Origin of the sequence: Salmonella sp. SA15303 (assembly GCF_029962125.1) — a bacterium.
Classification (GTDB): domain Bacteria; phylum Pseudomonadota; class Gammaproteobacteria; order Enterobacterales; family Enterobacteriaceae; genus Salmonella; species Salmonella enterica.
This window is the reverse complement of sequence record NZ_CP123924.1, coordinates 1,384,116-1,441,786: the sequence shown is the minus strand read 5'-3', so window position 1 is coordinate 1,441,786 and position 57,671 is coordinate 1,384,116. Positions and strand designations below refer to the sequence as shown.

Annotated in this window: 55 protein-coding genes and 3 pseudogenes (2 of these 58 cut by a window edge); 16 read left to right on the top strand and 42 right to left on the bottom strand. The window is 55.1% G+C overall.

Going from position 1 to position 57,671, the window contains the following annotated elements:
- Window positions 1–469, top strand: partial view of a transglycosylase domain-containing protein gene (locus QEN31_RS06855; protein WP_001119682.1) — the 3' portion only. It extends 71 nt beyond the left edge of the window; 469 of the gene's 540 nt are visible here — the last part of the coding sequence; its start codon lies beyond the left edge, outside the window; the stop codon is at window positions 467–469.
- A 130-nt stretch (window positions 470–599) separates the two neighbouring features.
- On the opposite strand, the gene cysM is transcribed toward QEN31_RS06855, so the two are convergent.
- From cysM to QEN31_RS06805, 10 genes are all read right to left on the bottom strand, one after another.
- Window positions 600–1,511 (bottom strand): cysteine synthase CysM, encoded by a 912-nt coding sequence (cysM, locus tag QEN31_RS06850; RefSeq protein WP_001093886.1) that lies wholly within the window; start codon window positions 1,509–1,511, stop codon window positions 600–602.
- A gap of 67 nt (window positions 1,512–1,578) precedes the next feature.
- Window positions 1,579–2,676, bottom strand: a complete 1,098-nt coding sequence (cysA, locus tag QEN31_RS06845) for a sulfate/thiosulfate ABC transporter ATP-binding protein CysA (protein WP_000021076.1) — start codon at window positions 2,674–2,676, stop codon at window positions 1,579–1,581.
- On the bottom strand, window positions 2,666–3,541 hold the full coding sequence (cysW, locus tag QEN31_RS06840; protein ID WP_000852705.1) for a sulfate/thiosulfate ABC transporter permease CysW: 876 nt from the start codon (window positions 3,539–3,541) through the stop codon (window positions 2,666–2,668). The genes cysA and cysW overlap by 11 nt, the downstream gene beginning before the upstream one ends.
- Window positions 3,541–4,374 carry a sulfate/thiosulfate ABC transporter permease CysT gene (gene cysT, locus QEN31_RS06835; RefSeq protein WP_000881745.1) on the bottom strand — a complete coding sequence of 278 codons (834 nt, stop codon included), beginning with the start codon at window positions 4,372–4,374 and terminating at the stop codon, window positions 3,541–3,543. The genes cysW and cysT overlap by 1 nt, the downstream gene beginning before the upstream one ends.
- Entirely contained in the window at window positions 4,374–5,390 is a 1,017-nt protein-coding gene (cysP, locus tag QEN31_RS06830; RefSeq protein ID WP_000290275.1) for a thiosulfate/sulfate ABC transporter substrate-binding protein CysP, read from the bottom strand. Before cysP ends, cysT begins: the two co-directional genes overlap by 1 nt.
- A gap of 157 nt (window positions 5,391–5,547) precedes the next feature.
- Window positions 5,548–6,339: an SDR family oxidoreductase UcpA gene (gene ucpA / locus QEN31_RS06825; protein ID WP_000517460.1), complete on the bottom strand. Its 792-nt coding sequence runs from the start codon at window positions 6,337–6,339 to the stop codon at window positions 5,548–5,550.
- A 237-nt stretch (window positions 6,340–6,576) separates the two neighbouring features.
- Entirely contained in the window at window positions 6,577–7,476 is a 900-nt protein-coding gene (gene yfeX, locus QEN31_RS06820) for a porphyrinogen peroxidase (RefSeq protein WP_000084583.1), read from the bottom strand.
- A gap of 94 nt (window positions 7,477–7,570) precedes the next feature.
- Window positions 7,571–8,146: an RpoE-regulated lipoprotein gene (locus tag QEN31_RS06815; protein ID WP_000838976.1), complete on the bottom strand. Its 576-nt coding sequence runs from the start codon at window positions 8,144–8,146 to the stop codon at window positions 7,571–7,573.
- A 61-nt stretch (window positions 8,147–8,207) separates the two neighbouring features.
- The gene (locus QEN31_RS06810; RefSeq protein WP_099949629.1) at window positions 8,208–8,657 is read right to left on the bottom strand and encodes a DUF2919 domain-containing protein; all 450 of its coding nucleotides are present in this window, start codon (window positions 8,655–8,657) and stop codon (window positions 8,208–8,210) included.
- Window positions 8,644–9,069, bottom strand: coding sequence for a GNAT family acetyltransferase (locus tag QEN31_RS06805; RefSeq protein ID WP_000406008.1), 426 nt, complete (start codon window positions 9,067–9,069; stop codon window positions 8,644–8,646). Before QEN31_RS06805 ends, QEN31_RS06810 begins: the two co-directional genes overlap by 14 nt.
- A gap of 212 nt (window positions 9,070–9,281) precedes the next feature.
- Here QEN31_RS06805 and amiA point away from each other — a divergent pair, with 212 nt between their 5' ends.
- From amiA to QEN31_RS06785, 4 genes are all read left to right on the top strand, one after another.
- Window positions 9,282–10,151 (top strand): N-acetylmuramoyl-L-alanine amidase AmiA, encoded by an 870-nt coding sequence (gene amiA / locus QEN31_RS06800; RefSeq protein WP_000102881.1) that lies wholly within the window; start codon window positions 9,282–9,284, stop codon window positions 10,149–10,151.
- Between the two features lie 2 nt (window positions 10,152–10,153).
- On the top strand, window positions 10,154–11,053 hold the full coding sequence (gene hemF / locus QEN31_RS06795) for an oxygen-dependent coproporphyrinogen oxidase (protein WP_000801350.1): 900 nt from the start codon (window positions 10,154–10,156) through the stop codon (window positions 11,051–11,053).
- A gap of 20 nt (window positions 11,054–11,073) precedes the next feature.
- Window positions 11,074–11,403, top strand: coding sequence for a hypothetical protein (locus QEN31_RS06790; protein ID WP_001194344.1), 330 nt, complete (start codon window positions 11,074–11,076; stop codon window positions 11,401–11,403).
- 128 nt (window positions 11,404–11,531) lie between these two features.
- Window positions 11,532–12,809: a DUF1963 domain-containing protein gene (locus QEN31_RS06785; RefSeq protein ID WP_000344439.1), complete on the top strand. Its 1,278-nt coding sequence runs from the start codon at window positions 11,532–11,534 to the stop codon at window positions 12,807–12,809.
- 199 nt (window positions 12,810–13,008) lie between these two features.
- Here QEN31_RS06785 and eutR read toward each other — a convergent pair whose 3' ends face one another.
- From eutR to maeB, 18 genes are all read right to left on the bottom strand, one after another.
- Window positions 13,009–14,061, bottom strand: a complete 1,053-nt coding sequence (gene eutR / locus QEN31_RS06780; RefSeq protein ID WP_000753665.1) for an HTH-type transcriptional regulator EutR — start codon at window positions 14,059–14,061, stop codon at window positions 13,009–13,011.
- A gap of 47 nt (window positions 14,062–14,108) precedes the next feature.
- A complete protein-coding gene (gene eutK, locus QEN31_RS06775) occupies window positions 14,109–14,603 on the bottom strand; it encodes an ethanolamine utilization microcompartment protein EutK (protein ID WP_099949628.1) in 495 nt (164 codons plus the stop codon).
- Between the two features lie 12 nt (window positions 14,604–14,615).
- Entirely contained in the window at window positions 14,616–15,275 is a 660-nt protein-coding gene (gene eutL / locus QEN31_RS06770) for an ethanolamine utilization microcompartment protein EutL (RefSeq protein WP_001111056.1), read from the bottom strand.
- A 9-nt stretch (window positions 15,276–15,284) separates the two neighbouring features.
- On the bottom strand, window positions 15,285–16,181 hold the full coding sequence (eutC, locus tag QEN31_RS06765) for an ethanolamine ammonia-lyase subunit EutC (RefSeq protein WP_000372335.1): 897 nt from the start codon (window positions 16,179–16,181) through the stop codon (window positions 15,285–15,287).
- Between the two features lie 18 nt (window positions 16,182–16,199).
- Window positions 16,200–17,561 (bottom strand): ethanolamine ammonia-lyase subunit alpha, encoded by a 1,362-nt coding sequence (eutB, locus tag QEN31_RS06760; RefSeq protein ID WP_000769990.1) that lies wholly within the window; start codon window positions 17,559–17,561, stop codon window positions 16,200–16,202.
- An 11-nt stretch (window positions 17,562–17,572) separates the two neighbouring features.
- Window positions 17,573–18,976 carry an ethanolamine ammonia-lyase reactivating factor EutA gene (eutA, locus tag QEN31_RS06755; protein WP_001097535.1) on the bottom strand — a complete coding sequence of 468 codons (1,404 nt, stop codon included), beginning with the start codon at window positions 18,974–18,976 and terminating at the stop codon, window positions 17,573–17,575.
- Complete coding sequence (gene eutH, locus QEN31_RS06750) at window positions 18,973–20,199, bottom strand: ethanolamine utilization protein EutH (protein ID WP_000512359.1); 1,227 nt, start codon at window positions 20,197–20,199, stop codon at window positions 18,973–18,975. Before eutH ends, eutA begins: the two co-directional genes overlap by 4 nt.
- A gap of 119 nt (window positions 20,200–20,318) precedes the next feature.
- Complete coding sequence (gene eutG / locus QEN31_RS06745; protein ID WP_001147500.1) at window positions 20,319–21,506, bottom strand: ethanolamine utilization ethanol dehydrogenase EutG; 1,188 nt, start codon at window positions 21,504–21,506, stop codon at window positions 20,319–20,321.
- On the bottom strand, window positions 21,496–22,335 hold the full coding sequence (gene eutJ / locus QEN31_RS06740) for an ethanolamine utilization protein EutJ (protein WP_000929675.1): 840 nt from the start codon (window positions 22,333–22,335) through the stop codon (window positions 21,496–21,498). Before eutJ ends, eutG begins: the two co-directional genes overlap by 11 nt.
- A 10-nt stretch (window positions 22,336–22,345) precedes the next feature.
- The gene (locus QEN31_RS06735) at window positions 22,346–23,749 is read right to left on the bottom strand and encodes an aldehyde dehydrogenase family protein (RefSeq protein ID WP_001075640.1); all 1,404 of its coding nucleotides are present in this window, start codon (window positions 23,747–23,749) and stop codon (window positions 22,346–22,348) included.
- 11 nt (window positions 23,750–23,760) lie between these two features.
- Window positions 23,761–24,048 carry an ethanolamine utilization microcompartment protein EutN gene (gene eutN, locus QEN31_RS06730; protein ID WP_001522340.1) on the bottom strand — a complete coding sequence of 96 codons (288 nt, stop codon included), beginning with the start codon at window positions 24,046–24,048 and terminating at the stop codon, window positions 23,761–23,763.
- Window positions 24,049–24,160: 112 nt separating this feature from the next.
- Window positions 24,161–24,451 carry an ethanolamine utilization microcompartment protein EutM gene (gene eutM, locus QEN31_RS06725; protein WP_000387716.1) on the bottom strand — a complete coding sequence of 97 codons (291 nt, stop codon included), beginning with the start codon at window positions 24,449–24,451 and terminating at the stop codon, window positions 24,161–24,163.
- Between the two features lie 40 nt (window positions 24,452–24,491).
- Window positions 24,492–25,508 (bottom strand): phosphate acetyltransferase, encoded by a 1,017-nt coding sequence (pta, locus tag QEN31_RS06720; RefSeq protein WP_000582931.1) that lies wholly within the window; start codon window positions 25,506–25,508, stop codon window positions 24,492–24,494.
- The gene (gene eutT, locus QEN31_RS06715) at window positions 25,505–26,308 is read right to left on the bottom strand and encodes an ethanolamine utilization cob(I)yrinic acid a,c-diamide adenosyltransferase EutT (RefSeq protein ID WP_000997656.1); all 804 of its coding nucleotides are present in this window, start codon (window positions 26,306–26,308) and stop codon (window positions 25,505–25,507) included. The genes pta and eutT overlap by 4 nt, the downstream gene beginning before the upstream one ends.
- Window positions 26,305–26,994, bottom strand: a complete 690-nt coding sequence (eutQ, locus tag QEN31_RS06710; RefSeq protein WP_000733867.1) for an ethanolamine utilization acetate kinase EutQ — start codon at window positions 26,992–26,994, stop codon at window positions 26,305–26,307. The genes eutT and eutQ overlap by 4 nt, the downstream gene beginning before the upstream one ends.
- Window positions 26,972–27,451, bottom strand: coding sequence for an ethanolamine utilization acetate kinase EutP (gene eutP / locus QEN31_RS06705; RefSeq protein WP_000820751.1), 480 nt, complete (start codon window positions 27,449–27,451; stop codon window positions 26,972–26,974). The genes eutQ and eutP overlap by 23 nt, the downstream gene beginning before the upstream one ends.
- Before the next feature lie 12 nt (window positions 27,452–27,463).
- Complete coding sequence (gene eutS / locus QEN31_RS06700) at window positions 27,464–27,799, bottom strand: ethanolamine utilization microcompartment protein EutS (RefSeq protein WP_001031445.1); 336 nt, start codon at window positions 27,797–27,799, stop codon at window positions 27,464–27,466.
- Window positions 27,800–28,216: 417 nt separating this feature from the next.
- Window positions 28,217–30,496: an NADP-dependent oxaloacetate-decarboxylating malate dehydrogenase gene (gene maeB / locus QEN31_RS06695; protein WP_000344297.1), complete on the bottom strand. Its 2,280-nt coding sequence runs from the start codon at window positions 30,494–30,496 to the stop codon at window positions 28,217–28,219.
- Window positions 30,497–30,767: 271 nt separating this feature from the next.
- Here maeB and tal point away from each other — a divergent pair, with 271 nt between their 5' ends.
- Both tal and tkt read left to right on the top strand, forming a co-directional pair.
- Window positions 30,768–31,718: a transaldolase gene (tal, locus tag QEN31_RS06690; RefSeq protein WP_001072448.1), complete on the top strand. Its 951-nt coding sequence runs from the start codon at window positions 30,768–30,770 to the stop codon at window positions 31,716–31,718.
- Between the two features lie 19 nt (window positions 31,719–31,737).
- The gene (gene tkt / locus QEN31_RS06685) at window positions 31,738–33,738 is read left to right on the top strand and encodes a transketolase (protein WP_000087326.1); all 2,001 of its coding nucleotides are present in this window, start codon (window positions 31,738–31,740) and stop codon (window positions 33,736–33,738) included.
- Window positions 33,739–33,800: 62 nt separating this feature from the next.
- On the opposite strand, the gene QEN31_RS06680 is transcribed toward tkt, so the two are convergent.
- The 3 genes and pseudogenes from QEN31_RS06680 to nudK all read right to left on the bottom strand — a co-directional run.
- Complete coding sequence (locus QEN31_RS06680; RefSeq protein ID WP_000700635.1) at window positions 33,801–34,031, bottom strand: hypothetical protein; 231 nt, start codon at window positions 34,029–34,031, stop codon at window positions 33,801–33,803.
- Window positions 34,032–34,158: 127 nt separating this feature from the next.
- Window positions 34,159–35,202: a DUF1176 domain-containing protein gene (locus QEN31_RS06675; protein WP_001270671.1), complete on the bottom strand. Its 1,044-nt coding sequence runs from the start codon at window positions 35,200–35,202 to the stop codon at window positions 34,159–34,161.
- Between the two features lie 124 nt (window positions 35,203–35,326).
- Window positions 35,327–35,707: pseudogene (gene nudK / locus QEN31_RS06670) on the bottom strand (GDP-mannose pyrophosphatase NudK); the annotation flags it as partial.
- A 73-nt stretch (window positions 35,708–35,780) separates the two neighbouring features.
- Here nudK and QEN31_RS06665 point away from each other — a divergent pair.
- A protein-coding gene (locus QEN31_RS06665; protein ID WP_087776199.1) for an IS3 family transposase occupies window positions 35,781–36,988 on the top strand; the annotation gives its coding sequence in 2 pieces (ribosomal slippage) (window positions 35,781–36,102 and window positions 36,102–36,988; 1,209 coding nt in all).
- A 38-nt stretch (window positions 36,989–37,026) separates the two neighbouring features.
- On the opposite strand, the pseudogene QEN31_RS06660 reads toward QEN31_RS06665, so the two are convergent.
- Window positions 37,027–37,254, bottom strand: a pseudogene (locus tag QEN31_RS06660) (GDP-mannose pyrophosphatase NudK); the annotation flags it as partial.
- Between the two features lie 203 nt (window positions 37,255–37,457).
- Here QEN31_RS06660 and pbp4b point away from each other — a divergent pair.
- Window positions 37,458–38,756 (top strand): penicillin binding protein PBP4B, encoded by a 1,299-nt coding sequence (gene pbp4b, locus QEN31_RS06655; RefSeq protein ID WP_000673300.1) that lies wholly within the window; start codon window positions 37,458–37,460, stop codon window positions 38,754–38,756.
- 448 nt (window positions 38,757–39,204) lie between these two features.
- On the opposite strand, the gene aegA is transcribed toward pbp4b, so the two are convergent.
- A complete protein-coding gene (gene aegA / locus QEN31_RS06650) occupies window positions 39,205–41,166 on the bottom strand; it encodes a formate-dependent uric acid utilization protein AegA (RefSeq protein ID WP_001078938.1) in 1,962 nt (653 codons plus the stop codon).
- Window positions 41,167–41,351: 185 nt separating this feature from the next.
- Between aegA and narQ the strand changes: the two genes are divergently transcribed.
- Complete coding sequence (narQ, locus tag QEN31_RS06645; protein WP_000216821.1) at window positions 41,352–43,052, top strand: nitrate/nitrite two-component system sensor histidine kinase NarQ; 1,701 nt, start codon at window positions 41,352–41,354, stop codon at window positions 43,050–43,052.
- A gap of 184 nt (window positions 43,053–43,236) precedes the next feature.
- A complete protein-coding gene (acrD, locus tag QEN31_RS06640; RefSeq protein WP_064239801.1) occupies window positions 43,237–46,350 on the top strand; it encodes a multidrug efflux RND transporter permease AcrD in 3,114 nt (1,037 codons plus the stop codon).
- 101 nt (window positions 46,351–46,451) lie between these two features.
- Here acrD and ypfM read toward each other — a convergent pair whose 3' ends face one another.
- Entirely contained in the window at window positions 46,452–46,511 is a 60-nt protein-coding gene (gene ypfM / locus QEN31_RS06635; RefSeq protein ID WP_001386977.1) for a protein YpfM, read from the bottom strand.
- A 412-nt stretch (window positions 46,512–46,923) separates the two neighbouring features.
- On the opposite strand from ypfM, the gene QEN31_RS06630 reads away from it, so the two are divergent.
- Genes QEN31_RS06630 through QEN31_RS06620 form a run of 3 tightly spaced genes read left to right on the top strand, consistent with a single transcriptional unit; the run spans window position 46,924 to window position 48,639 of the window.
- A complete protein-coding gene (locus QEN31_RS06630; protein WP_000631921.1) occupies window positions 46,924–47,280 on the top strand; it encodes an ArsC family reductase in 357 nt (118 codons plus the stop codon).
- A 3-nt stretch (window positions 47,281–47,283) separates the two neighbouring features.
- Window positions 47,284–48,411 carry a succinyl-diaminopimelate desuccinylase gene (dapE, locus tag QEN31_RS06625; protein WP_001277825.1) on the top strand — a complete coding sequence of 376 codons (1,128 nt, stop codon included), beginning with the start codon at window positions 47,284–47,286 and terminating at the stop codon, window positions 48,409–48,411.
- Between the two features lie 27 nt (window positions 48,412–48,438).
- Window positions 48,439–48,639, top strand: a complete 201-nt coding sequence (locus QEN31_RS06620; RefSeq protein ID WP_000383839.1) for a YpfN family protein — start codon at window positions 48,439–48,441, stop codon at window positions 48,637–48,639.
- A 26-nt stretch (window positions 48,640–48,665) separates the two neighbouring features.
- On the opposite strand, the gene tmcA is transcribed toward QEN31_RS06620, so the two are convergent.
- The 5 genes from tmcA to dapA form a co-directional block, all read right to left on the bottom strand.
- On the bottom strand, window positions 48,666–50,684 hold the full coding sequence (gene tmcA / locus QEN31_RS06615) for a tRNA cytosine(34) acetyltransferase TmcA (protein ID WP_020837132.1): 2,019 nt from the start codon (window positions 50,682–50,684) through the stop codon (window positions 48,666–48,668).
- Between the two features lie 15 nt (window positions 50,685–50,699).
- Entirely contained in the window at window positions 50,700–51,563 is an 864-nt protein-coding gene (ypfJ, locus tag QEN31_RS06610) for a KPN_02809 family neutral zinc metallopeptidase (RefSeq protein WP_001267523.1), read from the bottom strand.
- 130 nt (window positions 51,564–51,693) lie between these two features.
- Window positions 51,694–52,407 carry a phosphoribosylaminoimidazolesuccinocarboxamide synthase gene (purC, locus tag QEN31_RS06605; RefSeq protein WP_001171630.1) on the bottom strand — a complete coding sequence of 238 codons (714 nt, stop codon included), beginning with the start codon at window positions 52,405–52,407 and terminating at the stop codon, window positions 51,694–51,696.
- A 174-nt stretch (window positions 52,408–52,581) separates the two neighbouring features.
- Complete coding sequence (gene bamC, locus QEN31_RS06600; protein WP_000331877.1) at window positions 52,582–53,616, bottom strand: outer membrane protein assembly factor BamC; 1,035 nt, start codon at window positions 53,614–53,616, stop codon at window positions 52,582–52,584.
- A gap of 16 nt (window positions 53,617–53,632) precedes the next feature.
- Window positions 53,633–54,511 carry a 4-hydroxy-tetrahydrodipicolinate synthase gene (gene dapA, locus QEN31_RS06595; RefSeq protein ID WP_000494020.1) on the bottom strand — a complete coding sequence of 293 codons (879 nt, stop codon included), beginning with the start codon at window positions 54,509–54,511 and terminating at the stop codon, window positions 53,633–53,635.
- A gap of 145 nt (window positions 54,512–54,656) precedes the next feature.
- Here dapA and QEN31_RS06590 point away from each other — a divergent pair, with 145 nt between their 5' ends.
- On the top strand, window positions 54,657–55,229 hold the full coding sequence (locus tag QEN31_RS06590) for a glycine cleavage system transcriptional repressor (protein ID WP_000189061.1): 573 nt from the start codon (window positions 54,657–54,659) through the stop codon (window positions 55,227–55,229).
- Window positions 55,229–55,699: a thioredoxin-dependent thiol peroxidase gene (bcp, locus tag QEN31_RS06585; protein WP_001068686.1), complete on the top strand. Its 471-nt coding sequence runs from the start codon at window positions 55,229–55,231 to the stop codon at window positions 55,697–55,699. Before QEN31_RS06590 ends, bcp begins: the two co-directional genes overlap by 1 nt.
- Window positions 55,700–55,748: 49 nt before the next feature.
- Here the strand turns inward: bcp and QEN31_RS06580 are convergent.
- The 3 genes and pseudogenes from QEN31_RS06580 to QEN31_RS06570 all read right to left on the bottom strand — a co-directional run.
- Window positions 55,749–56,069 (bottom strand): annotated as a pseudogene (locus tag QEN31_RS06580) (glycerate kinase); the annotation flags it as partial.
- A gap of 189 nt (window positions 56,070–56,258) precedes the next feature.
- A complete protein-coding gene (gene tnpA / locus QEN31_RS06575; RefSeq protein ID WP_000502119.1) occupies window positions 56,259–56,717 on the bottom strand; it encodes an IS200/IS605-like element IS200F family transposase in 459 nt (152 codons plus the stop codon).
- A gap of 279 nt (window positions 56,718–56,996) precedes the next feature.
- Window positions 56,997–57,671, bottom strand: the 3' portion of a protein-coding gene (locus QEN31_RS06570) for an AI-2E family transporter (protein ID WP_000892056.1). The gene runs 393 nt beyond the window's last position; 675 of the gene's 1,068 nt are visible here — the last part of the coding sequence; its start codon lies beyond the right edge, outside the window; its stop codon occupies window positions 56,997–56,999.

Sequence of the window (57,671 nt, the reverse complement as noted above, 5' to 3'; positions counted from 1 at the left end):
CGTTTACTATTATCTGGAAATTCGTCCCATAGCCCAGACCGCATTACAGAGCGCCTCTTTCTGGTTGTCCGAATCGCCGCAGACGCGTTTTTTGCGCCGCGCTGCGGCCAAAATACATCCCAAATCTTATACTGCCAGATTGCTCTATACCCAAGCTGGCGTGGATGGGCATTTCAGGATCGCGATCTGGGTGTTCTGGTTGGACAGCCTGTACCGCGACGACGAGCTGTATGCCATGATGCTGGCGCAAGCGTATTATGGCCGGGATTCGCAGGGTAACGCGGTTTACGGTACGAAAAATGCGGCGTTAACGTTATTTCACGTACCAGTGACAGAGATGGCCTGCCAGCAACAAGTACAACTGATTTATATGTTTAAAGCGCCGTCACTTTACCGGCCTGGTTCAGCCAGGCTGGTAGAAAGCAGCAAGCATTACATGACGCTTTGCCAGGAACAAATACAACAATAAGAACAACAGACGAGCTTTTATTATAAAAGGCGGCGGTAATGCGCTGGCGCACATAGAAAATCGGCAGGATATTCCCGCTTGTCAAAGGCGCCGTTGCCTGTGTTTATCCCAATCAGCTGAACTCATTAGTTTAAATCCCTGCCCCCTGGCTGAAATGCTCTTCACCAAACACGCCGGTCGAAAGGTAACGGTCGCCGCGATCGCAGATGATCGCCACCACTATCGCGCCGGGCGTGGCTCGTGCGACGCGTAACGCGCCCGCTACCGCGCCGCCGGAACTCACGCCGCAGAAAATGCCTTCACGAACGGCCAGTTCACGCATGGTGTTTTCGGCATCATTCTGATGAATATCCAGCACCTCATCTACCAGCGAGGCGTTAAAAATGCCCGGCATATATTCCGCAGGCCAGCGTCGAATGCCCGGAATACTGCTGCCCTCTTCCGGCTGTAGGCCAACGATGGTGACCGGTTTTTCCTGCTCGCGCAGAAAACGCGACACGCCGGTAATGGTGCCGGTCGTGCCCATGCTGGAGACAAAATGGGTGATGCGACCTGACGTTTGCCGCCAGATTTCCGGGCCGGTGGTCGTGTAGTGGGCGTAGGGATTATCAGGATTATTAAACTGATCGAGCAGTTTGCCCTCGCCTCGTTCAGACATAGCGAGCGCTAAATCGCGCGCCCCTTCCATTCCCTGCTCTTTAGTGACCAGAATCAGTTCCGCGCCATAGGCCCGCATTGCCGCCCGACGCTCCTGACTCATGTTGTCTGGCATCAACAGCTTCATGCGATAACCTTTCAGCGCGGCGATCATCGCCAGCGCAATGCCAGTGTTGCCGCTGGTCGCTTCAATCAGGACATCGCCCGGTTTAATTTCCCCGCGCTTTTCCGCCTCGACAATCATCGATAGCGCCGCGCGATCTTTCACCGATCCTGCCGGATTATTGCCTTCCAGCTTGACCCAGATTTCACTGCCGTTATCCGGCCCCAGACGTTGTAATTTGACCAGCGGCGTATTGCCGATGGTTTGTTCTAATGTATTCACGTTTTCAGCTCGTAAAAAAGCCCGGTATGCGTAGCGCCACCGGGCGATAACTATACAAATTAACCTATCAGGCCGATTGCGCCAGAGCAAGTTCCTCTTCACGCGTTTCAATACGCTGGTCGCCGTTATACAGACGCGCTTTTTGCAGTCCAACAAACAAACGCTCGCCGCGAACCGGAACATCCTCACCCGCCATCACCACCGTCAGCGGATCGTGATACCACCCCAGCGGCTGTACCACTAACTGTGTATAGTGACCTTTCGGGCTGGCCTCAATGACCTGTACTGGTAGAGGAGAATCCAGGCTGGTGCGGCGGCTAATATCCACCTCCCACGGACGCAGGAACAGATCGACCGGCCCCTGGTACGCGGGCGTATAACCCAGCGGCCAGCGATGCGCGCCAACGTGAAACTGCCCGCCGCGGACGGTGCCTGTCAGGCGGTTCACCTCGCCCATAAACTCCAGTACGAAGCGGGTTGCCGGTTCACGCCACACCCGATCCGGCGCATCAGCCTGTTCGATATTGCCCTGACTCATCACCACCACCCGATCCGCCACTTCCGTCGCCTCTTCCTGATCGTGGGTGACAAAGACGCTGGTGAATTTCAGTTCTTCATGTAGCTGGCGCAACCAGCGACGTAACTCTTTACGTACCTGGGCATCCAGCGCGCCAAAGGGTTCATCCAGCAGTAGAATTTGCGGTTCCACGGCAAGCGCGCGCGCCAGCGCCACGCGCTGTTTTTGTCCGCCGGAAAGCTGGGCGGGGAAGCGATCCGCGAGGTGCGCCAGTTGCACCATCTCCAGCAATTGCGTCACTTTCGTTTTAATCGCCGCCGCAGTTGGGCGGTCGCGTCGCGGCAGCACCGTCAGGCCAAAAGCGATGTTGTCAAACACCGTCATATGGCGAAACAGCGCATAGTGCTGAAACACAAAACCGACTTTACGCTCACGCGCGTGCAGGCGGCTAACGTCCGTACCGTGGAAACGAATATGACCGCTGGACTGATGCTCCAGCCCGGCAATAATGCGCAGCAGCGTCGTTTTGCCGGAACCTGACGGCCCCAACAAGGCAACCATCTGGCCGGAAGGAATATCCAGCGAGATATCATTCAGTACCTGAGTGCGACCAAAGGATTTCTTAATTCTGGCGATCTCAATGCTCATGATTTTCCTCCTGTTGCGCGCGTTTTTCCTGATTCTCCAGACGCCATTGCAACATGCTCTTCAAAAACAGGGTAATAATCGCCATTAGCGTCAACAATGCGGCGGCGGTAAAGGAGCCGACGGTGTTGTAGTCCTGCTCCAGTAATTCAATCTGTAACGGTAGCGATAACGTTTCGCCGCGAATCGAGCCGGACACCACCGACACCGCGCCAAACTCGCCAATCGCGCGGGCGTTGGTTAACACCACGCCGTAGAGTAGCGCCCAGCGAATATTCGGCAACGTCACGCGGCGAAACATTTGCCAGCCGGATGCGCCCAGTAAAATCGCCGCCTCATCTTCCTGACTGCCCTGGCTGAGCATCACTGGCACCAGTTCGCGCACCACAAACGGGCAGGTGACAAAAATAGTGACCAGTACCATCCCCGGCCAGGAGAACATCATTTGCAAATTATGCTCATCCAGCCAGCCGCCCAACGGGCCGTTGGAACCATAAAACAGCAGATAAACCAGACCGGCCACCACCGGCGAGACGGCAAAGGGAATATCCAGCAGGGTCAGCAGTAGCTGACGTCCGGGGAAGTTAAAGCGCGTCACCAGCCACGCCAGCAGAATGCCGAACACCAGATTCACCGGCACTGCGATCAAGGCAATCAACACCGTCAGCCAGATGGCGTGCAGCATGTCCGGATCGGCCAGATTTTGCAGTACCGGCATTAACCCTTTGCTGAACGCCTGCACGAAGATGTAAATCATCGGCACCAGCAGGATAAACGCCGAAACCAGCATCCCGACGCCAATCAGAAACCATTTTCCCCAGTTAATGCGGGGGACGTCGTATCGCTTCAATTGAGTCACTTCCGCCATTAATGACCTACCACACGTCGACCAAAGCGACTTTGCAAGGTATTGATAGAGAACAGCAGCAGCAAGGATGCCGCAAGGATCACCGAGGCAATGGCGCTAGCGGCCGGGTAATCAAACTCCTGCAAGCGCACAAAAATCATCAGCGAGGTCACTTCTGTTTTCCAGGCGATATTTCCGGCGATAAAAATCACCGCGCCAAACTCGCCCAGGCTACGGGTAAAAGAGAGCGCCACGCCGGCAATCAGCGCAGGCGACAGCTCAGGCAGCACGACTTTGCGAAAACTTTGCAGCCGGGTGGCCCCCAGCGTTTGCGCCGCTTCTTCATATTCCGGCCCCAGCTCTTCCAGTACCGGCTGGACGGTGCGCACCACAAATGGAATACTGGTAAAGGCCATCGCCACCGCAATACCGAGCCAGGTATAGGTCACTTTGATATCAAACTGCGCAAGAAACTGACCGTAGAAACCGTTCACTGAGAACAGCGAGGCCAGCGTTAACCCCGCTACCGCTGTCGGCAGCGCAAACGGCAGATCCATCAGCGCATCCAGCAACGTGCGCCCTGGAAAACGGTAGCGGGTTAAAATCCACGCCATCAGCAGGCCAAACACGCCATTAAAAATCGACGCTACAAATGCCGCCAGTAGCGTCACTTTATAGGCAGCCACCACCTGAGGGTTGGTCACGACATCCCAGTATTGCGCCCAGCTCATCTGTGAGAGCTGCATCACCAGCGCGCTCAACGGCAACAGTAGGATCAGGCAGACAAACAGCAAACTGGTGCCGAGGCTTAACGTAAAGCCGGGCAGCACGCGTCGGGAAGAAACGGCAAGCATTACTTACGCCCCGCCGCCAACAGTTTGTCCAGCTCGCCGCCGCTGGCAAAGTGCGTTTTCATCACTTCCGGCCAGGAACCAAACTTTTCTTCCACGCGGAACAGTTCGGTCTGCGGGAATTTATCTGCTTGCTTGCCCATGATTTCCGGGTTATTCACGCGGTAGTAGTAATGGGTGATGATGGTCTGCGCCTGCGGGCTATACAGCCAGTTCAGGTAAGCTTTGGCGGCTTTTTCTGTGCCGTTGGCCTGCACGTTTTTATCCACCCAGGCAACCGGGAATTCAGCAAGAATGTTCGTTTTCGGGATCACCACTTCAAATCCCTGGGCTTCATATTGTTTGCGGATATTGTTCACTTCCGACTCAAAACTAATCAGCACATCGCCCAGACCACGCTCGGCAAAGGTAGTCGTAGCGCCGCGACCGCCGGTATCAAACACTTCGACGTTTTTCAGGAACTGGGTCATAAACTGTTCGGTTTTGGCTTTATCGCCGCCGTCCGCGTTATCCGCCGCGCCCCATGCCGCCAGATACGTGTAACGGGCGTTGCCGGAGGTTTTCGGGTTAGGGAAAATCAGCTTCACGTCGGAACGTACAAGATCGCTCCAGTCGTGAATATTTTTCGGGTTTCCCTTGCGCACCAGGAAACCCATCGTGGAATAGAATGGCGAACTGTTGTTCGGCAGACGGCTTTGCCAGTCGGCAGGGATCAGTTTGCCTTTATCATGAAGAATCTGTACGTCGGTCACCTGATTGTAGGTGACGACGTCTGCCTTCAGTCCCTGCAAAATCGCCAGCGCCTGTTTTGATGACCCGGCATGAGACTGCTTAATCGTCAGCTTATCGCCGCCGTTATCCTTCGCCCATTGTTGCTCAAACGGCGGGTTAAGGGCGGCAAACAGCTCGCGGGAGACATCGTATGAGCTGTTCAGCAGCTCCGTTGCCTGCGCCTGCCCTGCCAGTAACAGCATTGCTGCCAGCGTCAGGGGTCTCTTTTTCAGTAAGTTAACGGCCATTGCGCACCCTTATAAATTTAATGACTTTCTTATGGTCATCATATTTATAACCAGCGCTAAAGGAGTAACGGTTTTATATACCGTTTGATGATTTGAAAGTTGAAAAGGGAATAAGAGAATCCCTCCCCACGCGGCGTGAGGAGGAGACCGGCATCAATCAGACGCCTACGCTTACGCTTTCAGGCAGGGTACTGCCGCCATCAATGACGTTTTGCGTTCCGGTAAGATAGCTGGACTCATCGGAAGCCAGAAATGCCGCCAGTTCCCCTACTTCCAGCGGATCGGCAAGGCGGCGTAGCGGAATGGCTTTTGCCATTTCCGTTAATACCGATTCCGGATCGTCAGGGTTAGACTGACGGGCAATGCTTTCCGCCATCGGCGTTCTTACATAACCGGGGCAAATGGCATTCACACGAATACCGGACTGCGCATACTCTACCGCCAGCGATTTGGTTAAACCGACAATGGCGGCTTTTGACAGCGCATAGGCCGTTTCACCCGGGTCCGCCACCATATCTCCCGTGACGGAAGACATCATCACAATGCGGCCATCTTTACGTTTAATCATCTCCGGCAGGACGGCTTTGGTGACGTTCCAGACACCTTTAATATTAATATCAATGTGGAAATCGCGATCTTCTTCACTCATATCGAGGAAGTTGCCCAGACGGCACACGCCAGCGTTATTCACCAAAATATCAATTCTACCTTCAGTCTCTTTGGCGCGCGCAACCGCCGCCTGCACCGAAGCAAAATCTCTGACGTCAGCCTTAACGGCAGTGCAGCGATGCCCGCGCCCGCCCAGCTCATCCGCCAGTTTTTCAATCTCATCGGAGATATCCAGCAAGATTAAGTTCGCGCCGTGGCGTGCGAATACGCGAGCGATCCCTTCGCCAATGCCCTGCGATGCGCCCGTAATCAATGCTGTCTTGCCCGTGAGTTTACCCATTTTCAATGTCTCCTTTTGAATATGGAGTCTTACACTCCATTAACACTGAAAATACAGTAATAACAAATAAGTGCTGAGGAATAGCTCACTAATTCAGGTAAATATTAGGTAAAAAAATCCCCGCGGAGGCGGGGATGGGCATTTTTATGCTGTTCTGCCTGATGGCGCTGCGCTTATCAGGCCTACCAATCGTAGGTCGAATAAAGCGTTTGCGCTGCCATCCGACAGGGTTTTACCTTATAGCGCTAACAGGCGATCCAGCGACGGCGCAAAATAGTAGCCGCCAGTCACCGGTTTGGTGAAGCGCAGCATCGCGTCGCGTTTACCGTCGGTATCGCCGAACATACTCAGAAGCTGCTGTTCGATATTGTGCAGACGTGCGCAGTAAGCGCAGAAATAGAGACCATGAGTACCGCTGGCGGTGCCGTATGGCAGGCTCTGGCGCACAATCTTCAGCCCTTTGCCATCTTCTTTGAGATCGACGCGGCTCAGGTGAGATGTTGCCGGACGCGCATCGCCGTCAATCTCTTCATTGGCTTCTTTGGTACGCCCGATCATCATCTCCTGATCGTGAATACTCATCCGGTTAAGTTGCTTGAGATTGTGTTCCCAACGCTGCACGAACACATAACTGCCGCCGGCATCCACGCCATCTTTGATCACCGCCACTTCACGGCGCGTCTCTTCGCCCGCCGGGTTCTCTGTCCCGTCGACAAAGCCGCTCAGATCGCGTTCTTCCACCCAACGGAAACCGTGAACTTCTTCTTTCACGTCGATACAGTCGCCGAAGGCTTCCATCGCCGCCTGGGCAACAGAAAAATTCACATCGTGGCGCAGGGAAAGGATATGGATCAGCACGTCATACTGCGTGGCCGGTGCCAGCCCTTTACCATAAGGAATAAAATCTTTCAGTTCTTCCGCCCCGACGCCGCCACTCAGGGCACGCCAGGTATTGTTGCCAAACGCCACAACGGCCCCAAGATGGGCGTCCGGAAATTTGACTTCGAAGGTCGCCAGTTTATCGGCAAATGTTCTGCTGGCCGCGCGCAGGGCGTCCAGGTCGCCTTTCACATTGGCTTCAATCCAAATTGCCGCACGGCAATGTTCCGGCAAAATGCCACTTTGAACCTGAGACATGATTCCTCCTGAAAATGAGAATGCCACGCAGTCGTGGCATTAATGGAGGCTATTTTACCTTGTTTTTAAGCGAAGCGGTTTGTTCAGGCGCAAATTAACGACGCCAGATAATTTTGCGCACGTCCCAGTTTTTTAAGACGTCATCAGGAGGCATTAAGCCTTCCGGTCCGCTCCACTCGCCGGAGAAAACATAGCTAATATGCTGACTTCCCTCGGCTTTACATTCGACGCTGGTATGGCTATCGCTGGAAACCGGCTCGCAGTGACCAAACGCTTTGCTGTAAAGGTCGCTAAACGGCGTACCGATTTTGCCCCCCGCGGCGGTTGGGATATCGCTGTCCAGCACATCAATACGGCTCACGGTTCCCTGCTCGCCGTTGATCACCATCGCGACACTGTCGCCCTTCATCGCTTCGAAAAAGCGCACCACGTTGCCGTTATCGGTTTTCATACCGCTACGCAGGCGATAATCGCCATCTAATGCCTCTGCAATAGCCGGCTCTTCCAGCGGCGTGGCGGCGGTCAGCGCTCCCACGCCTTGCTCAGTGACTTCTGTCGAGGAACCAAACCAGTTCCATGGATTTGCGGCAGACCAGTTGACCGAGGAGAGCGTCGAGCAGCCGGTCACCGCCAGCGGCAGTGCGAGTAAAGTCAAACGCAGCGATTTCATCTCACTTCCTTTCTTTTATTAATTAACGTTGGTTGGAGTGCGGGTTCGCCAAAAAGTGCCGTTATTCTTTCTCAAGGGAAAAACAGGCACACAAACGTTGATTGGTTAACAGCCAGATCAGCGCGACGATGTCCGCCAGCAGCAGCGCCAGCCCGACGCCGTTGACCGGGTCGCCACCCAGCCACATCACCGGCAGCCAGCACAACGACACCAGTTGAGCAAGGATCAGGAGTCCGCGCAGCCAGCGCCACACACCAGGAACCGCTTCACGCCGCCCGCTGAGTAAAAATGCCACTACCGCCGGAACGCCGGGCAACAGCCCCAGCCAAAAATTGTCATGGTCGGGATAAAAAAAGTTTAACAAAGTATTACCCTGTCCACGGGATGAACCGGCAATGACAAAGAGTACCCAGGCGCGCGCCTGAAGTAGCAGTACGCACCAGAACAGAAACGGCAGGCGTAAACGTCCGTGTACATCATAATCGGCTGGATGAAACTCAGTACTCTTCATCTTCAATCAGGCGTTTACCCAAACTTAGGGCGTCAGAATGCTCATACCCCAGACGTTCATACATGCCCAGCACAACGTCGTTATCATCGCGCACCATAATTTGGATTTTCGGACACCCGCGAGCGATGAGTTTTTTTTCCAGCCGGTTAAGCAACGCATTCGCAATGCCGCGCCCGCGGAACTCCGGGTGAACGCCCAGGTAATACGCCGAGCCGCGATGCCCGTCATAACCGCCCATTACCGTACCGACGACTTCGCCGCTAACTTCCGCAACGAGGAACAAGCTGACATCGTGATTCACCTTGCGTTCAATATCCATTTCAGGATCGTTCCATGGACGCAGCAGGTCGCAACGCTCCCAGAGGGTGATCACCTCTTCGAAATCTTCCTGGCGAAAAACGCGTATTTCCATGGTATTCGTTGCCTTTTCGGGTGGAAAAACCAAGATTATGGCGCAAACATCTGATTCAGCCAATATCTGACGCGATGTAGCGGAAAAAATGGCATAATGGCGATGTGTCACGTATTGAAATGAAAAGTAAAACAATTCTCATCACCAACCGTCGTAACGGATTACGCGATACGATATAACATCTTGAACTTAATTTTCACAACTCAGGCCGTATGAGCACTTTTAAACTCCTAAAAACTCTCACATCGCGCCGCCAGGTACTCAAAACAGGTCTGGCGGCCCTGACGCTGTCAGGTATGTCGCACGCAGTAGCCAAAGAAGAAACGCTAAAAACCAGTAATGGTCACAGCAAACCCAAAACCAAAAAAACCGGCAGTAAACGGTTGGTGATGCTCGACCCCGGACACGGCGGCATCGATACCGGCGCGATTGGCCGCAACGGTTCTCAGGAAAAACACGTCGTACTGGCAATTGCCAAAAACGTGCGCGCTATTTTGCGAAATCACGGAATCGATGCGCGTTTAACCCGGACAGGGGATACTTTTATTCCGCTGTACGATCGGGTGGAAATCGCCCATAAGCACGGCGCGGATCTGTTTATGTCCATTCATGCCGATGGTTTTACCAATCCGAAAGCAGCGGGCGCTTCCGTTTTTGCGCTTTCCAACCGCGGGGCCAGTAGCGCCATGGCGAAGTATCTCTCCGAGCGTGAAAACCGCGCGGACGAAGTGGCGGGTAAAAAAGCCACTGACCGGGATCATCTATTACAACAAGTTTTGTTTGATCTGGTGCAAACCGATACGATTAAAAACAGTCTGACGCTGGGTTCGCATATTCTCAAGAAAATCAAACCTATACATAAATTACACAGCCGCACTACCGAACAAGCGGCTTTCGTGGTGCTAAAATCACCGTCAATTCCGTCGGTGCTGGTCGAAACCTCGTTTATTACCAATCCGGAAGAAGAACGCCTGCTGGGCACGACGGCGTTTCGCCAGAAAATCGCTACGGCGATCGCCAACGGCATCATCAGTTATTTTCACTGGTTTGATAATCAGAAAGCACACACGAAGAAACGGTAATCATGAAACCCGATGCACATCACGTAAAACAGTTTCTGCTACGCCTGCAGGATGATATTTGCCAAACGTTATCCGCTGTGGATGGCGCAAACTTTGTCGAAGATAGCTGGCGACGCGAAGCGGGCGGCGGCGGACGCAGCCGGGTATTACGCAACGGCGGGATTTTCGAACAGGCGGGCGTTAATTTCTCTCACGTTCACGGCGATGCAATGCCCGCGTCCGCCACCGCGCATCGGCCAGAACTCGCCGGGCGTAGCTTCGAAGCGATGGGCGTATCGCTGGTGGTGCATCCGCACAATCCGTATATTCCCACCAGCCATGCTAACGTGCGCTTTTTTATTGCCGAAAAACCGGGCGCTGATCCGGTATGGTGGTTTGGCGGCGGGTTCGATTTAACGCCCTACTACGGCTTTGAAGAGGATGCCGTTCACTGGCACCGCACCGCCCGCGACCTGTGCCAGCCGTTTGGTGACGATGTGTATCCGCGTTATAAAAAGTGGTGCGACGACTACTTTTTTCTCAAACACCGCAACGAGCAGCGCGGCGTTGGCGGCCTGTTTTTTGACGATTTGAATACGCCGGATTTCGACCACTGCTTCGACTTTATGCAGGCGGTCGGCAACGGTTACACCCGGGCGTATTTACCGATTGTCGAACGACGCAAAGCGATGGTCTGGGGCGAGCGGGAGCGTAATTTTCAACTTTATCGCCGCGGTCGCTACGTGGAGTTCAATCTGGTGTGGGACAGAGGCACCCTGTTTGGTCTGCAAACCGGCGGGCGCACTGAATCTATCCTGATGTCGATGCCGCCGCTGGTGCGCTGGGAGTACGACTGGCAGCCAGAAGCGGGTAGCCCGGAAGCGGCGCTGAGCGAGTTTATTCAGGTACGCGACTGGATTTAACTTATTTATAAAGTAAAACAATGCAAACAAATACACGGAAAGTAGTAACCAGTGACGCCAAATGGCATCCCCATCTGGGTATAAGTTTTATTGGCTGCCTGCTTGCCATTACACTAGAAATATATTTTGAAGAAAGAATATTCATCCCTCATAGCGGAGGGGTGAGCTTCGGTCTGATCGTGCTTCTGGTTATCAATATGGTGACCATCCCTGTGGTCATGGCCCTGATAGCATTACTCTGCTTTATTATTCATATTCCGCGTAAAAGCGTTAACTGTATCTTGCTATGCCTACTGTCATGTATTTTGACGATAGCCGGTTTGTTTATCGCCTATCCGGTTGGCCGTTGAATAAAAGCAGGCTCGTAGAAATAAACGAGTTCATTGTAGATAAAGAATTCGGATAACCGCCCGCTGCCGTTATCATTAGTAAAACAGTACAGTAAGCACTCGTAGAATTTGCAGTGGAGCACTACCGCATGGACGAGCGTATTCCTTGTAAAAACCCGCAATGCTCACACTTCATCCTGCCAGCAACGGCTGCCCGCACGGAGGGCTATTGTATGCCCTGCGTCCAGGCGCGCTATCGGCAAGTGCAGGAAGAATATATCCGGAAAAACAGAAAAACGATCGACGCGTTCAGTGGCATTACCAACCCTGTTGAAATGCTTAAACTCGTTCATGAACCCCGGGAACACGATCCGTTAATCGAGTGGATTCCCTGCCCCATTCCGACCGATGAGCTTTACAAAAAGCTCTCCGATGATGAAAGCCGCGACATGGTCGATTATGCAGAAGAATTATTTGATTCCGGATGGCAGGAGGAAGCTCAGGAAATTGCGCTGTGCCTGGCGGCATTTACCCAGGCCAATCTGGATAATTTCCTGCGCCAGGTAATAAATGAAGAAGAACTGGAGCTCTCTTCACCCCTACCTTTTCACCGTGCGCCGCCTGACGTACGCGACGCGCTTTTGCAGAAGGTGGAAACCGATGACGAAAACCGTGACGGCATTCTTTGTGCCCTGGCCTGGATTGGCGATGAGGTTGTCGTTGAGCATTTTAACCGCTGGCGCCAGGAACCACCTGCGTGGAGTGCTTCACTTCATATCCTCCCTCATCGCTATGCTCACCAGGCGGGATGGGAGCTCACTGAAAATGGCCGCAGGCGCGATCTTTACTTTACGCAATGTACCCATCTGGTAAAACAGGCACCTGAACAGCCGGCCGTTTTTCGCGCCGTTGCAGAATATGGTGAAAACTGCCCACACTGTTCCCTGCCGCTAATCAATCTGTTTGAGGTTGCGCCGAGCGCCGTCGGCCTAAGCACGCAGGGTTGGCCCGGTCAAATTCGTATTCTGACCTGTCAGTGTTGTACGGCATATAACACCGTTTTCGCCACCGTCGATCCACAAGGCCAGCCGCGATGGTACGAAAAAAATGCGCTCTCGACGCTGGCGGTGGAGAATTCCGCTGACTGGATAACGCTACCGCTTGATGTTCTGCACCCCGGGGAATCCCGTTTGCCGCTATTCGCTGCTGAAATATTTTTACCCACCACCTTCTCACAGCTCGGCGGCCATCCCGCATGGGTTCAGGATACAGACTATCCTACGTGCCCAACGTGCGCGCAAACGATGATGTTTCTTGCGCAGCTAAGCTATGAAGATATCGAGGAAGAGGAATATGCGGAAGGAATGCTTTACGGGTTTATCTGCCCCTCCTGCCAAACAACGGCAACGTCTTATCAGCAAACATAAACGCTCATCCTCATGATCTGATGACAAAACTGTTTTGCACGTTGTGCGCGCGCTTCCCCGGAGGCGGCGCTGGCGCGCCTTGTCCGGGCTACCAACCACAGACAGCAGCGAATCCGTAGGCCCGGTAAGGCGCCAGCTGCCACCGGGCAATTCCCGACACGCGCACGTTATCAGCAACCGGAGAGCCTCCCCATCAATATCAAGCCCATTGCCGCATCCGTTGATGCAGCGTCAACGACGGTTTTTCGGCAAATAATTGCTGATAATCGGTGGCAAATTGCCCCAGATGCCAGAATCCCCACTGCATCGCGGCATCTTTGACCGTGGCGCTCTGCGACCACGGGCTAATCAGTTCCCGGCGTACTGCGTTTAAGCGAATACGTTTCAGCCACGCATTGGGGCCAATGCCCAAAATGGCGTGAAACGCATTTTGCAGCGTGCGACGGCTTACGTGTAGCTGGTTACATAAGTCGAGCACCGTCAGCGGCTCCGACATATTTTCCAGCACATATTCCCGCGCCCGCGACAGTAGCCTACGATATCCCTGATGGCTGATGCTTTCGGCGCTATGAATCGGCTTCGCCTCTTCCAGCATCGTGCCCATCGCCAGCAATAAATTATCACTCAAGACCTTACGCACCGCAGGTTGATGCAGAGTTTCAGGACTCTCGCTGAAGGTGGCCAGCGCCTGCTGCACAAAGCCCCACAGCGCTGCTTTATGCTGCTCTTTTACCTCCAGCGCTAGCTGGTTACGCAGCATATGCAGCACCCTTTCCGGGTTATGCAAAAACGTGGCCTGACGGGAAATAACATCTTCCGAGATAACGACGCCCAGAATGGTGTAATCATCCGGCGTGCTCAGTTCAAACTCGGTGCCTCCCGGTCGGGTGGCAATCTCGGCGCTGCCGAGCCCCTGCGCGCCGATAAATCCCTGTTCGCCGCGCGTCGCCGGAATACCAAACCAGAAAGAGTTTGGCCAAACCAGACACGACTGACGCAGCGCCAGGCCGGTGTATTCACGGAACACCTGAATCTCATCAAGCAGGATTTCCGTGAACTCGCCATGAAATTTACCCGGGTGTAACTGATCGTAGATCTGCTGCCAGGCGGTGATAGTCAGAGCATGTTCATAGACATCCGTCGTCCGTCGCTGATGAACATTGTCCACCTCGACTCTGGGCGTAAGTTTAACGTCTTCGGGTAACGCTTCATGATAAAGATGGTGCAAATTCGCTGTACGGGTCTTTTTCATGATCTTCTATGCCGGACGCCCGCCAGGACGCCCGGCCCTCCGACAGATTAATTTTTGATGCGATAGCGACTACTGCGTTTACGCAACGCTCCGTCAGAAAAGAGTTGTTCCAGCACGTTTCTGGCCTGCTCCAGCGGCCAGCCAAAATGCGCGGCAACCTCTCCCGCCGTCATTCCCTGGCGTACTGATGCCAGCAGCGCCAATAACGCCTCAGCGAACTCAGGCGTTGCGGGTACCTGGGGTGCTTTCTCAGTCGGCGTTGTCGCATGCGCAAACCCGCCAATCAGCCACTGGGTGTCCTCTTCCGGACGACCAATTTCTTTGCGACTAATCACACGGCCTGTGCGCTGCGCGGCAGCGCTTCCGGCATCCAGCGCCGCACGACACGCCGCCAGATCGCCCTCCACCACCAGCGTGAGCCTGCCAGGGTCGAGCACTTGATGACTGAGCAAACGCACGTTGGCCGCTTTCAGCATGGCATCCGCCGCATCGACGGCGGCGACCATTCCGTCCACTTCCAGTAATCCCAGGGCATTGATCATTGGCAGCCTCCGTTACGCACGCTGGACAGGGTTACGGGCGATATCCAGCACGGCGTCGGTAAAGGCGTTGCAGGCGGCTTTACACGCGGCCTGGCTTCCCGTTAAGAACGCGGCCGAATAGTTGGTTTCCGACGGCGGCGGCACGTAAGTCACCAGCTGAACGTCAGCGGATTTCATCGCCGCGTCAATGCCGAATGTCGCTTCCAGCGGCGGCGCCACCAGGTAGGCCATTGGATCGCCCAGCGCGATACCTGCGGTAGACGAGAGGTACGAGCCGGTACGCGAAACCACATGCGCCAGGAATGCGGTATTTTCCGCATCGTTCGCCCACTGGAACGCCGCGCCGTTTTCAATGCTGGCGACCATTGCATCCAGACCGGCGCGCACTTCCGCCGGGTTCGGTCCGCCCAGCATAATCAACACCTCACCAGCGGTAGGCGACGGCCCGTGAGCCGCCCCGGCATAGAGGGAGCGGCCATAGACCACTTCCACCATCGCCTGTTTTGTCGCTTCGTCAGCGGCAATATAGGTCACATCATCAGAATCTGCCGTGATGAGTCCGAGACTACGTATATGTGGCGGTAATTTAAGTTCCCGCGCAAAGCCGTCATTCACGGAGGCAATCACGCGCATGGCAGTCACTGAAGGTCGAATTAAATCTAATGCAGGCATGATGTCTCCTTAACGGGTCATGTTGATGCCGGACGCTTTCTGCTCCAGCATCCGTTTGGCCAAATCCACAATCACGGCGGCGGCTTCTACTGGCGGCGTCCCCCCCTGATGAATGTTTGAAATACAGGTTCTGTCGGCCTCGACGGTGGTCGCCACGCGCGGGGAATAGACCGCGTAGCAGGAAAGGCTTTCCGACTGCCCCAGCCCCGGACGTTCGCCTACCAGCAGGATGACGACCTTCGCGCCGAGAATTTCGCCAATCTGATCTTCAATCTTCACACGGCCATAGCGCACAAAGAACGGCGTGCCGACGTTCAGCCCGGCCTGCTTCAGACCGGCAAGCAACGGCGGCAGGATCTCTTCATAGTTGGCGGTGATCGCATCCGTAGAGAGGCCATCGGAGACCACTACCTGCACATCCGGGTTCATCACGCACTGTGACTTCAGCGCGTCAATGGCTTCCGGGCTCAGGCGACGCCCCATATCCGGGCGCGTCAGGTACAGGTTTTTGTCGCTGATCTCCGAACGCACTTCCAGCAGCCCTTGCGCTTTTACCCACTCTTCCGGCACTTCTTTGAGCACGGTATCTTTCGAACGGGAGTGATCCGCCAGGAAGCGCAACAGCGCCTGGGTGCGCGGACGCGGCCCGGCACGCCCCGTACAGACGCGTGCCGCAGTACTGCGACGCAGTTCGGTCAGCACGTCCGCACGATGTGGGTTCTCGACGCCAATCCAGGCTTTTGCCTCCGCGGAACCTAAATCCAGCGCGCAGCTTTCGGTCACCGTCGGCGCGGCGCACTGCGGCTTTGCGCCTTCCTGCGTTGACGGCGCGGCGGGCTGCGGTACGTCCTGTCCCATTGACGCCATCACGCTACGTACAATTTCTTCAATCTGTTTTTGATCCATGGTGTTATCCCCGCGTCATCAGAAGAACAGTGACGGATCGCCCGCCCGTTTGGTCAGACGACCGTTTGCCATAATGCCCATCGTTTCCAGCCAGCGTTCAAACTCCGGCGACGGCCGTAAATTCAGCAACTGACGGACGGTGGCGGTATCGTGGAAAGCGGTGGTCTGGTAGTTGAGCATGATGTCGTCGCCGAGCGGCATCCCCATGATGTAGTTACAGCCGGCAGTGGCGAGCAGAATCATCAGGTTTTCGTTAAGGTTCTGGTCGGCGTCGGCATGGTTGGTATAGCAGCAGTCGCAGCCCATCGAGATGCCGCTCAGCTTGCCCATAAAGTGATCTTCGAGACCGGCGCGGATAATCTGCCTGTCGTTGTAGAGATACTCCGGCCCGATAAAGCCCACCACGGTGTTCACCAGGAACGGATCGTAGTGGCGCGCCAGCCCGTAGTTACGCGCTTCCATCGTCACCTGGTCGGCACCAAAGTTCGCGCCTGCGGAGAGCGCAGACCCTTGCCCGGTTTCAAAGTACAGGCAGTTTTCCCCGGCGATGCGGTTGAACTCCGCCCCCACAGCCCGCGCTTCGTCGAGCATGGCCAGCTCGACGCCGAACTCTTTTAAGCCCTTCTCGCTGCCGCAAATGCTCTGGAAAATCAGTCCGCCCGGCGCGCCGCGACGAATCGCTTCGATCTGGGTGGTGACGTGCGCCAGCACGCAGCCCTGGGTCGGAATATTGAATTTATCGATAACGCCGTAAACGGTGTCGAGCACGCGGGTCAGGTTCTCCACGTCATCGGTCACCGGGTTAACGCCGATCACCGCATCGCCTGCGCCGAAAGAAAGCCCTTCGTAGATTTGCGCGGCGATACTCTGTACATCGTCACGGGTATCGTTCGGCTGCAAACGGCAGCTAAAGGTGCCCGGAATACCGATGGTGGTATTGGCTTTTTTGATCACCGGCATTTTCTTGCCGCCGTAGATCAGGTCAGCGTTGGAGCAGATTTTCGCTACTGCCGCCACCACTTCGGAGGTCAGGCCTTTGCGGGTAAACGCGATGTCGTCCACGGAGGTTTCATCGCTCAGCACGTATTCACGCAGTTCGCTGATGCTCCAGTTTTTAATCCGGTTATAGGCCGTTTCGTTGACGTCGTCCTGAATCAGGCGCGTCACGCAGTCCTCTTCATAGGCAATCACCGGATTGTTGCGGATATCCGCCACCGTCATTTCCGACAGTACCTGTTTTGCCGCTACGCGCTCCTGCGAACTTGCCGCGGCAACCCCGGCCAGCACATCCCCCGAACGCAGTTCGTTGGCTTTAGCCAGTACCTCTTTTACATCCTTAAACTGATAAACATTGCCGAACAATGTGGTCTTTAGTTTCATAAGTCGTTCCCTCAGGAAGGAAATGCGAGTGATTTCACCGTCACCGGCACAACCGATCCGCCAAAAAGAGGCGTACCAATGTCGATATAGTCTCCCGCCCGCACGACCACCTCATCGATGACCGCCAGCGGAAGTTGCGGTAACTGTGGGCGCAATAACATGCCCAGCGCTTTACCAAAATCCTGCTCGGCCACCACCAGCAGGGGATGTGGATTGGGATAACGCGCGACAAAAGCCGTCAGCGCGTTGATGACCGTGAGTAATGCGGCGTAACGCACCGGAAGCGTGGCGGGAAGCGCCAGCACGTAAGCGTCGGTTTGCGGGTCGAGATCAAGCTGGAGAAGCGCCTGCCGCCAGGCGTTCACCAGATCGGCGTCATCCTGCGGGATCGCCACCGGCAGGTTGCGCAGCGGCAGTTGGACGTCTTCCAGCCAGATAGTACTGCCGGAAAGCGAGAGCGTATGGGCCCCCGCGCCAATCACCGTGGCGCGCACGGTTTGCGCCGGAAACTGCACGTTCATCTCGCGCAGACGCGGGTGCTCATGCAGCGCGGTCGCCAGCAGCGGCCCGATATCAGAAAAGCAGAACGGATCGGCAGGTTGGTTGCGGTAGCATTCACCTACCCCACCGGAAAGGGTGATCACCTCTGGCGTAATATCGGCGGGCAGCAGCCCGGTTTGCATCAGCGATTGCGCCAGCGGCGAGAGCGCGCCAGTGATAACCTCGACGATGAGATCCGCCATCCGCCGCGCCACCTGTCCCAACTGTGCGGCAGCTAAGGCGCGAGCATCAGTACCCGAACCGAACACCTCATCGATAATCATCTGCCCCGGCTGATGGGCATAAACCACGCGCCCCTGAGCATCGGTTTCCAGCAGGCGACCACCGACGTTAAGGCAGGCGGTGCCGCTGACTTTTCCCGCGTCAAACAGCGCGTAGTTAGACGTGCCGCCGCCGATATCAATATTCAGCACCCGGCACATCCGCTGCTCAGACAAGCTTTGCGCTCCGGCGCCGTGACCGGCAATGACCGATTCCAGATGCGGCCCGGCGCTGGCGACCACAAAGTCGCCCAGCGACTGCGAGAGCGCCATGACCGCCGGACGGGCGTTGCGGGTTTTGGCGCTTTCGCCGGTGATAATGATAGCCCCTGAGTCCACCGATTCAGGCGCGATGCCTGCGGCCTGATACTGGGCCAGAATCAGCGCTTTAAGTTCTACCTCTTTCAGACCGCCCTGCTTATCCACGGGCGTAAAGAAGACCGGGCTTTGCCAGCTAATGTCGCGTTTGATGAATTCGTAGCGCGGCACCTGCGACACCGCCGCACGGTTAACCAACTCCAGGCGCGAGAAGATCACCTGCGTGGTGGTGGTGCCGATATCGATACCGACGCTCAGTAGCTGGCGAGTGTTCACGATTGCGCCTCCGCTTCGGTTTTCACCTGGGCGGCGTCATCTTTCGGCACCAGCATCATCGCCACGCCAATCGCCGTCACGCCGCCGATCAGCTTGCCGACAATCATCGGGAAGATCATGGCGTTCATGTTGGCAGCGGCGAAGCCTAAATGGTCGCCCAGCGCGAACGCCGCAGAGACGGCAAATGCGCAGTTAATCACTTTGCCGCGGGTATCCATCTGCTTCATCATGCCGAACATGGGGATATTGTTCGCCAGGGTCGCCACCATGCCTGCCGCCGCAATATTATTGACGTTCAGCAGTTTACCGACATTCATCAACGGTTTTTCAAACCAGCGGGTCAGTAACAGCACCATCGGATACGCGCCAAGCAGCACGCAGGAGATAGAGCCGATCACTTCAATGGCGCGCATCACTTCGCCGGGTTTGTCGCCTGGCGCCATAAAGATCGGGTCGAGTCCCGGAATCAACTCCCAACCCAACAGGAATTTAACCACCGCAGCTGCCAGACCGATGGTGATCAGCGCTACCAGAAATTTGGCGAAGATCTGGAAACCGTTGATCATTTTTTCCGGGATGAACTTCAGCCCCAGCGCTACCAGCACCGCGACGATCAATACCGGGATCATGTTCATCAGGATCAGCGCGAAGGTAAACTCCACTGGCTGACCATTGATCTGCACACCTGAGTACATGGCGATCAGTCCCCCCGCAATGCAGCCAATGGGAATGGTGACGATACCCGCCAGTACGCCAAGCGCCAGGTAGCGGCGGTCAGACGGTTCGATAATGCCGAGCGCCACCGGAATGGAGAACACAATGGTCGGCCCCATCATCGACCCAAGTATTAACCCTGAGTATAGCCACGCCGCGACATCACCGCCGGCCAGCTCTTTGGCGAGGAAGAATCCGCCCATATCACAGGCCAGCAGCGTACCCGCGAACATGGATGGGTTCGCGCCCAGCATTTCGTATACCGGGATAATAACCGGCCCCAGTACATGCGCCAGCACCGGCGCCAGCGCGGTCATACCGACCATCGCCAGCCCCAGCGCGCCCATCGCCATAAAGCCCTCTTCAAACTGGCCGCCAGACCCCTCGATACTCTTGCCGAATTTACCGAGGAAGCGCGCCGACCCGCCGAACTGCGACAGGATTCTGTCCACGGCGGCAATCAGCATAAAGAACATCATGATGTACATGATGATTTCGTTAATTCCCATAGCCCCTACTCCCTGTCATTTTTGATTTGTAAACCGGATAAGACGTTTACGTCGCCTCCGGCATTAACGCCGTGTTATTGCCGGATGGCGGTGCGAGCACCTTATCCGGCCTACAGGCATTACCCGGCAGCCGCGTACAGGTCGATAATCTGTGCCTGTGTGGCGGTGCGTGGGTTACTGCGCAGACAAATATCCTCCAGCGCGGCTTGCGCCCACGCGCTGTAGTGTTCGGGTTTGGCGCCAGCGTCAGCCAGCCGTTTGCTCTGTCCCACTTCGGCAATCAGCTCGCACACCGCCGCAATCGCATCGCGATCGTCCGATTTCTTATTGGTTAACGCCCGACCTATTTGACTGAAGCGCTCGCGGCAAACCATCCGGTTAAAGCCCATGACTGTTGGCAGCAGCATGGCGTTGGCCTGGCCGTGCGGAATATGCAGCGCCGCCCCAGGCTGGTGCGCCATCGCATGACACAGCCCCAGACCGGCGCTGGAAAAGGCCATTCCCGCCATACAGGAGGCCAGCAACATATTTTCACGCGCCGCCAGATCGTGGCCGTAACCCACGGCTTTCGGCAGCGATTTGCCAATCATCGCTATCGCGCCAATCGCCAGGCTGTCGGTAAACGGCGTGGCGTTGAGCGCGCTGTAGGCCTCAATCGCATGCGTCAACGCATCGATACCGGTCATCGCCGTCACGTTTGGCGGAACGCCTTCGGTCACGGCAGCATCAAGAATCGCCACGTCCGGCATTAGTGACGCGTGCGCCAGCACCTGCTTGCGCCCGCTGACCGCGTCGATAATCACCGTTACGTTGGTGGTTTCAGAACCGGTTCCGGCGGTGGTCGGCACCGCAATCAGCGGCAGACGCGGGCGTAATGTACTGTGCTCGGTCATGGCGCTCAGCGTCTGGTCAGGGTTAGTCACCAGCAGGGCGACCGCTTTCGCCGCGTCCAGCACCGAACCGCCGCCAAAGGCCACTACGCCGTCGCACGCCGCCTCACGCAGTTGCGCCACCGCCGCGCAGACATCGGTGATGCACGGCTCGCCAGGCGGACACGGCCAGACCGTCATCGCCACGCCCTTCATCGCCAGGCTGCGTGCCAGCGGCGCGGTCATTCCCGCCTGATGCAGGAAGCTGTCGACCATCACAAACAGATGGCTTACGCCTCGCGCTTGCGCTTCCTGTCCACAGGCGCCGAGCGCCCCAAGTCCGCACAGCGTGACCGGCGGTACGCTGAACGTTTTCACCCGTTGCAGATTCAGGGTGTCGAATGCCTGAAACAGCGCCGTCTGTAGTTCAGCTTGCATAGAGTCCCTCCGCTTTCGCTCTCCCGCTGTTGGCTATCGCCAGCGGGGTCATAAACAGGCTGTGCTGCGGCAAATGCACCTGTAACTCCGGGAAACGCTGGCGAAATAACGCCTCCACGCCCGGCTGCATACAGGAGCCGCCCGCCAGCCATAAATCAGCAATTCCTTGCCCTTCAATGTGGCGAGCAACGATTTCCGCCATCTTTTCGTACACCGGCTTCACTACCGGCCAAATCTCCTGCGCATTGCTGCGCTTGTACTGTTCCGCCTCTTCCAGGGGAATACGGCGGTTGCCCGCCAGCGTCAGGGAGATATGGTGCCCGCCAGTGGCTTCATCGGCGGAGTAAGTCACCTTGCCCTGTTTGACGATGGCAATGCCGGTAGTGCCGCCGCCAATATCCACCACGCCTGCATTATCAAGCGCCAGCAGATCCGCTACCGCCGTCGGTTCATCCAGTACATGGCTGACTTCTAACCCGGCAGACTCCAGCACGTTGATCGAAATACGCGGGTCGGTGCCTGGCGGAAACGAGGTCGCCGCGTGGGTAAAGCGGCAGCCGAGCTGCTGTTCAAGGGTGTCGAGATGGCGGCGCACGAGGGTGACGGCGCCGAAGAAATCCCAGACGATGCCGTCACGCACAACGTCGGCCCAGTCAAGGCATACCGCCACCGGCTGGGCGTTGCCGTCGACCACCATCGACACCACGTCGCAGGTGCCCAAATCGACGCCCAGCCACAGCGGTGTATCGCTGGCGGCGGGCGTCTGGTTACACAGGGCCGCCGCTTTTTGCAGTCTTGGGGTGAGCCAGAGTTGTTCGTCGTGCGCCATGAGTCATCCCTTATACAATGCGAAACGCATCCACCAGCACGCATCGACGCAGCCGCACAAAGGTACGCGCGCTGGTCACCCCTTCGCCGGTTGGCGTAGTGATAGTCATGGTGGTCCAGCCTTCTCCGCCCAATCCAAGCCCGGCAATGCACGGCCCGTTTTTGACGAAAATGCTGGTGTCGATGGCGTTCGCCATCTGGTTCATGTTGTCGATATTGCGCGAGTGCATCGCCGCCGTATGGTGGCAACCGCCTTCAAGCTGAACCGCCAGGGCGATGGCTTCTTCGACGTTGGCGACCCGCACCACCGGCAGTACCGGCATCATCATTTCAGTAACGGCAAACGGATGGTTGGCGGGCGTTTCCACAAACAGCAGGCGCGTTTGATCCGGGACGTTCAGGCCGATGGCTGCGGCGATCTTGCCCGCGTCACGACCGACCCAGTCACGGCTGACGGTGCCTTTGCCGCGTTCATCGATATTCTTCAGCAGCACCGGCTGGAGCTGTTCGGCCTGAGCGGCGGTCAGTTTCACCGCGTGCTGACCTTCCATCAGACGCATCAGCTCGTCGGCGACGCTATCCACCACAATCAGCACTTTTTCGTCGGCACAGATGATGTTGTTATCAAACGACGCGCCTTTGACGATGGATTGTGCAGCGCGCGGCAGGTCGGCGGTCTCATCCACCACCACCGGGGGATTGCCGGCACCGGCGGCGATCAGGCGTTTATTAGTATGTTTACGCGCCGCGTCCACCACCGCTTCGCCGCCAGTCACCACCAGCAGGCCAATACCGGGATATTTGAACAACCGCTGGGCGGTTTCGATATCCGGGTTCGCCACGGTGACCAGCAAATTTTCCGGACCACCGGCGGCGACCACCGCCTGATTGAGGAGAGTGATTGCCCGCTGAGAGACCTTTTTCGCCGCCGGATGCGGGGCAAACACGACGCTGTTGCCTGCGGCAATCAGGCTGATGGCGTTATTAATCACCGTCGCCGCCGGATTGGTGGACGGCGTGACCGAGGCCACCACGCCCCACGGTGCATTTTCAATCAGCGTCAGGCCGTTATCGCCGGTCAGCACCTGCGGAGATAAACACTCGACGCCCGGCGTGCCGCGCGCCTGCGCCACGTTTTTGGCAAATTTATCGTCAACGCGTCCCATGCCGGTTTCGCTGACGGCAAGTTCCGCTAATTCTCGGGCGTGTTTTTCGCCCGCTTCGCGAATGGCATGAATGGCAAGCTGGCGCATCGCCACGCTCTTCAGCCCCTGCTGGGCCCGTTTTGCTGCCGCCACTGCGTCATCCAGGGAGGCAAAAACGCCCATCTCATGAACAGTACTGGCCGGCTGGCTGCTGTCTTTCATTTTCAGCAGTACCGCTTTCACCACCTGTTCAATATCCTGTTGATTCATGATGTTCAATCCTATTTATGGAAAACCACTTTCCCGCCAGCCACCACTTCATCGACGATGCCAATGACGCACAGATCGACCGGTGATAATTCGCTGCGATGCGCCTGGCGTGCGGAACTGCCGCTGACCAGCAGTACCCACTCTCCGGTTCCCGCCCCGATACTGTCGATAGCGACGGCACACTGCCCGTCGGGGTTGCCCTGGGCATCGATCATTTCCACCATCAGCAATTTGTCATGCGCCAGTCCCTGATGGCGGACGGTACATACGATTTGTCCTGTGACGACTGCCAGTTTCATATCCGCCTCCATGGATTGCCCGTTGGGTCGTAGGCCTTGAATCTGCGCACCATCAGGCAATGGCGCGCATTCATGCCGGATGGCGACGCTGCGCGTCTTATCCGGCCTACCATCAAATGTTGCTGTCGCCTTTGAAGCTGATCGGGAACACTTCTTCCAGATCGCCGTGCGGGCGTGGAATCACGTGTACGGAGACCAACTCGCCAATGCGCTGCGCCGCAGCGGCGCCAGCATCGGTTGCGGCTTTGCACGCCGCCACATCGCCACGCACCATGGCAGTACACAGGCCACCGCCAATCTGCTTCACGCCGACCAGCTTCACGCGCGCGGCTTTTACCATCGCATCGGAGGCCTCAATCAGCGCAACCAGGCCCCGGGTTTCAATCATTCCTAATGCTTCCATCGTGTTTTCCTCTCATTAAAGGGGTCCAGAACGGGACCGTTCATTCAACCAGTGTGTGTAAGCTGCGTTCGCGGCTCACGTCAGCCTGGCGCGGCACGGCTGCCACCAACGCCAGTTCGATAATTTCCTGCACGCTACAGCCTCGGGAGAGGTCGTGAAGCGGCGCGGCAAGCCCCTGAATTAGCGGCCCAACAGCGCGATAGCCTCCCAGACGCTGAGTGATTTTGTAGCCAATATTGCCCGCCTCCAGCGACGGGAAAATCATCACGTTGGCGCGGCCTTGCAGCGGGCTGTCAGGCGCTTTTTGCGCGGCGACCTCCGGCACGAAAGCGGCGTCAAACTGCAATTCACCGTCCACAAGCAGTTGCGGCGCACGTTCGCGAACGAGCTCTGTCGCCTGCTGCACGTTGGCAACATTGGGGTGACGGGCGCTGCCGTTGCTTGAAAATGACAGCATCGCCACGCGCGGCTCTTCGCCGGTAATGGCCCGCCAGGTGTCGGCGCTGGCGAGAGCGATATCCGCCAGCTGCGCCGCCGTCGGCTGCGGCACTACGCTGCAATCGGCGAACCCTAATGCCGGACCGGCATACTGCGGCAGCATCAGGAAAATAGACGACAATGTTTTGCACCCGGGTTGCAGGCCAATCACCCGCAGCCCTGCGCGCAGCACGTTCGCCGTTGACGACAGGTTGCCTGCGATACACACATCAGCCTCACCGGCGCTCACCATGGCGGCAGCGAACATCAGCGGATCGCTAAGCTTTTCCACTGCGTCCGGCGGCGTTTTTTCTCCGGCACGGGCAAGCCAGCGTTGCGCAAAACGCTGGCGCATACTCAGGTTGCTGTGTGGGTCGATGACCTGAATGCCATCCATCGCCATACGATGACTCAGGGCAAACTGACGCAGCGCAAACGGACTGGCGACCAGAACGGGGCGAGCCAGACCGTACTGTTGCAGGTAATGCGCCGCTTTCAGCACGCGTTCGTCCAGCGCATCAGGAAAGACGACTCTGGCGGGGGCGCGTACCGCCAGTTCGCGGGCGCGTTCAATGATCATGGCTTCTCTCCCAACCGTTGTTGAATTTGGGCGACCGTCAGCGGATGTTTCGCCACGCTCAAAATCATCATCACGTAAACCGTACTGGAGAGACGGTTCAGCGCCTGTAAAATGTCCGGGCGCAAGACCTCAAAACTACGGGTAATAAACACTTGTGCGGCGAGGGTTTCTGTTTCGCGGACTTTGGTTCGCAGCAGATTAAGCAGCGCCGCATCGCGACCGTGGCTGGCCTCCGGCACCAGGTGATCGTGGTCGAGGTAGCGCAGCGGCTGGTGGGAAAGGCGATGCAGCTCATCCTCGTTCAGTCCGACGATAGACTGCGCCGCCAGCGGTTCATCTATAGCGTCGGCGCGCATAATGTTGCCCAGCCGCGAGCGGATATCGAAAAGCCACGGCTGCCAGGGTTCCGCCAGTTCGATTTGTAGCCACACGGTCAGCGCGATGGCGCTGTCGAGCGCGGCGCGAAAGCCGAGGCGCGGGTCGCTTTTGGCGACCATTTTGTCCGCCGTCAGATGGGTCAGCGTATCGGGCTTTTTCACCACCGGCTGGCGGCACAGTTCACAGCAGGCCTGTGGGTGCGTATCGCTACTGGTTAAGCCATGTACCGGCTGCGGCTGCTGTTCGTCATCATCGACAAACAGCCGGCCTTGCGGATCCAGAAACTTAATGCGCAGACGGCGACTTTCCAGCAGTTCCCGGGCCGAGGGCGTCAGTCGTGCGTCAGCGGGCAGATGGATCTCCGATCCTTCGCTGAGCGTATGATTCGCTCTGAGCCACGTTTCGGTGATGAAATCGTTCATACGGATTGCCAGTTTGCAGGCCAGGCGACGTACAGAAAGCGCACGGACGTTGGCGTGCCAAATTCAATGCTGGAGCCTTTAGGGATGAACATCACATCTCCGGCTTTGGCAATCATGGTTTCGCCTTCATGGCGTACGTGCAGTTCGCCTTCCAGCACCATGTCGATTTCGTCGTAGTTCAGCGTCCACGGGAAAAAGGCGTTGTCCCACTGCATAAACCCGGCGGCCATGCTGCTACCATCCTGCTCTGTAACCAGATCGGTTAAGCCGACGCAGTGCGGTTCGGCGCCGTCGAAGCGGCCAAATTTCACGCTGCTGCCGTCAATGACTTTCACGCCGCCTTTACCCGTGACGGAGGTAAAGCTCGGCTGCATCGTCCCCAGTTCCAGCGACTGCTTTTCCTTCAGCACTTTTTCCATCAACTGCGCCACCAGGCTTTCAGTAAACTGCCCTTCCGGGAGCTGCGCGATGATGGCTTCCCGAATGCGCTGGCTTTCGCTTTTACACGCCTGCGCCGATGTGGATGCCGGAACGGACTCGTCGCATTCGGTAATCGTGAAGCCCAGTAGTTCCGCCACTTCGCGAGCCTCCGGGGTAATAATGCTGGCGCGCAGCACTACCGACATCGCCTGTTCGCCGCGGGCGTGGGCCGCACGAATATCGTTAGCTGTGATAAGTTTTTTCACCTGCCTCTTCCTCCTGTTCACTGAGAGCCGCCAGATAATCCACCAACTGCCGCACGCTTTGCGGGTCGTGGCCGTTGAGCTCGAAAATCGGCTCCCGGAATCCAATCTCGCAAAGCAACTGCCGCGTAGCGGCGACGTCGGCATCCGGCATGTCCGTTTTGCTGATAACGGCGATATGTCGTTTACGGGTTCCAACATCCAATAACCCGGCAGGTAAGCGACTTTCTTTATCGTTTGCCGCGTGGACATAAATCAGCGTGTCCACATCCTGCAACGTGGTAATTAAGGCGTGATACCAACGGGGATGGCTAAAATATTCACCCGGCGTATCGATATCGCCATGATCATTAAATTCCACGGCCTGCGTTTTTCTGGCGAGGGAATAATTTCCCCGTAACGCGTTAAAAAGCGTTGTTTTTCCGGCACCGACCGCGCCGACAAAAGCAATACGTTTCATTACCGCCACCAATTAACTTTTTGTTAACTCACACAGGGTAAAGTTTAATAATCGCCCCAGCCCGCTGACCGTCTGTAATAGCGCTTCTTCTACTGCGCCGACGGTGCCATAAATCACCAGCGCGCCGCTAAATCTATCGAGAAAACCGATGTGTACATCCGCAGCCTTCATCGCTAAATCGCCAGCGATCATCGCCGTTTCCCCCGGCGTTAAAGTCATAATGCCAATCGCGCCAGCATCGGGAACGCCGATCTTTTTCGCCAGTTCTTCACCAGGGTGCGCAATGAGATGCGCCAGCGTGACCTGTTTGCCCGGCACAAATTCCTGAATAATGCGTTCTTTATTCATTGCTCACCGTCTCCACTGAAACTGCCGTCATCGTGGCAATTTTTTGTCGGAGTAAATAACAAAATTCGGCAAGGTGATGTAAAAGGTGAGGTAGATCACTAAGAGAAAGAAAATAAAAGTGACTTCTGTCGAAGGTGTTAACGATAAATATCGTGGTGCATCACATTTTCAGGCGTCATTCTGAATTTAAGCCTGTTCCGCAATAAATACTCACCGACTATTCTTTGTATTACTACCATTGATAAAAATAATGCGTATCACTCGATTTGTGCATAGTACAGATTCAGTGAAATAAGTAGGGGTAAGCGCAACAGGTTCCAGAATATCCCCACCCGAGCCTTTCATGCCATGGCGAAGCCCAGCGGCGCATAAAAAAAGCGCAGGAGAACCTGCGCCAGAAGAGAGAGTAATGCGTTATTAAAGCGGCGTGGTTTGCGCTTCAACTACCGCTAACGCCACCATATTCACGATACGGCGTACAGAGGCGATCGGCGTTAATACATGTACCGGTTTAGACACGCCCATCAGGACCGGGCCGACCGTGACGCCTTCGGAACTGGAGACGCGGAGTAAGTTGTAACTAATGCGAGCGGCTTCCATATTCGGCATCACCAGAATATTGGCGGCTCCCTTCAGCGGGCTATCCGGCATCCGGTCATTACGAATACTTTCCACCAACGCCGCATCACCGTGCATCTCACCGTCAATCATCAGATCGGGCGCTCGTTCGCGTACCCGCTCAAGGGTTTCGCGCATTTTGCTGGCGGACAGCGAATTTGAGGAACCAAAGTTAGAGTGCGACAACAGCGCGACTTTCGGCTCAATACCAAAGCGGCGAACGGTTTCCGCCGCCATTACGGCGATCTCCGCCAACTGTTCCGGCGTGGGATCTTCGTTAACATAAGTATCGGCGATAAAAGTGTTGCCGCTTGGCAGCAGTAAGGCGTTCATCGCCCCTGCCGTATGCACGCCGTCACGGTAGCCAAAGACGGCTTTCACGACGCTGAAATGCTCATGGTAGTCGCCGATGGTGCCGCAGATCATCGCATCCGCTTCCCCACGCTGCACCATGATCGCGCCAATGGCCGTATGGTTGCCGATCATCGCACGCTGCGCCTGTTCCTGAGTTATCCCGCGACGCTTCATGATCTGGTAATACTCGCTCCAGTACTCTTTGAAGCGCGGATCGGATTCATTATTCACGATCTCGAAATCAACGCCCGCTTTGATCTGTAGCCCCAGTTTCTGGATACGCATTTCGATCACGCTCGGACGTCCGATCAGGATGGGCTTCGCCAGTCCCAGGGTTATCAACTCCTGGGTTGCGTGCAGCACGCGCGCCTCTTCCCCTTCCGGCAGCACTACGCGCTTCGGATCTTTGCGTGCCTGCGAGAAGATCGGCTTCATGAACAGGTTGGTTTTGTAGACAAACTCGGTCAGTTTATCGATATAGGCATCAAAGTCAGCAATCGGGCGCGTCGCCACGCCGGAATCCATTGCCGCTTTCGCGACCGCCGGAGCGATTTTGACAATTAGACGCGGGTCAAACGGTTTCGGAATAATGTATTCCGGCCCAAAGCTCAGGTCCTGATCGCCATAGGCCGAGGCCACCACTTCGCTCTGTTCGGCGTGCGCCAGCTCGGCAATCGCACGGACCGCCGCCAGTTTCATCTCTTCGTTGATCGCCGTCGCGCCGACGTCCAGTGCGCCGCGGAAGATAAACGGGAAGCACAATACGTTGTTCACCTGGTTCGGATAGTCGGAACGACCGGTACAGATGATGGCGTCCGGACGCACTTCTTTCGCCAGCGGCGGCAGAATTTCCGGTTCCGGGTTGGCCAGCGCCAGAATCATTGGCGCGCGGGCCATTTTCTTCACCATCTCCTGAGTCAGCACTTTCGGGCCTGAACAGCCGAGGAAAATATCCGCGCCGTCAATGACCTCATCCAGCGTGCGCTTGCCGCTGTCGTCTACCGCATAGGCCGCTTTGGTCTCCGCCATATTCGGCTCACGGCCTTTGTAAATAACGCCCTTAGAGTCGCACACCACGATGTTGTGCTTTTGCATCCCCAACGCGACCAGCAGGTTCATACAAGCGATTGCCGCCGCCCCTGCGCCGGAGACGACCATCCGTACGTCGGAAATATTTTTCTCTACGACTCGCAGACCATTAAGAATGGCGGCCGTACTGATGATCGCCGTTCCGTGCTGATCGTCATGGAAAACCGGGATGTTCATGCGCTCGCGCAGTTTCTGTTCAATATAGAAACATTCCGGCGCTTTAATGTCTTCGAGGTTAATGCCGCCAAAGGTCGGCTCCAGCGCTGCGACCACATTGATAAATTTGTCCGGATCAAGCTCATCGACTTCAATGTCAAACACATCGATGCCGGCGAATTTTTTAAACAGAACGCCTTTGCCTTCCATGACCGGCTTGCCGGCCAGCGCGCCAATGTTGCCTAACCCCAGTACCGCTGTACCGTTGGAAATGACCGCGACAAGGTTGCCGCGCGCGGTGTATTTGTAGGCTGCCAGCGGATCTTTTTCGATTTCCAGGCAGGGCGCCGCCACGCCTGGCGAGTAAGCCAACGCCAGATCGCGTTGGGTGGCAAGGGGCTTAGTCGGAGAAACCTGAATTTTACCGGGTACCGGAAATTCGTGGAAATCAAGGGCGCTTTGTTTTAACTGCTCATCCATCTTGTTGTTCCTTTCACGTATCGTTCAAAAAGTGACGCGGCCTGGTGCGCCGCACATTATCACCGTACTGCGCAACACAAACTTTGAAGGTCTGCAAACTATCACGACGCAGCGCAAGAGTTTGTTATCAACTTATAACGGTCATGTTACCTGCTTATACCAGCAATACCATGCCTGTCTGCTATGCTTTTTGGTTATGTAGTGTATCAATCTTTCAGAAGTGTGAATCAACACACTCATCTAACACTTTACTTTTCAAGGAGTATTTCCTATGAACCAGCTAGACGGCATCAAACAATTCACTACCGTCGTCGCCGATAGCGGCGACATCGAGTCCATCCGCCACTACCAGCCGCAGGATGCCACGACAAATCCCTCTTTACTGTTAAAAGCCGCCGGGCTTGAGCAGTATGGTCATTTGATTGAGGATGCGATTGCCTGGGGGAAAAAACACGGCGGTACGCAGGAACAGCAGGTTGCGGCAGCCAGCGATAAACTGGCGGTTAATTTTGGCGCGGAAATACTGAAAAGTATTCCCGGTCGCGTCTCCACTGAAGTCGACGCGCGGTTATCGTTCGATAAAGAAAAAAGTATCGAGAAAGCGCGCCATCTGGTGGATCTCTACCAGCAGCAGGGTGTTGATAAATCACGCATTCTGATCAAGCTCGCCGCGACCTGGGAAGGTATCCGCGCCGCCGGGCAGCTCGAAAAAGAGGGTATTAATTGCAACCTGACGTTGTTGTTCTCTTTTGCCCAGGCGCGCGCCTGCGCCGAAGCGGGCGTCTATTTGATCTCTCCGTTCGTGGGCCGAATTTACGACTGGTATCAGGCGCGTAGTCCGCTGGAGCCGTATGTCGTGGAGGAAGATCCCGGCGTGAAATCGGTACGCAATATCTACGATTACTTTAAACAGCATCGCTATGAAACCATCGTGATGGGGGCAAGTTTCCGCCGTACTGAGCAAATCCTCGCGCTAACCGGCTGCGATCGACTGACTATCTCCCCTAACCTGCTTAAAGAGCTGAAAGAAAAAGAAGAACCGGTGATCCGTAAACTGGTGCCTTCCTCGCAGATGTTCCACCGTCCTACGCCAATGACGGAAGCGGAGTTCCGCTGGGAACATAATCAGGACGCGATGGCCGTAGAGAAGCTGTCGGAAGGTATCCGTCTTTTTGCCGTTGACCAGCGCAAACTGGAAGACCTGCTTGCCGCCAAACTATAAACCTTGCATGGAGTGATTTATGTCCCGTAAAGACCTTGCCAATGCGATTCGTGCGCTGAGCATGGATGCCGTTCAAAAAGCCAATTCCGGGCACCCCGGCGCGCCGATGGGGATGGCGGATATCGCTGAAGTGCTATGGAACGATTTTCTTAAACATAACCCCACCGATCCGACCTGGTATGACCGTGATCGTTTTATCCTTTCCAACGGTCACGCCTCCATGCTGCTCTATAGTCTGCTGCATTTAACCGGGTATGACCTGCCGCTGGAGGAGTTAAAAAACTTCCGTCAACTGCACTCTAAAACGCCAGGTCACCCGGAGATTGGCTATACGCCCGGCGTTGAAACCACCACCGGACCGCTGGGCCAGGGGCTGGCGAATGCCGTCGGGCTGGCGATTGCCGAGCGTACGTTAGGCGCACAGTTCAACCGGCCGGACCATGAGATTGTCGACCACTACACCTATGTCTTTATGGGCGACGGCTGTCTGATGGAGGGGATCTCGCATGAGGTGTGTTCGCTGGCTGGTACGCTGGGACTGGGCAAACTGATCGGCTTTTACGATCACAACGGCATCTCCATTGATGGCGAAACCGAAGGCTGGTTTACCGACGATACCGCCAAACGTTTTGAAGCCTACCACTGGCATGTCGTACATGACATTGACGGGCACGATCCGGAGGCGGTGAAAAAAGCCATTCTCGAAGCCCAGAGCGTAAAAGATAAACCTTCGCTAATTATCTGTCGGACGGTGATAGGTTTTGGCTCGCCGAATAAAGCCGGGAAGGAGGAGTCGCACGGCGCGGCGCTGGGCGAAGAAGAGGTGGCGCTGACCCGCCAGAAGCTGGGATGGCATCATCCGGCGTTTGAGATCCCAAAAGAAATTTACCGCGCGTGGGATGGCCGTGAAAAAGGCGAGAAAGCGCAGCAGCAGTGGCAGGAAAAGTTTGCTGCTTATGAGAAGGCTTATCCTGAGCTGGCCGCGGAGTTTACCCGCCGGATGAGCGGCGGACTGCCGGAGGCATGGGAATCCGCCACGCAAAAATTTATTAACGACTTGCAGGCTAATCCGGCCAAAATCGCCACCCGTAAAGCATCGCAAAATACGCTCAATGCCTACGGTCCCCTGTTGCCGGAACTGTTGGGCGGATCGGCGGATCTGGCGCCGAGCAACCTGACTATCTGGAAAGGTTCGACCTCGTTGAAAGAGGATCCGGCAGGTAATTATATCCACTATGGCGTGCGCGAATTCGGCATGACCGCCATTGCTAACGGCATCGCCCACCACGGCGGCTTTGTACCGTATACCGCCACGTTTCTGATGTTTGTCGAATATGCGCGTAACGCGGCGCGTATGGCGGCCTTAATGAAAGCCCGGCAGATTATGGTCTATACCCACGACTCCATCGGTTTGGGCGAAGATGGCCCGACGCACCAGGCCGTGGAACAACTGGCGAGCCTGCGCTTAACGCCTAACTTCAGCACCTGGCGTCCCTGCGATCAGGTTGAGGCGGCAGTCGGCTGGAAGCTGGCCATTGAACGTCAGCACGGGCCGACGGCGCTGATTCTCTCGCGGCAGAATCTGGCGCAGGTGGAACGCACGCCGGAACAGGTGAAAGCGATTGCCCGCGGCGGTTATATTCTGAAAGATAGCGGCGGCAAGCCGGATATCATTCTGATCGCTACCGGATCGGAAATGGAAATTACCCTACAGGCGGCGGAAAAATTGACTGGCGAGGGGCATAACGTTCGCGTGGTGTCGTTGCCTTCAACGGATATTTTCGATGCGCAGGACGAGGCATATCGCGAATCAGTGCTACCGGCACACGTAACCGCCCGCGTCGCGGTGGAGGCCGGTATAGCCGACTACTGGTATAAATATGTTGGCCTAAAAGGCGCAATTATCGGCATGACGGGATACGGTGAATCCGCTCCGGCTGACAAACTGTTCCCGTATTTTGGCTTTACCGTGGAAAATATTGTAGAAAAAGCCCGCCGGGTGCTAAACATCAAAGGCTAAGGCGAGCGTTAGCAACACAGACTTTGCACAGTCTGCAGACCTGTTCTGTAGGCTGTGCAAAATTACTTCGTAGACTCAGGCGCATCTGACTGCCCGATGACGACCTCATCAATGGATTTATGGCACATCAGGCAAAAGGCCTTTTTTTTATGCGCCTGCAATGTTGAATCCCACGCCGCTGATCCGCCTTCTTTATTCACTTTTTCTCTTATCGCCGCCAGCCGATCTATTTCATAATAAGCGCTCAGGCAGCCACAATGGGGGCATAATACGGGGCCATTATTTATTTTCATACTATTTCCTGCTGTGGTGAGGCTATCGGGTAAAGTAACAATCCTACCGTAACGTAGCAATCTCTATACCATAAATGAAACCTCAATAGGTGTATCCCTATTCTGAAAAGGGGATAACAACCAGGATTCAACGCGTGATCCACAGCGTAGGCCAGGCATCCGGCCCGTGCCAGCTATCGCAGCTCGGTTCTTCGGCATAACGCACCAGACGAAAACGATCGCCATCATAACGCCAGCGCGTCTGGATACCGCAGTCGGTTAACCCCCGCCCTTTCGCCAACGTCACCAGCTCGCGCGTTTTCTCGTCAAAGAAGGCGTTCATCAACTCCATGTCATTACTTTCGACGCCGCGATTAAACGGCAGCCGCAAACGTACGGCGCGCGAGACGAGCGTTTTTTTGCGTGAAACTACCCAGGCGAGATCAATAGTGTTATAGGCGCCGGCTTCGCAGTTAACAATCAATAACGCTTTATCATCCGTCAACGCGCTGACCTGCGTCTCGCGACGCAGCGGGTCAAGCGAACAACGAATGCCGTTTACCCGCCATGCTGCGTAGTCCAGCAGATCGTCGCGTTCTTCCTCACTCAGCGGTACGGGCGTTGGATTAATCACGGCGATCCCCTTTAATGCCGGTGCCGGGGGCACGCTGAGCGGCGGTTCGTTTCCTTTTTCAATCCAGGCGGTTTCGCTGCCCACACGTTTTTGTTGCGCGTCGATAAACAGTAATGCCGCTTTTAATCCCGCCAGCGAAAGCGTCTGAACGCCGTTTTTTAAGGTGATGGCCTGCGCATCCTGAATCGTCTGTAAAAATGCGGTGATGGTGGCAGGATCGCCGGTCATGAGATGCCAGGGCGACACGCGCCAGTGTGGACTGTTGAACGAAAGCGGTTTGCCATCCAGCAATAAGCGAGGCGCAATTGCGGCTTCTTTAGCGTCGGGCGGCGCCAAACCGCCGCGGTCGATACGCAGTACCGCATCGGTACGCGCCCCGGCGCTGCGGCTTAATGTCATCACCAGCCCATGATGTTCGCCAGTATTGCGCGCTACGCAAAAATTTTGGTTATTGCAGGTGACCTGCCAGTCGGAAAAAGTCCGTTGCGCTGGCGCAGCCCACAGTAGCTGGACCGGCAACAGGCCAAACAGACAAAAAAGAATAACGCGGTAGCGCATGAACGGAACAACCCCAGATTCAGAACAACACAGCTAAGGCGGTATCTTCCTTGCGCGCCTCAGGGTTCTCAATCAGATTTATCGGATTGGTCTTTTTTGTGTAAAGAAATATATTTCTTTTTTTTCAGTCCATTAGATGAGACGTCTGTAAATAGTTAAGCAATAACACGGTCTTACCGTCCCGAATCTCGCCTGAGCGCACCATTTCCAGCGCCCGGGAAAACGGTAGTTCAAGCACCTCAATCTCTTCGTCCTCCACGCCGCCGCCGATGCTGGCACGCTCGCTATCATGATATTCGGCAATGAAGAAATGAATCAGCTCCGTGACGCCGCCTGGCGACATATAAAGCTCAAATATCTTGCGTACCTCACCAACGTCATACCCTGTCTCTTCAATGGCCTCTTTACGGATACAGACCTCCGGCTCGTCGTTATCAAGCAGGCCAGCGCAGGTTTCAATTAACATACCGTCTTGATTACCGTTGACTGATGTAGCCCCCTGAAACACCAGACAGTAGCTGTATCTCCAGATAAGAGATAGGCTTGAATATATGTCTAACACTAACACCAATTTTGAGATGACCGGGATCCTGTTAGGGCAAGAAGTCCGTAAACGTAAAACTCCTCAGGAGAAGATCGCCATTATCCAGCAGACGATGGAGCCGGGTATGAATGTCTCCCATGTCGCCCGCCTGCATGGTATCCAGCCCAGCCTGCTGTTTAAGTGGAAGAAGCAATATCAGGAAGGCAGCCTCACCGCCGTTGCGGCTGGAGAGGAAGTCGTTCCTGCTTCTGAGCTTACTGCTGCTCTGAAGCAGGTCCGGGAGCTTCAGCGCCTTCTGGGCAAGAAGACGATGGAAGTTGAGATCCTGAAAGAAGCCGTGGAGTACGGTCAGTCGCGAAAATGGATAGCGCACGCGCCCTTGTTGCCAAAGGACGGGGAATAGCCATGGTCAGCCGGACCATGGGCGTGTCGCGTGCGCAACTGTCACTGCGGATTAACCGTTCTGCCGACTGGCAGGACAGGCGCTGTAACCGGCGTAATGAAGAAGCAGACGCAGAAATACTGTCGGCTATCCTCAACATTATCAGCGATATGCCGAGTTATGGTTATCGACGCGTGTGGGGCATCCTGCGCAAGCAACGTCGCACAGAGGGACAGCCACCTGTGAATGCCAAACGGCTTTACAGGATAATGAGCGAGCATAACCTGTTGTTGTTGCATCACAAACCAGAGCGACCGAAGCGTGAACATAAGGGCAAGATAGCGGTGGCAGAAAGCGATATGCGCTGGTGTTCAGATGGCTTCGAGTTCGGCTGCGACAACGGCGAAAAACTGCGGGTAACGTTCGCGCTGGACTGCTGCGACCGTGAGGCCATAGACTGGGCAGCAAGCACGGGAGGCTATGACAGTTCGACCGTGCAGGATGTGATGCTGAGGTCGGTGGAAAAGCGCTTCGGCGACAGGCTGCCCGACACAGCGGTGCAGTGGCTGACGGACAACGGTTCAGCATATACCGCGCATGAAACGCGGAGGTTCGCCAAAGAGCTGAATCTGGAGCCATGTACAACAGCGGTGAGCAGCCCGCAGAGCAATGGCATGGCCGAACGGTTCGTGAAGACGATGAAGGAAGACTATATCGCGTTCATGCCGAAACCGGATGTGAGAACAGCCCTGCGAAACCTTGCAGCGGCGTTCACGCATTACAATGAAAATCACCCGCATAGTGCGCTGGGATATCACTCTCCGAGAGAATACCGGCGGCAGCGGGCATCGTTAACTTAAGATACAAAAGCTGTCCGGAAATGGCGGGTCAAGATCACTTGATTACCGTTGACCCATGTCGCCACGCGAAACTGGCGAACCAGAACCACGGTTTTTTTAGTTGAGTTGTAAAGCAGAATGGTTGCGCCATTCCCGCGATCGTAAACCTCACGCTTGTGACGGATAACCTCGCCATTACGACGGGTCAGGTCATAGGTAATGTTGCGCAGAGTAAAATAATTATCAGAAAGAATTTTATCCTTAATAAGCGTAATGGTTTGCGACATGCTGGCTCCAGGGTGTAAAAAGAGCATTAATATTACGCCGTGAGGTCGGTTTTGTCTGCTGAAGGGTTAATCCTTAATGCCGACTGAACGGACGTACAGCCATATTTTTCTGTCACTGCCATGACCATATTCTGCTTCTCCGGGCCGCAGAGTCCATGCTCGCGATATGATTTGACGGCCGGAGTGAGACTGAGGGAATCATCATGAAATTTACTCTCGTTGCGACGGTTCTACTGACGTTTTCCCTTTCAGCTTTTGCCGTTGAGTATCCTGTATTGACCACCGCGAGCCCTGATCAGGTGGGGTTTGATAGCCAAAAACTTCACCGACTTGATGGCTGGATTCAAAATCAAATTGATGCCGGATATCCCAGCATCAATCTTCTGGTGATAAAAGATAATCATATTGTTCTACAAAAAGCCTGGGGCTATGCCAAAAAATATGACGGTTCCACGCTGTTAGCCCATCCCATTCGGGCGACCACTAACACGATGTATGATCTGGCTTCAAACACAAAAATGTATGCCACTAACTTCGCATTGCAAAAACTAGTGTATGAAGGAAAAATAGATGTCAATGATTTGGTATCAAAATATATCCCCGGCTTTAAGGATATGCCTGGGGATAAAATAAAAGGCAAAAATAAACTCCGCATTATTGATATTCTTCATCACGTCGCGGGCTTTCCTGCCGACCCACAATATCCTAATAAAAACGTCGCCGGTAAATTATTCTCACAGAGTAAAAGCACTACTCTGGAGATGATTAAAAAGACACCGCTGGAATATCAACCTGGGTCGAAGCATATCTACAGCGACGTGGATTATATGATTCTTGGTTTTATCATTGAATCGATAACGGCAATGCCATTAGATCGCTACGTCGAAACCACCATTTATAAACCGCTCGGATTAAAACATACCGTCTTTAACCCGCTGATGAAAGGCTTCACGCCGCCGCAAATCGCCGCAACGGAACTACATGGCAACACGCGTGACGGCGTGATTCATTTCCCCAATATTCGCACCAATACACTATGGGGCCAGGTGCATGATGAAAAAGCCTGGTACTCAATGGGCGGCGTTTCAGGACACGCCGGACTGTTTTCTGACACCCATGATATGGCTGTGTTAATGCAAGTCATGCTCAATGGGGGCGGCTACGGTAACGTGAAGCTATTCGACGACAAAACGGTTGCGCAGTTTACTCGCCGCTCGCCAGAAGACGCTACCTTTGGTCTGGGGTGGCGCGTTAACGGCAACGCCTCAATGACCCCCACGTTCGGGGTATTAGCCAGTCCGCAAACGTATGGACATACCGGATGGACCGGAACGCTGACGTCTATCGATCCGGTTAATCATATGGCGATTGTGATTTTAGGTAACAGGCCGCACTCGCCGGTAGCAAATCCTAAAGTGAATCCGAATGTTTTTGTCAGTGGATTATTACCTGCGGCGACGTATGGCTGGATTGTTGACCAGATATATGGTTCCTTAAAATAAAAATTAAGAGCCTATCTCTGTAGGCGTTATTGGCGCAGCCAGTTTGGACACGGACAGCGCGCAAAAACCGGAGCGTACACGTAGTACGTGAGGTTTGACTCGCTACGCTCGCCCTTCGGGCCGCCGCAAGCGGCGTTCAAAACGCTAACGCGTTTTGGCGAGCACTGCCCAGGACCAAAATGGCAAGTAAAATAGCCCTAATGGGATAGGCTCTAAGAAGGGGTTCTGATAGCGTCCCTTCCTTCAATTTACACTCTATTTTCAATACTAAGATTGTCCTCATCAGGCCTGTTAAACGTCGCCCCGACGGGAAAATGTTTATCGCAGGGCGTTCAGCCCTGCGAGCGTCAACATTTCTGCAAACGGAGTAAGGTTAGCCAATAAGTTTAAGATTTTTTATCACTCAATCATTTAACCGTTCCAGGCCTTAACCGGCCTACAAATACGCTTATTTAGCTAACCAGTCGAGTATCCCCTGCGCAGCATGTCGGCCTTCTGCCATCGCCGTCACCACCAGATCGGCGCCGCGCACCGCATCGCCGCCGGCGAAAATTTTCGGGTTGGACGTCTGGTAACGAAACTCGCTCTCGACGCTGGCGGCAATACGTCCCCAGTTATCCACCTTCACGCCATGCGATTCCAGCCACGACATACCATGCGGATGAAAACCAAACGCCATAATGACCGCATCCGCCGGCATCACGAACTCGCTGTCCGGTACAGGTACCGGGCGGCGTCGCCCCTGACCATCCGGTTCGCCAAGCCGCGTACGCAAAAAGCGAATACCGCTGGCGCGCCCGTGCGTATCCAGCACCAACTCAACCGGCTGAACGTTAAATTCAAAGTTCGCGCCCTCTTCCCGCGCGTTTTTCACCTCTTTTTTCGACCCTGGCATATTGGCCTCATCGCGGCGATAAGCGCAGGTGACGTTAGCAGCGCCATGACGCAGCGCCGTACGTACGCAGTCCATTGCGGTGTCACCGCCGCCCAGCACAACCACGTTAAGGCCCGCAGTATCAATAAACGGCTCGTCAGGCAACGCCGGAAGCCCCATCACCTGTTTGGTATTGGCGATGAGGAATGGCAACGCATCATATACCCCCGGCGCATCTTCATTCGGTAAATCAGCCTTCATGGAACGATAGGTTCCAACCCCAACAAAGACGGCGTCATAACTCTCCAGCAGCGTCTCCAGAGAAATATCTTTCCCTACTTCGCAGTTAAGCTCGAAACGAATCCCCATCGCGCTGAAGATTTCCCGACGGCGCGCCAGCAGAGATTTATCCAGTTTGAAAGCCGGAATACCAAAGGTGAGTAAACCGCCGATTTCCGGATGGCGATCGTAGACGGTGGCGCTTACGCCATGGCGCGCCAGCACGTCAGCGCAGGCAAGACCTGCCGGCCCCGCGCCGATAATCGCCACGCGCTTATCGCTCTTCTGTACGTCCGACAGGTCGGGACGCCAGCCTTTGCTCAGAGCGCGATCGGAGATATAGCGCTCAATGTTGCCGATGGTAACCGCGCCATACTCATCGCGGAGTGTACACGCGCCTTCGCATAGCCGATCCTGCGGACAGACGCGACCGGTAATTTCCGGCAGACAGTTGGTCTGGTGGGAAAGCTCTACCGCCGCATCAATATCGCCGGCTTTCACCAGTTCGATCCACTGGGGAATATGGTTATGCAGCGGACAGGTCCATTCGCAGATACTGTGTTCCCCGCATGTGAGGCAGCGGGACGCCTCACGCTCCGCCTGCGCGGCGCGAAACGGCAGATAAATTTCCTCAAAGGTGGTTTTACGCGCTTCAATCGCCAGTTTATCCGGTTCGCCGCGCGGCGGCGTCGCCTGCATACGCTCGGCTTTGCTGCTTGCTGCCCCACTGTGTTGTGTATCCACGGTATGCCAGGGGCGAATCTCCTGCCGGGCGGTACGCAGCCGTCGCGTTTTAGCCAGACGGGTCAACGAGTCTTCGGTGACCAGTTGCAGCGCATCCGCCGGGCAATTTTCCACACAGGCCGGCCCCTGTTCACGTCCCTGACACAGATCGCATTTATGCGCGCTGGCTTTGAACTGGTTTGGCGCGACGGGCGTCAATACCATCTGCATGGTGCCGAATGGACAGGCGACGACGCAGGATTTACAGCCGATGCACTTCTGCGCATTGACCTGCACGCTGTCGTTAATATGCGCGATCGCGCCGTTCGGACAGCTACGGGCGCAGGGCGCATCTTCGCAATGGTGACATGTAACCGCGCTGCGCTGGTGCTGATGTTTAATGACAGTAATTCGGGGCTGATAGCGCTGTGACGTCAGGACATGTCGCTCATCATTGTGAGCCATTACGCAGGCGACCTCGCAGGCATGGCAGCCCAGACACTGCTGGCTATTGGCCATAATAAAACGATTCATGGCGTCCTTCTGTTTTGGTTGCAAAAACCTTATTCTTTATATGAGCATTGTTATTAACTGACGAAGGCGGGGTCGGCAATGTTCATCTGCCCAGGAAGCACAACTATCTGTCCAGAACCTGTGGCAGATCAATTTATTTCAAAGCAAATGAAATTGCGGTTCAGCTAAATGCGGGGAGTACCAGTGTGACGGTTAAACGCCCGGTCTCGGCCAGTCTGGCTAAGGCTTTTTTCTATATTGTGCTGTTGTCTATTCTGTCCACCGGCAGCGCATTACTGACGCTGACCAGCAGTTTACGGGATGCCGAAGCGATCAATATCGCCGGTTCGCTACGAATGCAGAGCTATCGGCTGGGTTACGATCTGCAAAGCCGTAGCCCGCAGATTAATGCGCATCGTCAACTTTTCCAGCACGCGCTCAACTCGCCGGTACTGCAAAATCTCAACGCCTGGTATGTGCCGCAGGCGGTAAAAACTCGCTACGAGCGCCTGCACGCCAACTGGCTGGAGATGAATAGCCGCCTACAGGACGGCGACATTGCCTGGTATCAGACCAATATCAACAATTACGTCAATCAAATTGATCTCTTCGTTCTGGCGTTACAGCATTACGCCGAGCGTAAAGTCATGCTGGTCGTCGCCATATCGCTGGCGGGCGGTATCGGCATATTTACGCTGGTCTTTTTTACCCTACGACGTATTCGCCAGCAGGTCGTTCGCCCGCTGAATCAACTGGTCACCGCCAGTCAGCGAATTGAACATGGTCAGTTCGCCCCGCTGCCGCTGGATACCAGCTTACCCAATGAGCTGGGATTGTTGGCGAAAACGTTTAGCCAGATGTCGAGCGAGCTGCATAAACTTTATCGTTCGCTGGAAGCCTCGGTGGAAGAAAAAACGCACGATCTGCACGAAGCGCACCGCCGCCTGGAGGTGTTATACCAGTGCTCTCAGGCGCTGAATACCAGCCAAATCGACGTCCACTGTTTTCGCCATATTTTGCAAATTGTCCGTGAACATGACGCCGCTTGGTATCTGGAGTTAACCGTGGGCGATAACTGGCGGATTAGCGAAGGCACGCAAAGCCCCGACCTGCCGATGCAAATGCTGCCAGTGACGATGCAGGACACGGTCTATGGCGAACTCCACTGGCAAAGCCCCAACGTTAATGCCTCTACGCCGCTGCTGAACAGCGTCTCCACGATGCTGGGGCGTGGTTTGTACTTTAATCAGGCGCAAAAACACTTCCAGCAACTTTTGTTAATGGAAGAGCGCGCGACGATTGCCCGTGAGCTACACGATTCGCTGGCGCAGGTACTTTCTTATTTACGTATTCAGTTAACGCTTTTGAAGCGCGCTATTCCTGAGGATAACGCCGGCGCGCAAAGCATCATGGCGGATTTTTCCAGAGCGCTGAACGACGCCTACCGTCAGCTTCGCGAGCTACTCACCACGTTCCGTCTGACGTTACAGCAGGCCGATTTACCCTCCGCATTGCATGAGATGCTGGAAGATTTACAGAGTCAGACCCCGGCCAAACTCACGTTGGATTGCCGTTTACCCACGCTGGCGCTGGATGCGCAAATGCAGGTGCATTTGTTGCAAATTGTGCGTGAAGCGGTCCTGAACGCCATTAAACACGCCAACGCGAGCGAAATCGCCGTGAGCTGCGTCACCGCGCCTGACGGCGATCATACCGTTTATATTCGCGATAATGGCATTGGTATCGGCGAACCGCATGAGCCTGCCGGACACTATGGTCTGAATATAATGCGTGAGCGCGCGGAGCGCCTTGGCGGCACGCTGAATTTTTCGCAACCCTCCGGCGGCGGCACACTGGTCAGTATCAGTTTTCGCTCCTCCAACAAGGAAGAGAGTCAGTTAACGTAAAGAACGGCAAATCGCCGGAAGGCCAGATGTCAGGCTTTCCGGCGTTGGCACAAAAAGTATGCTGTAAAAGCGCATGATAATTTACATTATCTCCTTTATTTCTCCACGTTTGGCTCGTAGCTTGCCGCTACAGTGAAGCAGTTCAAATCTATAACGATATGTAGAAACACGAGGTTTCCCTTTAATGGCGAATTTTTTTATCGATCGCCCCATTTTTGCCTGGGTGCTGGCTATCCTGTTGTGTCTGACAGGGGCGTTAGCCATTTTCTCTTTACCTGTTGAACAATATCCCGATCTGGCGCCGCCCAACGTACGTATTACCGCGAATTATCCGGGAGCGTCGGCGCAAACGCTGGAAAATACCGTAACCCAGGTTATTGAGCAGAATATGACGGGCCTCGATAATCTGATGTACATGTCATCACAAAGCAGCGGAACCGGACAGGCGACCATCACCCTGAGCTTTATTGCGGGAACCGATCCTGATGAGGCGGTTCAGCAGGTGCAAAACCAGTTACAGTCCGCGATGCGTAAACTGCCGCAGGCGGTACAGGATCAAGGCGTCACGGTACGCAAAACGGGCGATACCAATATTTTGACCATCGCTTTCGTCTCTACCGACGGTTCTATGGACAAGCAGGATATCGCCGACTACGTCGCCAGTAATATTCAGGACCCGCTCAGCCGCGTCAACGGCGTGGGCGATATTGACGCTTATGGTTCACAGTACTCTATGCGTATCTGGCTCGATCCGGCCAAATTGAATAGTTTTCAGATGACCACGAAAGACGTGACCGATGCGATTGAGTCGCAGAATGCGCAAATCGCCGTCGGGCAGCTTGGCGGTACGCCTTCGGTCGACAAGCAGGCGCTGAACGCCACCATTAATGCGCAGTCACTGCTGCAAACGCCGCAACAATTTCGCGATATCACCCTGCGCGTTAATCAGGACGGTTCCGAGGTCAAACTGGGCGATGTCGCCACCGTGGAGCTGGGGGCGGAAAAGTATGACTACCTCAGCCGTTTTAACGGCAATCCGGCTTCCGGTCTTGGGGTTAAGCTGGCTTCCGGCGCGAACGAAATGGCGACCGCGAAGCTGGTGCTGGATCGCCTCAACGAGCTGGCGCAGTACTTCCCTCAAGGGCTGGAATACAAGATCGCGTATGAAACCACCTCCTTTGTCAAAGCCTCGATTATCGATGTGGTCAAAACGTTGCTGGAGGCTATCGCGCTGGTTTTCCTGGTGATGTACCTGTTCCTGCAAAACTTTCGCGCCACGCTGATTCCGACGATCGCCGTGCCGGTAGTATTAATGGGCACCTTCTCCGTGCTTTACGCGTTCGGCTACAGTATTAACACATTAACCATGTTCGCGATGGTGCTGGCAATCGGGCTCCTGGTCGACGATGCCATCGTGGTGGTGGAAAACGTCGAACGTATCATGAGCGAAGAAGGGCTCACGCCGCGTGAAGCGACGCGCAAATCCATGGGACAAATCCAGGGGGCGCTGGTCGGTATCGCGATGGTGCTGTCTGCGGTATTCGTGCCGATGGCGTTCTTTGGCGGTACCACCGGGGCGATTTATCGTCAGTTTTCTATTACCATTGTCTCGGCAATGGTGCTGTCGGTGCTGGTCGCCATGATCCTGACACCGGCGCTGTGCGCAACGTTATTAAAACCGCTGCACAAAGGCGAGCAGCACGGGCAACGCGGATTTTTCGGCTGGTTTAACCGTACCTTCAATCGTAATGCCGAACGTTATGAGAAAGGCGTAGCGAAAATTTTGCATCGCAGCCTGCGCTGGATTCTGATTTATGTTCTGTTGCTTGGCGGAATGGTGTTCCTGTTTTTGCGCCTCCCCACCTCCTTTCTGCCGCAAGAAGATCGGGGCATGTTCACTACGTCTATCCAGCTACCGAGCGGCTCTACGCAACAGCAGACCCTGAAAGTTGTTGAAAAGGTTGAAAACTATTACTTCACCCATGAGAAAAACAACATTATGTCGGTCTTCTCGACGGTCGGTTCCGGCCCTGGCGGGAACGGGCAAAACGTCGCGCGCATGTTTGTTCGCTTGAAAGACTGGGACGCGCGCGATCCCACCACCGGCTCCTCGTTCGCCATTATTGAGCGGGCGACAAAAGCATTTAACCAGATTAAAGAAGCTCGCGTCTTCGCCAGCAGCCCGCCGGCAATTAGCGGTCTGGGCAGCTCCGCCGGTTTTGATATGGAATTACAGGATCACGCCGGAGCAGGCCATGACGCGCTGATGGCCGCACGAGATCAACTCATTGAGCTGGCCGGGAAAAACAGTTCCTTGACCCGCGTGCGCCACAACGGCCTGGACGACAGCCCGCAACTGCAAATTGATATTGACCAACGAAAAGCGCAGGCGCTGGGCGTATCGATTGACGATATCAACGACACCCTGCAAACAGCCTGGGGATCGAGCTACGTCAACGACTTTATGGACCGGGGCCGCGTGAAGAAGGTCTATGTTCAGGCCGCAGCGAAATATCGTATGTTGCCGGATGATATTAATCTTTGGTATGTCCGTAACAAAGACGGCGGCATGGTCCCCTTCTCCGCCTTCGCCACCTCGCGCTGGGAAACCGGATCGCCGCGTCTGGAACGCTATAACGGCTATTCGGCGGTAGAAATTGTCGGAGAGGCCGCGCCGGGGGTCAGTACCGGGACGGCAATGGATGTCATGGAGTCGTTGGTGCATCAGCTACCGGGCGGTTTTGGCCTGGAATGGACAGCCATGTCTTACCAGGAACGGCTCTCCGGCGCGCAGGCGCCCGCGCTGTACGCTATTTCGCTATTAGTCGTCTTCCTGTGTCTGGCGGCATTGTATGAAAGCTGGTCGGTGCCCTTCTCGGTGATGCTGGTTGTGCCGCTCGGGGTCATCGGCGCGCTACTCGCTACCTGGATGCGCGGGCTGGAAAACGATGTTTACTTCCAGGTGGGGCTGTTGACCGTTATCGGCCTCTCGGCGAAAAACGCGATTCTGATTGTGGAATTCGCCAACGAAATGAATCAGAAGGGACACGCGCTGTTAGACGCCACGCTGTACGCCAGCCGCCAACGCCTGCGACCGATACTGATGACTTCGCTGGCGTTTATCTTTGGCGTATTGCCGATGGCCACCAGCACCGGGGCAGGCTCGGGTAGCCAACATGCTGTCGGAACCGGCGTGATGGGGGGAATGATCTCAGCAACCGTTCTGGCTATCTTCTTTGTACCCCTGTTTTTCGTGCTGATACGTCGCCGCTTCCCGCTGAAGCCGCGCCCGAAATAAGATCCCGGCCAGCCTGATACGAGGTGTCGGGCACAAAAAAGGCGACTTTCGTTGAGTCGCCTTTTCTTATCCCCTATGGGAGCGCGGTGCCTTCCAGGCATTTATTTACGAAGCATGACTTCGATAAAATCTTTCCAGTTCCCCAGTTCACGTTCAATCATAATAGCCTCTCTTATTATTATGGGTATTTTACGTAGTTAGCGGTATAGAGAGAAGTTCATTTAACCGATTGTTGCGATATCCTCTGGTTATGCTGTCTATGATATTACTATGGCGCTGTAGCCATAAATTTTATGTGACTTACTGCAATATTTAGCAACATTAATACCTTTTCTACTACTTTATCAAATTGGGTTAAAAAACAAACAATTGCATATGCACAAAATAGGATTTATACCGCGAAGTATAAACAAGCCACATCTGGAACGTTTTGGAATCATTATTCACATTCACTCAACAATGTTATATTGATTGCCGATCAGCGCTGGATAAATAACCATAAACGGCCACACTTATTATCCCGCAGACGATACTATTGATTATTTATTCGAATTTCGCGTTAAAGGATTCAATATGATTACCCTCTATGGCATTAAGAATTGCGACACGATCAAAAAAGCGCGCCATTGGCTGGAGGAACATGGCATTGATTATCGTTTTCACGATTACCGTGTGGATGGCATAGACCTCCCTCTTCTTAATACCTTTATTGCCGAACTCGGCTGGCAGCCTTTACTGAATACGCGCGGCACAACATGGCGCAAACTGGATGAAGGCCACCGCAGCGGGATTACCGATGCCGACTCCGCCGCTGCTCTCATGGTTGAACAGCCGGCAATCATCAAACGCCCATTGCTCTGCGCGCCCGGGAAGCCTATGCTGCTTGGTTTCAGTGAATCCCGTTATCAGCAGTTTTTTGATGAGGTGTAGTCTATGTCGTGCCCGGTTATTGAGCTGACACAGCAACTTATTCGTCGCCCCTCCCTGAGTCCGGATGACGCAGGCTGTCAGGCATTAATGATTGAACGCCTGCGTAAAATCGGTTTTACCATTGAGCATATGGATTTTGGCGACACGCAAAATTTTTGGGCATGGCGTGGGCGTGGCGAAACGCTGGCGTTCGCCGGGCATACTGACGTCGTACCGGCTGGCGATGTCGATCGCTGGATCAATCCGCCGTTTGAGCCTACGATTCGCGACGGAATGTTGTTCGGTCGCGGCGCGGCGGATATGAAAGGTTCACTGGCGGCCATGGTGGTGGCTGCTGAACGTTTTGTTGCGCAGCATCCTCATCACCGGGGCCGCCTCGCATTTTTGATTACCTCTGATGAGGAAGCCAGCGCAAAAAATGGCACCGTAAAGGTGGTTGAAGCGCTGATGGCCCGTAACGAGCGGCTGGATTACTGTCTGGTCGGCGAACCTTCCAGTACTGAAATTGTGGGCGATGTCGTCAAAAACGGGCGTCGCGGTTCTCTCACCTGTAACCTCACTATCCATGGCGTTCAGGGGCACGTCGCCTATCCGCATCTGGCGGATAACCCTGTTCATCGCGCCGCGCCTTTTCTTAATGAACTGGTCGCTATCGAGTGGGATCGGGGCAATGACTTTTTCCCGGCCACCAGTATGCAGGTAGCCAATATCCAGGCAGGCACCGGCAGCAATAATGTCATTCCCGGCGAACTGTTCGTGCAGTTTAACTTCCGTTTCAGCACGGAACTGACCGATGAGATGATCAAAGAGCGGGTACATGCGCTGCTTGAAAAGCATCAGCTACGCTATACCGTAGACTGGTGGCTTTCCGGGCAGCCGTTCCTGACCGCACGCGGCAAGCTGGTGGACGCGGTGGTAAACGCCATTGAGCACTATAATGAAATTAAACCGCAATTACTGACGACGGGCGGTACGTCCGACGGACGTTTTATCGCCCGTATGGGAGCGCAGGTGGTAGAACTGGGGCCGGTGAACGCCACCATTCATAAAATTAATGAATGTGTGAATGCCGCCGATCTCCAGCTACTGGCCCGTATGTATCAACGCATTATGGAACAGCTCGTCGCCTGATGAGCGTTCCGGTAAGAGGAAATAAGCATGGACTGGCTGGCAAAATATTGGTGGATTCTGGTATTGGTGTTTCTGGTAGGCGTACTGCTGAATGTGATCAAAGATCTCAAACGCATCGACCATAAGAAATTCCTTGCCAATAAACCTGAGCTGCCCCCGCATCGCGATTTTAACGATAAGTGGGACGATGAAGACGACTGGCCGAAGAAAGATCAGCCGAAAAAGTAACCGGATATCATGCCGGACAGGTATCGCTATCCGGCATGGTCCCCACCGCCGGGCATTACGTCGCGCAAACTCTGCGTTCGTCCGGCATCCAACGCAATTAGCGCCTGCGCCGCCTGCGCACGCTGCAACGCCAGCAGAGCTTTACGGCCTGAAATGCGTAGCCGGGCGCACAGTTCGGCATCGCTGGCTTTTTCTTCCAGCCGCCCTCTCAGCGCCGGTAATGGCAATGCGCTGTATTGCAGTAAACGATGCAGGCAACCTAACGATGTCAGTAGCGGACGGTGCGCGAACGCAAAACCGACCAGCTCACGCCAGTCTTCATCATTAAGCGCCTGTTCGCGCAACGCCGCCAGCGGTATCGCCTCGCCGTTCCACTGCGTCAGGATATCCGCATCGCGGCGCAAACGCCGGTGTTCCTGCTGCGCCAGCCGTTTTCCCGCGTCGCTCAGCGGCAATAACGCCATCGCCGTATAGCAACCGCTGCTCGCCTCCCGATGGTTGCCCATCCGTACCAGTACAAAGCCGCAGCGTTGCCAGAAACGCCACAGCTCCGGCGTATAGCCGAAGCTGACGGAAAGATAATCACACTGCGCCGCCTGCATGCACGCGCAGGCAATCAACTGCTGACCGATGCCTTCACGCTGGCGAGCGGGGTGCACTGCGATACGGCTTACGCGACGCCCAACCAGCGTCGCGGCTAAAGGGTCGCTACCGTGCGCCGCCAGCGACTGCGCCACCAGATTCCCACGCGGCCGCCGGAAACCGCACCATACAGCCTGACTGAGTTCTGCGGATAACCCGCCCTCTTCGACCAGCCAGAGGGCGCCCGCCACACGGTTATTCGCCGTAGCCTGCAAGAAATGCTGTCCTGGCGCATCCATCATTCGGCGCAGATCCAGCGGCGAAGTACGATAGTGCGCCCCCGACAGTAACTGATACACAGCCCTCGGCAACGCGGGCGTATTCACCCAGGCCTGTTGGTAAAACGCCGAGATTTCTATCGCGCCATGTGGCGCCTGCGCAAACGCTTCATCGTCGAATATCAGCGCCTCGCTGACGATATTTTCCAGCGGGCATTCTGGCGCCCAGCGGACAGGCTGACGAAGCGTGAAGCGGTGAAGCTGCGGAAAACGGGCGCAAAACTTAAGTAAAAAACCGCGTCCGGTGCCTTCGTAGCCCTGAACGGTGGTGGTGAGTAGTATGCGGGGAAAGCGCGAAACCAGTTGCAGCAGCAGCGGCGTGGGGATTGCCGCCGCCTCGTCAACCACCAGCCAGTCGGCTCTTGCCCCGCTCGCCAGCAACGCATCCGGCGCCATAAAGCAGAACCGCTCACCGGCAAACGCTGCCAGGATATCCGTTGCCGTTTTCGCCGGTGCGGTCACGATAGCCGTGCCCGCCATCCGGGAGATGAATTGCCCGGCCAGCGCCGATTTGCCGCGCCCACGGGGGGCAATCACCGTCGCCACGCCGGGCGGCATTTCACGTAAACGCGATAAGATAGCCGCCTGCTCCGGCTGCGGCTCGCCGGTGGCGGGTCGCCAGCATTCACGGGAAGGATAAGATGGCCAGCAAAACGGCTGGCGCTGTCGCCAAAGCAGCGTTTGCGGATCGCGGGAGAGAGTCCGTTTAAGATGCTGTGCAAACTGCGGTGTGGGGATAGGCTGCGCGCAGTCGCTCCAGCGCAGTGAATCGGTATCAGGCCTGCTTTCCCACGTCTCGTACGGCGGCATCAGCAGAAGCAGCCAGCTTCCGGCCTGCAAGGTCCCGCTCAGGGCGGCAAACGCTGCGGCGTCAAAGCCCTGCCAGGCATCAAATATCGCATGACGGAATTCACGGCCCAGCAGCGTTTGTAACGCCTGTGGCGTACAGCACGGCTGGGCGGGCGCGTCAGGCGCGACCCACAGCCAGTCACCGGGCAATGCAGCGCGTATCGCCTCGGCCCGCTTCCGGCACCACGCCGCATCGCCGCTGATGACCAGTAAACGGCGAATGCCTTCCTGTGTCATTTGCGACGTTAACGCCTGTAGCGCATCGATATCAGACATCCCTGCCCCGGTTTATCAAAAGTTTTTGCCAAACGTATTACATTGCGCCGGGTCACCGCTGTCAAATCCACGCTTAAACCAGCTGTAGCGCTGTTCTGAGGTGCCGTGAGTAAAACTATCCGGCACGACGCGCCCCTGCCCCTGTTGCTGTAAGCGATCGTCGCCGATAGCCTGTGCGGCATTGAGCGCCTCTTCCAGATCGCCCGCCTCCAGTACGCCTTGCTGCTGCATACTGTGTCCCCACACGCCGGCAAAGCAATCCGCCTGTAGCTCCATGCGCACCGAAAGGCGATTCACCTCCGTTTGCGACGCGTTTTGCTGCAACTGGCGTACTTTCGGCTCAATACCTAACAGTTTTTGTACGTGGTGGCCGACTTCGTGGGCGATGACATAACCCTGGGCAAAATCACCGTCCGCGCCCAGCTTATTTTTCATATCATCGTAAAATGAGAGATCGATATAAACGGTGCCGTCCGCCGGGCAGTAAAACGGCCCCATCACGGACTGACCCGCACCACAGCCGGTGCGCGTCATACCACGGTACATCACCAGTTTTGGCTGCTGATAGCCGCGCCCCATTTTTTGAAAGAGTTGACCCCAGGTATCTTCGGTCGTCGCCAGAATCACCGAGGTAAATTTTGCCGCTTCATCATCATTGGGGCTTATCGAACGCGTCGACTGCTGCTGCGAAACCGGCTGGCCGGTCAACAGACCGGTTAAATCCACCCCATAGTACCCTGCGACCAACACCACCACCAACAGAATGATGCCGCCTTTTCCGCGCGGAAGACGAAAGCCTGGGCCACCCAGCGAGGGGCCGCCTGGCCGATTACGTCTGTCCTCTACATTGTTGCTTTCACGACGCCCTTGCCAGCGCATAATCACCTCATTCTCTCTTTGTTATACAGATGATCGTAGGCGGTCAGGCGCAGGATTACCACAGGTAAACGCTATCAGAATGAGGAAAGGATGATACCGGAGAGCGGTTGCCCCCCGGTCAGAAGCGGAATTAATCTAATTTCACGCCCAGGCGATGCGCGACGGCTTCATAGGCTTCAATCAGACCGCCCAGGCTCTGGCGGAAGCGGTCTTTGTCCATTTTGTCCAGCGTCTCTTTATCCCACAGGCGGCTACCGTCCGGCGAAAACTCATCGCCCAGCACCACTTCGCCTTTATACAGGCCAAACTCCAGTTTGAAATCCACCAGGATAAGACCCGCGTCATCAAACAGTTTTTTCAGTACGTCGTTGGCTTTGTAGGTTAGCTCTTTCATACGCGCCAGATTTTCCTGACTTACCCAACCGAACGTTTCACAGTAGGAACTATTCACCATCGGGTCGTGCAGCGCGTCGTTTTTCAGGAACAGATCGAATATCGGCGGGTTAAGCTCCATGCCTTCTTCCACGCCCAGACGCTTGACCAGCGACCCAGCCGCACGGTTGCGCACCACACATTCAACCGGCACCATCTCCAGCTTCTTCACCAGACACTCGGTATCAGACAGCAAACGTTCCATCTGGGTCGGGATGCCCGCCTCGGCCAGTTTGGTCATAATGAAATGGTTGAATTTGTTATTTACCATGCCCTTGCGATCAAACTGTTCAATGCGCGCGCCATCCCCTGCTGACGTATCATTGCGGAATTCGAGCACCAACAGGTCCGGGTTTTCCGTGCTGTATACGGTTTTCGCTTTACCACGATACAACTCAGCTTGCTTTTGCATCTTTAACACTCCTGGGTGTGAATTAACGATAAGTATTCATTTCCTGCTACGCCTGCCGGAGACGCCGGCCTGTAATTGTGGTGCGAAATAGCGGTTAAATCGCGTTTTTGTACCGACGCACACGTTTGCGTATCTTATCAGAAAAAAGGGCCGGATTGCTCCAGCCCTGTTAAATTACTTGTTGAACGCTGCCTGGAAGACGGCAACCAGCGCGTCGTTCTGGCTTTGCGTCAGAGTATGCCCCTTAGGATCGATAAACTGCAAGCTGCTGCGGTTATCTAAATCGCCAACCTGCAATTTATAGTCTCCGGATGCCAGGCCCGGGTCGCTAGCGCCCAGATCCCGCCAGTCGCTGTCAGACAACGGTTTGTACGTTACCGCCATGCTGCCCTGAGAGCGAGTGCTGTCGGTGACTTTCATGCCCACTTTTTCCAGCGCGGCCGGGAGGCGCTGCCACACGAGGTTGAACGGACCGCGAACGACCAGCATAGGTAAACCGGTATCATCAGCGGCGCTCTGCACATCCATCGTTGCGGCGGAACGGTTCTGCGCGGCATTTGCCGCATCCGTAGCGGTCTTATCCAGACCGGCGGAAATGACGTTCATCATTTCCGTGCTATAGCGCTGCAGCGACGCCGCGTCAGCGACCGGCTTGCCAGCCTGTTCCAGATTAACCAGTTTTACCGTTACCGCCTGCTGATAGCCCTGCGGCTTCACCGAGATTTGATAACGTCCACGATACTGTTCGTCTTCATCCAGGCGATTCCAGTTCACCCAATCGGTCGTCAGGGTCTGGCTGGCATCGTCACGTTTTTCAATCGGATAATTTTTCGCCTGAATCACGCTGACGACTTGCGGCCACAGCGTGCTGCTCCGGCCATTTTCCACCAATAGCGTAGCGGTATCGCCAGAGAACTGGGTACGCGCGCCGCTCACTAACGCTAACGGCTGCGCCGGCGGACGGATATCCAACGCCTTACCAACCGCGCCGCTCCCCTTCGTGACCGGAATAACGTAGTCGCCGGTCGTTATCGGCAGGATCATTCCTGCCGGGGCGTGAAGTTCAGCAAGCGGCGCGGCATCCAGATAGGATTCATCGCCGCTTACCTGGCGCTTGTAGCGCGAATCGGAACTACAGGCAGCGAGCAGCAAAACAAGCGAAACACCCGCAACCTTCGCCAGGCGCGACTTTTGTACTGAGTAAGCCATCAAATCTCCCTAAACTTTACAGCAGGCCAGCATGCTGAAGCGCTGCTTTGACGATGTCACGACCATGGTCCGTGATAGGCGTCATTGGCAGGCGCAGCGTGTCGGTCGCCACAAGACCCAATGCCTTACATGCCCATTTCACCGGGATAGGATTGGGTTCGACAAATAGTTTGTTGTGTAACGGCATCAGACGCTGGTTGATAGCGCGCGCCTCGGCAAATTGCCCTTCCGCCGCCAGTTTGCACATGTCAGCCATCTCGCGCGCCGCTACGTTAGCCGTAACGGAAATCACGCCATGACCACCCAGTTGCATAAAGTCCAGCGCAGACGCGTCATCGCCGCTAAGCAGAATAAAATCGTCTGAAACCAGCTCTTTGATCTGGTGAACGCGGGTTAAGTTCCCTGTCGCCTCTTTGATAGCGATAATATTTTTTATTTCCGCCAGACGACCCACGGTTTCCGGCAACATATCGCAACCGGTACGGGACGGCACATTATACAGAATTTGCGGCAAGTCAGTGTGTTCCGCGATGGCTTTGAAATGCTGGAACAAACCTTCCTGCGTGGGGCGATTGTAGTACGGCGTTACCGTCAGGCAGCCTACAATACCGCTATCGTTAAAACGCTGCGTCAGGCTAATCGCTTCCGCGGTCGCGTTTGCGCCCGTGCCGGCGATAACCGGAATACGTCCGTCAGCCAGTTCCAGCGTCATCATCACGACATCGCCATGTTCATCATGGCTTAGCGTGGCAGACTCGCCGGTAGTGCCAACCGAAACAATCGCCGAGGTACCGTTGGCGACATGATAATCAATGAGTTTTTTCAGGCAAGACCTACTGACGTTACCTTTCTCATCCATCGGCGTAACAAGCGCGACAATACTTCCCGTGAACATGGGCCATCCTCTGTGCAAACAAGTCCCTCAATGGTACGTTTGGTATGGCAATAAAAGCAAGCGACCAAAGCCGTTCTGATTGTTGTATGCAGGTTTTTTTTATGGTTTCCTTAAGATTACCTCACCGCTCAAAGGAATAACTGGTTTGACACCGTCATCACAACACTATTTGGTTATCACTGCGCTGGGCGCCGACAGGCCCGGTATTGTGAATACCATTACTCGCCATGTCAGCAGTTGCGGCTGTAATATCGAAGACAGCCGACTGGCGATGCTGGGCGATGAATTCACGTTTATTATGCTGTTGTCCGGCACGTGGAACGCGATTACCTTGATTGAATCGACATTGCCGTTAAAAGGCGCGGAGCTGGATCTGCTGATTGTGATGAAACGGACGTCCGACCGCCCCCGCCCGGCAATGCCCGCGACGGTATGGGTTCAGGTTGAGGTCGCCGACTCCCCGCATTTAATTGAGCGATTCACCGCGCTGTTTAATAGTCATGAAATGAATATTGCGGAGCTGGTCTCCCGCACGCAGCCGGCTGAAGGTGATAAAGCTGCGCAATTATTTATTCAAATCACCGCACATAGCCCGGCGTCGCAAAATTCCGCAAATATTGAGCAAGCCTTTAAAGCACTATGTACAGAACTCAATGCGCAAGGCAGTATAAACGTCGTCAATTACTCACAACATGATGAACAGGATGGAGTTAAGTAATGAATCCACTGAAAGCCGGTGATATCGCACCGAAATTTAGCTTGCCGGATCAAGACGGGGAACAAGTAAATTTGACCGACTTCCAGGGACAGCGCGTTCTGGTTTATTTCTACCCAAAAGCCATGACACCCGGCTGTACCGTGCAGGCCTGCGGCTTACGCGATAACATGGACGAGCTCAAAAAAGCAGGCGTGGACGTGCTGGGCATCAGCACCGATAAACCTGAAAAACTCTCCCGTTTCGCTGAAAAAGAGCTGCTGAACTTTACCCTTTTGTCCGATGAAAACCATCAGGTGTGTGAACAGTTCGGCGTCTGGGGCGAAAAGTCGTTTATGGGCAAAACGTATGACGGCATTCACCGCATCAGCTTTTTGATTGACGCTGATGGTAAGATTGAACACGTCTTTAATGATTTTAAAACCAGCAATCACCATGATGTGGTGCTGAACTGGCTGAAAGAAAACGCGTAAAAGCCTCAGGCCGCGCTGATGTGCGGCCTGGAAAGGGAATGCGCCGTCAGGCTTGCCGCGCCAGACGCCCTTCTCCGGTCATCACCAGATCGGCATCTTTAACCGCCTGCTCAAGCTGTAGCGTTTCCACGACAATCTCTACGCCGGCGCGTAATTCAGCATTGAGCAACCCTAAAAGCGCGGCGCCCATTCCGCCTGCCGCGCCGGGAGCGTTAATCACCTCACGTCCCGTAGCCTGATAAATATGCCGGCCGCAGTTTTCCAGCGCCTCGTCCAGGGTGTTCACCATTTCCGCTGTCGCCCCTTTTTGTGGGCCAAAAATGGCCGATGCGCCCTGAGGACCACACAGCGGATTGTTGACATCGCACGCCTTTAAGCTGATTGGCGGTAGCGGAATCAATTTCTACAATACAGTTTTCCTTCAGCAGCGAGAATTTTGTAGGTTCCGACAATAAATATCCTCCGGCATAGCCGGAGGTTTTTCAGATGCGCCTATAAGGCTCTCTTACCAGCCGCGCCCTAACAGGCGCATACGATCTGACATTTGCATCAAACTTCGTTACTTACGGCCCGTAAACGGGCTGCCCGGATACGGGATCGATAATTGCTCACCCATTTTATCCTCTTCAAGCTGGTGCTTTATGTAGTCCTGTATCTTCGCCGTGTTCTTACCCACCGTATCGACATAGTACCCTCTGCACCAGAACTCCCTGTTCCTGTATTTGAATTTTAGATCCCCAAACTGCTCGTAAAGCATCAGACTACTTTTACCCTTCAGATATCCCATGAAACTCGACACACTCATCTTCGGCGGGATCTCCAGAAGCATGTGAATATGATCTGCACAACATTCTGCTTCCAGAATTCGTACGTTTTTCCATTCACACAATTTTCTTAATATGCTGCCTACTGCCCTACGCTTCTCTCCATAGAACGCTTGTCTTCGGTATTTGGGCGCGAAAACTATGTGATATTTACAGTTCCATCGGGTGTGCGCTAAGCTCTTTTCGTCCCCCATTGGGACCCCCTTTTGATTTCTTGTTGAACTTTTGCAGTTGCCAGACCGCAAGATGTTTTAACAAATCAAAAGGGGTTTTAATAACTGGCTTAAAGCTGAAAGCTTTCCGGAACCCCCAGCCTAGCTGGGGGTTTTCCATAGACAATAAAAATGCCGCAACACGGTGCGGCATTAAAAAAAAGAGCGGCTTTCTAAGCGCTTGTCCCTCATCAGGCGTGCGCAAAATGGCGGCAGGGCACTATGATGTCGTTCACGCTTTACAACTTTTGTACTGACCGCTCAGGATGAGGCATCCGTCACCTGACCATCCGGCCAGGCATGGACAACGGCTTTAATCAGCGTCGCCAATGGAATGGCGAAAAACACCCCCCAGAAACCCCACAGACCGCCGAAAATCACCACTGACAGAATAATCACCAGCGGATGCAAATTCACCGCTTCGGAGAAAAGTACCGGTACCAGCAAATTGCCATCCAGCGCCTGAATAATGAGATAAACGGCAAAACAGCTCCAGAATTCCGTCCCCAGACCAAACTGAAACAGCGCGACGCCCACCACCGGAATTGTCACCACAAAGGCGCCGATATAGGGGATCAGAACCGAAAAGCCCACCAGTACCGCCAGCAGTAGCGAATAGTTGAGGCCAAACAGCAAAAAACCCAGCCAGGTCGCTACGCCCACCACCACCATCTCCAGCACTTTTCCGCGGATATAGTTGGTGATCTGCTGATTCATCTCATTCCACACCTGCCCCGCCAGCCCGCGATTACGCGGCAGCACGCGGCGCACGGCATTCAGCATCTGCTCTTTATCTTTTACCAGGAAAAAGACCATCAGCGGCACCAGCACCAGATATACCGCCAGCGTCAGTAGCCCGACTAACGAAGCCAGCGAATACTTCACCACCGAATCGCCCATGTTAAGCATCCGGGTACGCATGTTTTCCGCCATCGC

Coding starts and splice junctions, on each gene's coding strand:
- cysA (WP_000021076.1), bottom strand. CDS start 2,676: ATGAGCATTGAGATCGCCAGAATTAAGAAATCCTTTGGTCGCACTCAG.
- cysW (WP_000852705.1), bottom strand. CDS start 3,541: ATGGCGGAAGTGACTCAATTGAAGCGATACGACGTCCCCCGCATTAAC.
- cysT (WP_000881745.1), bottom strand. CDS start 4,374: ATGCTTGCCGTTTCTTCCCGACGCGTGCTGCCCGGCTTTACGTTAAGC.
- cysP (WP_000290275.1), bottom strand. CDS start 5,390: ATGGCCGTTAACTTACTGAAAAAGAGACCCCTGACGCTGGCAGCAATG.
- ucpA (WP_000517460.1), bottom strand. CDS start 6,339: ATGGGTAAACTCACGGGCAAGACAGCATTGATTACGGGCGCATCGCAG.
- yfeX (WP_000084583.1), bottom strand. CDS start 7,476: ATGTCTCAGGTTCAAAGTGGCATTTTGCCGGAACATTGCCGTGCGGCA.
- QEN31_RS06815 (WP_000838976.1), bottom strand. CDS start 8,146: ATGAAATCGCTGCGTTTGACTTTACTCGCACTGCCGCTGGCGGTGACC.
- QEN31_RS06810 (WP_099949629.1), bottom strand. CDS start 8,657: ATGAAGAGTACTGAGTTTCATCCAGCCGATTATGATGTACACGGACGT.
- QEN31_RS06805 (WP_000406008.1), bottom strand. CDS start 9,069: ATGGAAATACGCGTTTTTCGCCAGGAAGATTTCGAAGAGGTGATCACC.
- amiA (WP_000102881.1), top strand. CDS start 9,282: ATGAGCACTTTTAAACTCCTAAAAACTCTCACATCGCGCCGCCAGGTA.
- hemF (WP_000801350.1), top strand. CDS start 10,154: ATGAAACCCGATGCACATCACGTAAAACAGTTTCTGCTACGCCTGCAG.
- QEN31_RS06790 (WP_001194344.1), top strand. CDS start 11,074: ATGCAAACAAATACACGGAAAGTAGTAACCAGTGACGCCAAATGGCAT.
- QEN31_RS06785 (WP_000344439.1), top strand. CDS start 11,532: ATGGACGAGCGTATTCCTTGTAAAAACCCGCAATGCTCACACTTCATC.
- eutR (WP_000753665.1), bottom strand. CDS start 14,061: ATGAAAAAGACCCGTACAGCGAATTTGCACCATCTTTATCATGAAGCG.
- eutK (WP_099949628.1), bottom strand. CDS start 14,603: ATGATCAATGCCCTGGGATTACTGGAAGTGGACGGAATGGTCGCCGCC.
- eutL (WP_001111056.1), bottom strand. CDS start 15,275: ATGCCTGCATTAGATTTAATTCGACCTTCAGTGACTGCCATGCGCGTG.
- eutC (WP_000372335.1), bottom strand. CDS start 16,181: ATGGATCAAAAACAGATTGAAGAAATTGTACGTAGCGTGATGGCGTCA.
- eutB (WP_000769990.1), bottom strand. CDS start 17,561: ATGAAACTAAAGACCACATTGTTCGGCAATGTTTATCAGTTTAAGGAT.
- eutH (WP_000512359.1), bottom strand. CDS start 20,199: ATGGGAATTAACGAAATCATCATGTACATCATGATGTTCTTTATGCTG.
- eutG (WP_001147500.1), bottom strand. CDS start 21,506: ATGCAAGCTGAACTACAGACGGCGCTGTTTCAGGCATTCGACACCCTG.
- eutJ (WP_000929675.1), bottom strand. CDS start 22,335: ATGGCGCACGACGAACAACTCTGGCTCACCCCAAGACTGCAAAAAGCG.
- QEN31_RS06735 (WP_001075640.1), bottom strand. CDS start 23,749: ATGAATCAACAGGATATTGAACAGGTGGTGAAAGCGGTACTGCTGAAA.
- eutN (WP_001522340.1), bottom strand. CDS start 24,048: ATGAAACTGGCAGTCGTCACAGGACAAATCGTATGTACCGTCCGCCAT.
- eutM (WP_000387716.1), bottom strand. CDS start 24,451: ATGGAAGCATTAGGAATGATTGAAACCCGGGGCCTGGTTGCGCTGATT.
- pta (WP_000582931.1), bottom strand. CDS start 25,508: ATGATCATTGAACGCGCCCGCGAACTGGCGGTACGCGCCCCCGCCAGA.
- eutT (WP_000997656.1), bottom strand. CDS start 26,308: ATGAACGATTTCATCACCGAAACGTGGCTCAGAGCGAATCATACGCTC.
- eutP (WP_000820751.1), bottom strand. CDS start 27,451: ATGAAACGTATTGCTTTTGTCGGCGCGGTCGGTGCCGGAAAAACAACG.
- eutS (WP_001031445.1), bottom strand. CDS start 27,799: ATGAATAAAGAACGCATTATTCAGGAATTTGTGCCGGGCAAACAGGTC.
- maeB (WP_000344297.1), bottom strand. CDS start 30,496: ATGGATGAGCAGTTAAAACAAAGCGCCCTTGATTTCCACGAATTTCCG.
- tal (WP_001072448.1), top strand. CDS start 30,768: ATGAACCAGCTAGACGGCATCAAACAATTCACTACCGTCGTCGCCGAT.
- tkt (WP_000087326.1), top strand. CDS start 31,738: ATGTCCCGTAAAGACCTTGCCAATGCGATTCGTGCGCTGAGCATGGAT.
- QEN31_RS06680 (WP_000700635.1), bottom strand. CDS start 34,031: ATGAAAATAAATAATGGCCCCGTATTATGCCCCCATTGTGGCTGCCTG.
- QEN31_RS06675 (WP_001270671.1), bottom strand. CDS start 35,202: ATGCGCTACCGCGTTATTCTTTTTTGTCTGTTTGGCCTGTTGCCGGTC.
- pbp4b (WP_000673300.1), top strand. CDS start 37,458: ATGAAATTTACTCTCGTTGCGACGGTTCTACTGACGTTTTCCCTTTCA.
- aegA (WP_001078938.1), bottom strand. CDS start 41,166: ATGAATCGTTTTATTATGGCCAATAGCCAGCAGTGTCTGGGCTGCCAT.
- acrD (WP_064239801.1), top strand. CDS start 43,237: ATGGCGAATTTTTTTATCGATCGCCCCATTTTTGCCTGGGTGCTGGCT.
- QEN31_RS06630 (WP_000631921.1), top strand. CDS start 46,924: ATGATTACCCTCTATGGCATTAAGAATTGCGACACGATCAAAAAAGCG.
- dapE (WP_001277825.1), top strand. CDS start 47,284: ATGTCGTGCCCGGTTATTGAGCTGACACAGCAACTTATTCGTCGCCCC.
- QEN31_RS06620 (WP_000383839.1), top strand. CDS start 48,439: ATGGACTGGCTGGCAAAATATTGGTGGATTCTGGTATTGGTGTTTCTG.
- tmcA (WP_020837132.1), bottom strand. CDS start 50,684: ATGTCTGATATCGATGCGCTACAGGCGTTAACGTCGCAAATGACACAG.
- ypfJ (WP_001267523.1), bottom strand. CDS start 51,563: ATGCGCTGGCAAGGGCGTCGTGAAAGCAACAATGTAGAGGACAGACGT.
- purC (WP_001171630.1), bottom strand. CDS start 52,407: ATGCAAAAGCAAGCTGAGTTGTATCGTGGTAAAGCGAAAACCGTATAC.
- bamC (WP_000331877.1), bottom strand. CDS start 53,616: ATGGCTTACTCAGTACAAAAGTCGCGCCTGGCGAAGGTTGCGGGTGTT.
- dapA (WP_000494020.1), bottom strand. CDS start 54,511: ATGTTCACGGGAAGTATTGTCGCGCTTGTTACGCCGATGGATGAGAAA.
- bcp (WP_001068686.1), top strand. CDS start 55,229: ATGAATCCACTGAAAGCCGGTGATATCGCACCGAAATTTAGCTTGCCG.
- tnpA (WP_000502119.1), bottom strand. CDS start 56,717: ATGGGGGACGAAAAGAGCTTAGCGCACACCCGATGGAACTGTAAATAT.